Origin of the sequence: Pseudoalteromonas sp. NZS100, assembly GCF_015864815.1 — a bacterium.
GTDB classification, from domain to species: Bacteria; Pseudomonadota; Gammaproteobacteria; order Enterobacterales; family Alteromonadaceae; genus Pseudoalteromonas; species Pseudoalteromonas distincta.
Genome location: NZ_JADYWM010000023.1, coordinates 1 through 57,671 on the forward strand (window position 1 = coordinate 1; position 57,671 = coordinate 57,671).

At 39.2% G+C, this 57,671-nt stretch carries 51 protein-coding genes, 1 other RNA gene and 1 other annotated feature (1 of these 53 running past the window's edge); of the genes, 27 read left to right on the forward strand and 25 right to left on the reverse strand.

Features of this window, described 5'->3' with window-relative positions; genetic code table 11:
• Positions 1 to 234: 234 nt before the first annotated feature.
• Positions 235 to 2,958 (forward strand): insulinase family protein, encoded by a 2,724-nt coding sequence (locus tag I6E69_RS17950; RefSeq protein ID WP_197121807.1) that lies wholly within the window; start codon positions 235 to 237, stop codon positions 2,956 to 2,958.
• Positions 2,959 to 3,012: 54 nt separating this feature from the next.
• Positions 3,013 to 5,265 carry an EAL domain-containing protein gene (locus I6E69_RS17955; RefSeq protein ID WP_182671286.1) on the forward strand — a complete coding sequence of 751 codons (2,253 nt, stop codon included), beginning with the start codon at positions 3,013 to 3,015 and terminating at the stop codon, positions 5,263 to 5,265.
• Here the strand turns inward: I6E69_RS17955 and I6E69_RS17960 are convergent.
• Positions 5,262 to 5,456 carry a hypothetical protein gene (locus I6E69_RS17960; protein ID WP_024604473.1) on the reverse strand — a complete coding sequence of 65 codons (195 nt, stop codon included), beginning with the start codon at positions 5,454 to 5,456 and terminating at the stop codon, positions 5,262 to 5,264. The genes I6E69_RS17955 and I6E69_RS17960 overlap by 4 nt on opposite strands.
• Positions 5,457 to 5,595: 139 nt before the next feature.
• The gene (gene yeiP / locus I6E69_RS17965; protein WP_002962153.1) at positions 5,596 to 6,168 is read right to left on the reverse strand and encodes an elongation factor P-like protein YeiP; all 573 of its coding nucleotides are present in this window, start codon (positions 6,166 to 6,168) and stop codon (positions 5,596 to 5,598) included.
• A gap of 194 nt (positions 6,169 to 6,362) precedes the next feature.
• On the opposite strand from yeiP, the gene I6E69_RS17970 reads away from it, so the two are divergent.
• Entirely contained in the window at positions 6,363 to 6,749 is a 387-nt protein-coding gene (locus I6E69_RS17970; protein ID WP_024596739.1) for an MmcQ/YjbR family DNA-binding protein, read from the forward strand.
• A 35-nt stretch (positions 6,750 to 6,784) separates the two neighbouring features.
• Here the strand turns inward: I6E69_RS17970 and I6E69_RS17975 are convergent, their stop codons facing one another.
• The 3 genes from I6E69_RS17975 to fadI form a co-directional block, all read right to left on the reverse strand.
• Positions 6,785 to 7,294 (reverse strand): GNAT family N-acetyltransferase, encoded by a 510-nt coding sequence (locus I6E69_RS17975; RefSeq protein ID WP_182671282.1) that lies wholly within the window; start codon positions 7,292 to 7,294, stop codon positions 6,785 to 6,787.
• 74 nt (positions 7,295 to 7,368) lie between these two features.
• Entirely contained in the window at positions 7,369 to 9,576 is a 2,208-nt protein-coding gene (gene fadJ, locus I6E69_RS17980; RefSeq protein ID WP_197121809.1) for a fatty acid oxidation complex subunit alpha FadJ, read from the reverse strand.
• Positions 9,576 to 10,886: an acetyl-CoA C-acyltransferase FadI gene (fadI, locus tag I6E69_RS17985; RefSeq protein ID WP_004335629.1), complete on the reverse strand. Its 1,311-nt coding sequence runs from the start codon at positions 10,884 to 10,886 to the stop codon at positions 9,576 to 9,578. The genes fadJ and fadI overlap by 1 nt, the downstream gene beginning before the upstream one ends.
• Before the next feature lie 306 nt (positions 10,887 to 11,192).
• Between fadI and I6E69_RS17990 the strand changes: the two genes are divergently transcribed.
• The 9 genes from I6E69_RS17990 to I6E69_RS18030 all read left to right on the forward strand — a co-directional run bounded on the left by I6E69_RS17990 (position 11,193) and on the right by I6E69_RS18030 (position 20,486).
• Positions 11,193 to 12,149 (forward strand): MoxR family ATPase, encoded by a 957-nt coding sequence (locus I6E69_RS17990; protein WP_004335627.1) that lies wholly within the window; start codon positions 11,193 to 11,195, stop codon positions 12,147 to 12,149.
• Between the two features lie 3 nt (positions 12,150 to 12,152).
• Positions 12,153 to 13,097 (forward strand): DUF58 domain-containing protein, encoded by a 945-nt coding sequence (locus I6E69_RS17995; RefSeq protein WP_004335626.1) that lies wholly within the window; start codon positions 12,153 to 12,155, stop codon positions 13,095 to 13,097.
• 2 nt (positions 13,098 to 13,099) lie between these two features.
• Complete coding sequence (locus I6E69_RS18000; protein WP_004335624.1) at positions 13,100 to 13,534, forward strand: DUF4381 domain-containing protein; 435 nt, start codon at positions 13,100 to 13,102, stop codon at positions 13,532 to 13,534.
• Complete coding sequence (locus tag I6E69_RS18005) at positions 13,527 to 14,513, forward strand: VWA domain-containing protein (RefSeq protein ID WP_008138638.1); 987 nt, start codon at positions 13,527 to 13,529, stop codon at positions 14,511 to 14,513. The genes I6E69_RS18000 and I6E69_RS18005 overlap by 8 nt, the downstream gene beginning before the upstream one ends.
• On the forward strand, positions 14,513 to 16,444 hold the full coding sequence (locus I6E69_RS18010) for a VWA domain-containing protein (RefSeq protein WP_197121811.1): 1,932 nt from the start codon (positions 14,513 to 14,515) through the stop codon (positions 16,442 to 16,444). The genes I6E69_RS18005 and I6E69_RS18010 overlap by 1 nt, the downstream gene beginning before the upstream one ends.
• Complete coding sequence (locus tag I6E69_RS18015) at positions 16,438 to 18,096, forward strand: BatD family protein (protein WP_197121813.1); 1,659 nt, start codon at positions 16,438 to 16,440, stop codon at positions 18,094 to 18,096. The genes I6E69_RS18010 and I6E69_RS18015 overlap by 7 nt, the downstream gene beginning before the upstream one ends.
• Positions 18,097 to 18,157: 61 nt before the next feature.
• Positions 18,158 to 18,715, forward strand: a complete 558-nt coding sequence (locus I6E69_RS18020; RefSeq protein ID WP_032827217.1) for a sigma-70 family RNA polymerase sigma factor — start codon at positions 18,158 to 18,160, stop codon at positions 18,713 to 18,715.
• Positions 18,715 to 19,467: a DUF3379 family protein gene (locus I6E69_RS18025; RefSeq protein WP_004335615.1), complete on the forward strand. Its 753-nt coding sequence runs from the start codon at positions 18,715 to 18,717 to the stop codon at positions 19,465 to 19,467. The genes I6E69_RS18020 and I6E69_RS18025 overlap by 1 nt, the downstream gene beginning before the upstream one ends.
• A gap of 164 nt (positions 19,468 to 19,631) precedes the next feature.
• A complete protein-coding gene (locus I6E69_RS18030) occupies positions 19,632 to 20,486 on the forward strand; it encodes a Tim44 domain-containing protein (protein WP_197121815.1) in 855 nt (284 codons plus the stop codon).
• A 46-nt stretch (positions 20,487 to 20,532) separates the two neighbouring features.
• Here I6E69_RS18030 and ggt read toward each other — a convergent pair whose 3' ends face one another.
• Together ggt and I6E69_RS18040 are read right to left on the reverse strand one after the other, a co-directional pair.
• Positions 20,533 to 22,206, reverse strand: a complete 1,674-nt coding sequence (gene ggt, locus I6E69_RS18035) for a gamma-glutamyltransferase (RefSeq protein ID WP_197121817.1) — start codon at positions 22,204 to 22,206, stop codon at positions 20,533 to 20,535.
• Between the two features lie 98 nt (positions 22,207 to 22,304).
• Complete coding sequence (locus I6E69_RS18040; RefSeq protein ID WP_197121819.1) at positions 22,305 to 22,847, reverse strand: GNAT family N-acetyltransferase; 543 nt, start codon at positions 22,845 to 22,847, stop codon at positions 22,305 to 22,307.
• 51 nt (positions 22,848 to 22,898) lie between these two features.
• Here I6E69_RS18040 and I6E69_RS18045 point away from each other — a divergent pair, with 51 nt between their 5' ends.
• A complete protein-coding gene (locus I6E69_RS18045; RefSeq protein ID WP_024596750.1) occupies positions 22,899 to 23,264 on the forward strand; it encodes a hypothetical protein in 366 nt (121 codons plus the stop codon).
• A gap of 101 nt (positions 23,265 to 23,365) precedes the next feature.
• On the opposite strand, the gene fabB is transcribed toward I6E69_RS18045, so the two are convergent.
• The gene (gene fabB, locus I6E69_RS18050; protein WP_004335606.1) at positions 23,366 to 24,577 is read right to left on the reverse strand and encodes a beta-ketoacyl-ACP synthase I; all 1,212 of its coding nucleotides are present in this window, start codon (positions 24,575 to 24,577) and stop codon (positions 23,366 to 23,368) included.
• Between the two features lie 179 nt (positions 24,578 to 24,756).
• Between fabB and mnmC the strand changes: the two genes are divergently transcribed.
• The 3 genes from mnmC to I6E69_RS18065 all read left to right on the forward strand — a co-directional run bounded on the left by mnmC (position 24,757) and on the right by I6E69_RS18065 (position 27,975).
• Positions 24,757 to 26,766: a bifunctional tRNA (5-methylaminomethyl-2-thiouridine)(34)-methyltransferase MnmD/FAD-dependent 5-carboxymethylaminomethyl-2-thiouridine(34) oxidoreductase MnmC gene (gene mnmC / locus I6E69_RS18055; RefSeq protein WP_149602989.1), complete on the forward strand. Its 2,010-nt coding sequence runs from the start codon at positions 24,757 to 24,759 to the stop codon at positions 26,764 to 26,766.
• A gap of 67 nt (positions 26,767 to 26,833) precedes the next feature.
• Positions 26,834 to 27,157 (forward strand): hypothetical protein, encoded by a 324-nt coding sequence (locus I6E69_RS18060; RefSeq protein ID WP_004335602.1) that lies wholly within the window; start codon positions 26,834 to 26,836, stop codon positions 27,155 to 27,157.
• 182 nt (positions 27,158 to 27,339) lie between these two features.
• Positions 27,340 to 27,975 (forward strand): NAD(P)-binding oxidoreductase, encoded by a 636-nt coding sequence (locus tag I6E69_RS18065; protein WP_149602990.1) that lies wholly within the window; start codon positions 27,340 to 27,342, stop codon positions 27,973 to 27,975.
• A 176-nt stretch (positions 27,976 to 28,151) separates the two neighbouring features.
• On the opposite strand, the gene I6E69_RS18070 is transcribed toward I6E69_RS18065, so the two are convergent.
• On the reverse strand, positions 28,152 to 28,910 hold the full coding sequence (locus tag I6E69_RS18070) for a sulfite exporter TauE/SafE family protein (protein ID WP_197121821.1): 759 nt from the start codon (positions 28,908 to 28,910) through the stop codon (positions 28,152 to 28,154).
• A gap of 186 nt (positions 28,911 to 29,096) precedes the next feature.
• Between I6E69_RS18070 and I6E69_RS18075 the strand changes: the two genes are divergently transcribed.
• The 3 genes from I6E69_RS18075 (at position 29,097) to I6E69_RS18085 (ending at position 31,701) form a co-directional block, all read left to right on the forward strand.
• Entirely contained in the window at positions 29,097 to 30,101 is a 1,005-nt protein-coding gene (locus I6E69_RS18075; protein WP_197121823.1) for a YHYH protein, read from the forward strand.
• 35 nt (positions 30,102 to 30,136) lie between these two features.
• On the forward strand, positions 30,137 to 30,433 hold the full coding sequence (locus I6E69_RS18080) for a hypothetical protein (protein WP_197121825.1): 297 nt from the start codon (positions 30,137 to 30,139) through the stop codon (positions 30,431 to 30,433).
• Positions 30,434 to 30,594: 161 nt separating this feature from the next.
• Positions 30,595 to 31,701: a hypothetical protein gene (locus I6E69_RS18085; protein WP_331459131.1), complete on the forward strand. Its 1,107-nt coding sequence runs from the start codon at positions 30,595 to 30,597 to the stop codon at positions 31,699 to 31,701.
• A gap of 98 nt (positions 31,702 to 31,799) precedes the next feature.
• Here the strand turns inward: I6E69_RS18085 and ssrA are convergent.
• Positions 31,800 to 32,156: a transfer-messenger RNA gene (gene ssrA, locus I6E69_RS18090) on the reverse strand.
• A 264-nt stretch (positions 32,157 to 32,420) separates the two neighbouring features.
• Here ssrA and I6E69_RS18095 point away from each other — a divergent pair.
• Positions 32,421 to 34,046: a DUF342 domain-containing protein gene (locus tag I6E69_RS18095; protein WP_197121829.1), complete on the forward strand. Its 1,626-nt coding sequence runs from the start codon at positions 32,421 to 32,423 to the stop codon at positions 34,044 to 34,046.
• Here I6E69_RS18095 and rnt read toward each other — a convergent pair.
• Positions 34,030 to 34,734 (reverse strand): ribonuclease T, encoded by a 705-nt coding sequence (gene rnt, locus I6E69_RS18100; protein ID WP_197121831.1) that lies wholly within the window; start codon positions 34,732 to 34,734, stop codon positions 34,030 to 34,032. The two genes, I6E69_RS18095 and rnt, sit on opposite strands and share 17 nt — an antisense overlap.
• A gap of 202 nt (positions 34,735 to 34,936) precedes the next feature.
• Between rnt and I6E69_RS18105 the strand changes: the two genes are divergently transcribed.
• The gene (locus I6E69_RS18105) at positions 34,937 to 35,815 is read left to right on the forward strand and encodes an OmpA family protein (protein WP_024595663.1); all 879 of its coding nucleotides are present in this window, start codon (positions 34,937 to 34,939) and stop codon (positions 35,813 to 35,815) included.
• A gap of 68 nt (positions 35,816 to 35,883) precedes the next feature.
• Here I6E69_RS18105 and I6E69_RS18110 read toward each other — a convergent pair whose 3' ends face one another.
• Entirely contained in the window at positions 35,884 to 36,777 is an 894-nt protein-coding gene (locus I6E69_RS18110) for a DMT family transporter (protein WP_024595662.1), read from the reverse strand.
• A gap of 216 nt (positions 36,778 to 36,993) precedes the next feature.
• Between I6E69_RS18110 and I6E69_RS18115 the strand changes: the two genes are divergently transcribed.
• Positions 36,994 to 38,196, forward strand: a complete 1,203-nt coding sequence (locus I6E69_RS18115; protein WP_007581988.1) for an aromatic amino acid transport family protein — start codon at positions 36,994 to 36,996, stop codon at positions 38,194 to 38,196.
• Between the two features lie 74 nt (positions 38,197 to 38,270).
• Here the strand turns inward: I6E69_RS18115 and I6E69_RS18120 are convergent, their stop codons facing one another.
• From I6E69_RS18120 to I6E69_RS18135, 4 genes are all read right to left on the reverse strand, one after another.
• Positions 38,271 to 39,461: an amino acid aminotransferase gene (locus I6E69_RS18120; RefSeq protein ID WP_002962951.1), complete on the reverse strand. Its 1,191-nt coding sequence runs from the start codon at positions 39,459 to 39,461 to the stop codon at positions 38,271 to 38,273.
• 80 nt (positions 39,462 to 39,541) lie between these two features.
• On the reverse strand, positions 39,542 to 40,201 hold the full coding sequence (locus tag I6E69_RS18125) for a GAF domain-containing protein (protein ID WP_039489449.1): 660 nt from the start codon (positions 40,199 to 40,201) through the stop codon (positions 39,542 to 39,544).
• Between the two features lie 56 nt (positions 40,202 to 40,257).
• Positions 40,258 to 41,907 carry a SpoIIE family protein phosphatase gene (locus tag I6E69_RS18130; RefSeq protein WP_002962949.1) on the reverse strand — a complete coding sequence of 550 codons (1,650 nt, stop codon included), beginning with the start codon at positions 41,905 to 41,907 and terminating at the stop codon, positions 40,258 to 40,260.
• Positions 41,907 to 42,212 carry an STAS domain-containing protein gene (locus I6E69_RS18135; protein WP_002962948.1) on the reverse strand — a complete coding sequence of 102 codons (306 nt, stop codon included), beginning with the start codon at positions 42,210 to 42,212 and terminating at the stop codon, positions 41,907 to 41,909. Before I6E69_RS18135 ends, I6E69_RS18130 begins: the two co-directional genes overlap by 1 nt.
• A 135-nt stretch (positions 42,213 to 42,347) precedes the next feature.
• Between I6E69_RS18135 and I6E69_RS18140 the strand changes: the two genes are divergently transcribed.
• A complete protein-coding gene (locus tag I6E69_RS18140; RefSeq protein WP_002962947.1) occupies positions 42,348 to 42,677 on the forward strand; it encodes a translation initiation factor in 330 nt (109 codons plus the stop codon).
• A 12-nt stretch (positions 42,678 to 42,689) separates the two neighbouring features.
• On the opposite strand, the gene I6E69_RS18145 is transcribed toward I6E69_RS18140, so the two are convergent.
• The gene (locus tag I6E69_RS18145; RefSeq protein ID WP_138489444.1) at positions 42,690 to 45,704 is read right to left on the reverse strand and encodes an EAL domain-containing protein; all 3,015 of its coding nucleotides are present in this window, start codon (positions 45,702 to 45,704) and stop codon (positions 42,690 to 42,692) included.
• Between the two features lie 192 nt (positions 45,705 to 45,896).
• Positions 45,897 to 46,014 (forward strand) — a sequence feature (Phe leader region).
• A 44-nt stretch (positions 46,015 to 46,058) separates the two neighbouring features.
• On the opposite strand from I6E69_RS18145, the gene I6E69_RS18150 reads away from it, so the two are divergent.
• On the forward strand, positions 46,059 to 47,216 hold the full coding sequence (locus I6E69_RS18150; RefSeq protein ID WP_002962945.1) for a chorismate mutase: 1,158 nt from the start codon (positions 46,059 to 46,061) through the stop codon (positions 47,214 to 47,216).
• Positions 47,217 to 47,278: 62 nt separating this feature from the next.
• Here I6E69_RS18150 and tyrA read toward each other — a convergent pair whose 3' ends face one another.
• From tyrA to ffh, 6 genes are all read right to left on the reverse strand, one after another.
• Complete coding sequence (gene tyrA, locus I6E69_RS18155) at positions 47,279 to 48,412, reverse strand: bifunctional chorismate mutase/prephenate dehydrogenase (protein ID WP_002962944.1); 1,134 nt, start codon at positions 48,410 to 48,412, stop codon at positions 47,279 to 47,281.
• A 262-nt stretch (positions 48,413 to 48,674) separates the two neighbouring features.
• On the reverse strand, positions 48,675 to 49,034 hold the full coding sequence (gene rplS / locus I6E69_RS18160) for a 50S ribosomal protein L19 (RefSeq protein WP_002962189.1): 360 nt from the start codon (positions 49,032 to 49,034) through the stop codon (positions 48,675 to 48,677).
• A gap of 33 nt (positions 49,035 to 49,067) precedes the next feature.
• On the reverse strand, positions 49,068 to 49,835 hold the full coding sequence (gene trmD, locus I6E69_RS18165; RefSeq protein ID WP_002962190.1) for a tRNA (guanosine(37)-N1)-methyltransferase TrmD: 768 nt from the start codon (positions 49,833 to 49,835) through the stop codon (positions 49,068 to 49,070).
• Entirely contained in the window at positions 49,835 to 50,371 is a 537-nt protein-coding gene (gene rimM / locus I6E69_RS18170) for a ribosome maturation factor RimM (RefSeq protein ID WP_024596584.1), read from the reverse strand. Before rimM ends, trmD begins: the two co-directional genes overlap by 1 nt.
• Positions 50,372 to 50,388: 17 nt before the next feature.
• Complete coding sequence (gene rpsP, locus I6E69_RS18175) at positions 50,389 to 50,637, reverse strand: 30S ribosomal protein S16 (protein WP_002962192.1); 249 nt, start codon at positions 50,635 to 50,637, stop codon at positions 50,389 to 50,391.
• Between the two features lie 260 nt (positions 50,638 to 50,897).
• Positions 50,898 to 52,277 (reverse strand): signal recognition particle protein, encoded by a 1,380-nt coding sequence (gene ffh / locus I6E69_RS18180; RefSeq protein WP_002962194.1) that lies wholly within the window; start codon positions 52,275 to 52,277, stop codon positions 50,898 to 50,900.
• Positions 52,278 to 52,529: 252 nt separating this feature from the next.
• Between ffh and I6E69_RS18185 the strand changes: the two genes are divergently transcribed.
• Both I6E69_RS18185 and I6E69_RS18190 read left to right on the forward strand, forming a co-directional pair.
• Positions 52,530 to 53,336 (forward strand): inner membrane protein YpjD, encoded by an 807-nt coding sequence (locus tag I6E69_RS18185; protein WP_002962197.1) that lies wholly within the window; start codon positions 52,530 to 52,532, stop codon positions 53,334 to 53,336.
• 61 nt (positions 53,337 to 53,397) lie between these two features.
• Positions 53,398 to 54,666, forward strand: a complete 1,269-nt coding sequence (locus I6E69_RS18190) for an HlyC/CorC family transporter (RefSeq protein ID WP_002962198.1) — start codon at positions 53,398 to 53,400, stop codon at positions 54,664 to 54,666.
• Between the two features lie 48 nt (positions 54,667 to 54,714).
• Here I6E69_RS18190 and I6E69_RS18195 read toward each other — a convergent pair whose 3' ends face one another.
• Positions 54,715 to 55,326, reverse strand: a complete 612-nt coding sequence (locus I6E69_RS18195) for a transglycosylase SLT domain-containing protein (RefSeq protein WP_002962200.1) — start codon at positions 55,324 to 55,326, stop codon at positions 54,715 to 54,717.
• A gap of 147 nt (positions 55,327 to 55,473) precedes the next feature.
• Positions 55,474 to 57,051: a glutamate--cysteine ligase gene (gene gshA, locus I6E69_RS18200; protein ID WP_197121832.1), complete on the reverse strand. Its 1,578-nt coding sequence runs from the start codon at positions 57,049 to 57,051 to the stop codon at positions 55,474 to 55,476.
• Between the two features lie 589 nt (positions 57,052 to 57,640).
• On the opposite strand from gshA, the gene I6E69_RS18205 reads away from it, so the two are divergent.
• Positions 57,641 to 57,671, forward strand: the 5' portion of a protein-coding gene (locus I6E69_RS18205; RefSeq protein ID WP_197121834.1) for a methyl-accepting chemotaxis protein. 1,517 nt of this gene lie beyond the right edge of the window; the window shows 31 of its 1,548 coding nt (coding positions 1-31); the start codon lies at positions 57,641 to 57,643; its stop codon lies off the right edge, out of view.

Consider the following 57,671-nt stretch of genomic DNA (forward strand, 5'->3'; position numbering starts at 1 on the left):
AAAGTTTTCTGGCGAATTCAATTATACCTTATCTTCATGCTGTTTGTTTTTCATACCACAAAGATCAACACGCCCTAGCCAGTTTGCCCATTTGTCAGCTATATTAACAACATAAATCTATTTATTTCTAAATAATTATTTCATGAGATTCAGGTAAATCTTTAAGCTGTATTTCGCTTTCCTGAAGCCATCATCTGTTGTTAACAAGTAAACGTTTAGTTTCAGGAGCATCATTTGAATATCAGCCGCAATGATAACAGAGCATACCGCGCCTTTACACTGGACAATGGTCTAAAAGTACTATTAGTGCAAGATAAAGATTCTACAAAAGCGGCAGCATCAATGGCAGTTAACGCCGGGCATTTTGACGATCCTCTTGATAGGCAAGGCCTAGCACACTTTTTAGAGCACATGCTTTTTTTAGGCACAGACCAATACCCAGATTCAGGCAGTTTTAATAATTTTGTTTCACAAGCTGGCGGGAACACTAATGCGTGGACTGGCACTGAGCATACCTGTTACTTTTTTGATATTAATAACCAAGAATTTGAACAGGCGCTTACCCAATTTAGCCGTTTTTTTATTGCGCCACTTTTAAATTCAGCCGAAACAGAAAAAGAACGCAACGCAATTGAAGCCGAGTTTAAACTAAAAATAAAAGACGATGGTCGCCGTATTTATCAAGCCCACAAAGAAACGGTAAATCCAGCTCATCCATTTGCTAAATTTTCTGTAGGAAACCTACAAACCTTAGCTGACAGAGAGCGCTGTATTAGTGATGAGCTTCGCGACTTTTTTAATAGTCAGTACCAAGCTCAGTGGATGACTTTAGTTATTTGCGCAAACGAAACATTAGACACACTACAAAGCTGGGCACAAACTTACTTTGGCGCAATTAAGGGTAATAAAAACCTCAAAAAGCCAGAGATCAGTGAGCCACTTTATCGCAAACAAGACATAGGAAAAATACTTCATATTGAGCCGCATAAGCATATGCAAAAACTTATCATAAGTTTTGCTATGCCTAATATTGACGACTTTTATCGCCACAAAACAGTGAGTTTTATTGCCCATTTACTTGGCTATGAAGGCGCGGGTTCTCTTTATTCTATTTTAAAAGAGCAAGGCTGGATAAACGCGCTTTCTGCTGGCGGTGGTATTAATGGCAGCAACTTTAAAGATTTTAATATTAGCTTAGCGCTTACCGATGAAGGTATTGAATACTTCGAAGACATTATTGAAATGGTGTTTGAATACATTTGCTTAATTAACGATAACACCGAAAAATTGCCGCGTTTATATCAAGATAAAAAAAATCTATTACAAATAGCATTTGATAACCAAGAAAAGTCACGCTTGATTGATTGGGTCAGTAATTTAAGCATTAATATGCAGCATTACGATGAAGCAAACTACGTGCAAGGCGACTATTTAATGGAAGGCTTTAAAAAAGCGACCCACGAAATGGCCATGCAGTGGTTAACGCCACATAATATGCGCATCGTACTTATACATCCAGATGTAGAGCCTGAACATAAAACCGCATGGTACAACACACCATATAAAGTAGAACATATTTCACCTAGTTGGCTTGATGCACTTAGCGAGATAAATAAACCGCTGAGCGAAATGCTGCTGCCTACCGCTAATCCTTATTTAACAAAAGAAGTGGTGTTATTTGATGTCATAAAACCACAAACGAAACCCGAGTTATTAGTAAAAGAACCCGGTTTTGACTTTTGGTTTAAACAAGACAACACATTTCGTGTTGCTAAAGGTCATTTTTATTTGGCCATGGATTCTGATTTTGCCGTAAAAGATGTAAAACATATGGCACTCACCCGCTTATTTACAGATTTATTTATGGATAGCGTGGGCGAGCAATTTTATCCTGCAGAACTTGCAGGTCTTAGCTACCACTTAACCTCGCATCAAGGTGGGTTAACTCTACATACCGCTGGGCTTTCATCTAGCCAGTTAGAGCTTGTTGATCAATTAATAGATGCTTTATTTAATGTAGAAATTTGTGCAAAACGCTTTGCTGAATATAAAAAACAACTTGTAAGGCATTGGCGCAATAGCAACCAAAACAAACCAGTCAGTGAGTTGTTTAGTATTTTAGGCGCAAAAATAATGCCTTGGAACCCTCAACCTGGGGAGCTTGCATCGGCATTAAAAAACACCTGTTTTCAGCAATTTAATGAGTTCAGAACAGACTTTTTTAAAGCACTACATGTTGAATCATTTTTACATGGTAACTGGCAGCAAAGTGATGCATTAGCCTTTCAAAAAAAGGTCGCCGAACACCTAAAAAACGCAGCCATAATTGAAGATTTAAGACGCCCTCTTTTTGAAATTAAAAAAGTAACTCGCTACGAGTTAGAACTTCCTTGTAGCGACCATGCCATGGTAGTTTACTATCAGGCGCAAACGGATTGCGTGGCCGAAAAAGTAAAAATGATGGCGTTAAATCATTTAATTAATCAAGATTACTTTAACGAGTTACGAACAACACAACAGCTAGGTTATTTAGTTGGCGCAGGTTATGCACCTTTTAATACTCGTGCTGGAATAGCATTTTATGTGCAGTCACCTAAGTTTGATGCAAAAACATTATTGCATCGTCATAACAGCTTTATTAAAAAATATCTTGATAACATTGATGCACTTGATGAAAACGATTGGCAACAGCAAAAACATGGCCTTAGTACTCATATTGCAGAAAAAGATAAAAACTTGCGCCTGCGCTCACAACGGTTATGGCTTGCTATTGGTAACAGAGATCACGAATTTCATATGCAGCAGCGACTTTTAGATGCCCTAAACGCACTAACACTAAGAGAAGTAAAAGTTTATGCACTAAGCCTATTTGATGATAATAGACCAAGATATGAGCTTTTAAGCTCGGCGAAAGTCAGTAAATCTCAAAATATGCCCGTTTACTCTCAATCTCTTTGACTCTAGGTTTAGCTTGTTTTAAATTATCATTTGTAAATTAGAAGTAATCAAAAAATGATAAAAACAATAATAAAACTAAGCATGCTTGTAGTACTTGCTTACTCATTTGAGCTTTTTGCCTTTGAGTCATCACTTAATTACAACTCAGACAATATACTTATACTAGCAAGCGCCATTATAGCGCTTGCTTTGCCGTACCTGTTATTTGTAATCCATAAACTTAGACGTTCACGCCGCCAACTTCGACTTTCGGAAAAACGCCTTAAAAGTACTGTAGAAGGTAGCGGCGATACACTTTGGGACTGGAACATAAAAACAGGCGAAGTTATTCGTATTAACGATAAGTATTTAATGGACTCAACTACGTTAATGGGGTTTCCACCAAATAAAGGCCTTATCCATCCTCACGATATTAATAACGTTGAGCACTTGCTAAAAGTGCACTTTGCAGAGCAGTCTGCTTTTTTTGAAGCCACCTACCGAATCAAAGATACTTTTGGTCGTTGGCACTGGGTGCTCGATCGCGGAAAAATAATTGAAAAAGACGCCAACTTATCCCCCCTTAGAATGACAGGTACCGTTCGCGATATATCACAGTTAAAATCAACTGAAGAGCGCTTAAACCTTTTTGCAAAATGTGTTGAGTCGCTTACTGACGCCTTAGCAATTTACGATAAAAACTTTAAACTAGTTGATATAAACCCTAGCTTTTTAACCTTGTTTGGTGGCGTACGCGAACAATACTTAGGAAAAGATTTTAGCCTATCTGGGTATGAGCCAAGCTACACAAACAGAATTATTGAAATAGTAAAAGAGCGCGAACATATTCAACAAGAAGTGAAGCTTCGTAATAGTGAGCGTATTTTATTACCGATAGAAATATCCATAGATGAAATTAAAAACGATCAAAATCAAATAACTAATTATGTCGTTGTATATTCAGATTTAACAGAGCGTAAAAAAGCAGAATCGCAATTACATAACTTATCGAATCGAGATCGCACAACCAGTCTGCCTAACCGAAATTTATTTTTTACTGATTTGCATAAACTAGTAAAACTCAATTCGCATCACGCCTTGCTTGTATTCGATTTAGATAACTTTAAAAAAATAAATGACTCGTTAGGACATCAGCTAGGTGACAGCTTATTAGCTAAACTAGCAATGCGCTTAAATAAACTAACCCGCGAAAATGATGTGTTTTATCGTTTAGGCGGCGATGAGTTTGCTCTGGTAATGTCTGACACTAACGACATACATGTAATTACACGCATGGCTAAACAGTTTTTAGCAGCCATTGCTACACCATTTAAAATGGCAGGCCACGAACTGGCAATCACCTCAAGTGTAGGTATTGTATTATTCCCAGAAGACGGTAATACACCTGAACTGCTTTTAAAAAATGCAGATACCGCGATGTATCATGCTAAAAAGAAAGGTAACAGCTACTTATTTTTTAACGACACGATGAACCGTCAAGCCGTTAAACGACTGCAAATTGAAAACCTCATGCGCTTTGGTTTAAAAGAAGACCATTTTGAAGTGTACTACCAACCAAAAATGAATATTCGCACAGGCAAGCTAACCGGAATGGAAGCATTAGTGCGCTTTATTACACCCAAAAAAGGCATTATTAGTCCGGGAGTTTTTATACCTATAGCCGAGGAAACGGGCCAAATAATTGAAATTGGTGAGGTGGTATTAAACAAAGCCTGCAGAGACGTAAAAGAATGGCTAGATAACGGTTTATTTAGCGGCCGAGTAGCTGTCAACTTATCAGCAAAGCAATTTAGCCTCCCCGATTTAACCTCTCGTATTGACGTTATTTTGCAAAAAAATGAATTACCTTCTTACTTTTTAGAGCTTGAAATAACAGAAGGTACTGTAATGGATGACCCTAAAGAAGCCATTGCAATTATGCGTTCGTTAAGTGCCCGAGGTATTCATTTAGCAATGGATGATTTTGGTACTGGTTATTCATCATTAGCGTATTTAAAGCAATTTCCGCTTAATACACTTAAAGTAGATAAAGCATTTATAGATGACATGACCAACGAACGTGGCCGTAATATGGTCGACTCAATAGTCACTATTGCGCATAACCTTGATTTACATGTAGTGGCTGAAGGTGTAGAACAAGCCCATCAAATTGATATACTCAAAAAGCTTAATTGCGAAACAGTACAAGGTTATTACTATTCTAAGCCACTATCAAAAAGTGAATTTACTGAATTTTTAAAGCAGCAACAAACTAAAGCGGCCCCAAGCTTAATTAGAAAAAATAAAAATGTGGCATCGATAAATTAAGGGCGCCATATACACGCATTTATTCCTACATTTCTAACTAAAGCACGACGATAATGTAGATTAAACAAGCACCAGGCTACAGGTCCAAGTAAACCGCCTAAAATCAGCCATCGTTTAATTGGCATGCCTTTTTTAATGGTTTCTAAATACATTAAAGCTATAAATGCACTGCTTAGTAAAACTATAAACAAAGCTACCCCTTAAAGTTGCTCAAAAATACGGCGCTTATTCTAACGCTAACGTGATTAAATTTAAAGCAACAAATCCCCGCGCGCAAAAAAGCCGAAGCTGTTAAATACAGATTCGGCTTTTAAAATTATAATTTACAAGTTACTTTTCAGCACGACCCATAAATTTGTGTTCAACAGTATTAATACGGATACGGTCACCTGTTGAAATATGCTCTGGCACAGAAATATTTAAGCCAGTAGACATACGTGCAGGTTTTGAACGAGCACTTGCAGATGCACCTTTGATAGATGGGTCTGTTTCTTCAACAACAAGTTCAACACTTGACGGTAAATCAAGTCCTACTGGCGCGCCATCAATAACAATGACGTGTACGCCTTGCGTTTCTTCATTAACAAATAAAATTTCTTCGCTAATAGCATCTTTGTTTAAGTTGTAAGGCGTGTAATCTTCATTATCCATGAACACATACTCGTCTCCATCAATGTACGATAGCATTACTTCACGGCGTGTTAAATCAGCCAGCGTTAGCATGTCACTGTCTTTGAATGTTTCGTCAACTTTACCACCGGTTACCACATCGTATAAACGCATACGGTATAAACTACCACCAGCACGACCTTGCGGCACAGAGCGCACAATATCTTTTACAACTAAAACGCGGCCATTGAAGTCAATAGCAGTACCTTTTTTAACATCACTCGCCTTTGGCATGTGTGAATTCCTATTATTTTTTTGATTGGCAGAAACATACCACGAACTGGATTTTGTTCAACTAAAATTACGTTGGTTTTACGCTACATGTTGTATTAGCTTGTAAAATTTTAATTTATACTAAAATACATATAATCAAATGTGAAAAAAACTGCTATGGTAGCTTTACCGAGTATGACTTCAAGGAATGGATCATGGACCAGAAAAAAGTACATGAGTATTTAGTTAAAAAACCACTTGTTCAGGTTACAAAACCATTTGCGCAAGAGGTTGATGTATATAAAGTGAATCATAAAATGTTTGCGACTCTTGCTATTGGCAATGACGGTCAAACTAATGATGATGGTGAGGTTATTTGGTGGCTTAACTTAAAGTGCGATCCTGATGAAGCAATATCATTGCGTGATACTTTCCCGGCAGTGATCCCTGGTTACCATATGAATAAACGCTTATGGAACACAGTAATTTTAGACGGCACAATTGCACAAAGTGAAATTGAGAGAATGATTGATAACTCATTTAATTTAGTCGTAGAAAACATGCCAGAAAAAGACCGCAAAGCTATCGCACTTCACTTGTAGCACTTTTTGGGCTAGGCTACTAGCCCATTAAAACCTTACACCTTAAGCGTATAAATTAAATCGTCGTATAACTTTTCGCCTATTGTATGCACTTTAAAAAGTGTATCGGTATGGGTTAAGCCGCACTTACTAAGCACCTTTTCAGAACCAATATTGCCACGCGTTACGACTGCTTTAAACTGCCTAATACCACATTCTTTCCAAGCCCAATCAATCACAGCTCTTAACGACTCTGTCGCGTAGCCTTTATTAAAATACTCTGGCAATAATAAATAACCAAGCTCTGCGGTTTCTCCGTCATAGGCAAAGCCTGTAACACCCACTGGTTGTTTTGTCTTATTATTAATAATGAGTAAGCACAGTGGATGGCGCGATTTAGTATTCCACTTAGGTAAGCGTACCTCAAAGCGGTTTCTTATCAGTGACTCCATTGGCATATCAAAACAATACTTAAGGACTTGAGGATCGCGATGAAGCGCTAGAAAAAGAGGCCAATCAGACTCTTCTATTTGGTACATGCTCAATCTTTGTGTAAATAATGTCATTAAGCTCCTCATTTAAATATTAAAAATCATAAAAAAACCGCATCTAAATGCGGTTTTTATAAACAGTAGAAACTTTATTCTTTTGTTTCAATCTCTTTAGTAACTTCAGGCTCAGTGACACTTTGCTCTTGTGGCTCAGTACTTTGTACTTCAGGAGCTACAACCTCAACAGTTGCTGCATTATAAAAAGTAGTACCAGAGCTTGCCATTGTTACCAGTGACTCACATGGAGCAAAATTAGCATCGCTGTTAGCCAATGTAGACATATCAAAGCTTATTTTACTTGCGCCTAATTTATCCATATAGCTAAACGGGCCACCTAAAAATGGTGGGAAACCAATACCAAATATTGCACCAATGTCGCCATCACGTGGGCTTGCAATAATGCCATCATCTAAACAGCGTACTGCTTCGTTAAGCATTTTTGATACACATCGCTTAGCAATTTCGCTTTTGTTTAAACGTGGAGCTGGGGTAACACCCAATAGTTCGTAAACTGACTCATCAACCTTTTTGCCTTTTTTGTCGTATTCATAAAAACCACGACCCGACTTACGGCCAAGGCGTTTTGAATCAATCATACGCATAAATGCATCAGGGCCTTTAAAACGCTCACCTAATTCTTTTTCAAGAATTGGAGCAATTTTAGAGCCAATATCAATCCCTACTTCATCAAGTAGAGCCAGCGGTCCTACCGGAAAGCCAAACTCAACTAGGGCTGCATCAATCTTTTCAATTGGCTCACCCGCAAGCATTAAGTTAGCAGCTTCATTTAAGTAAGGCGCTAAAATACGGTTTACGTAAAAACCGGCCATGTCTTTTACAACAATTGGCGTTTTACCTTGCTTACGTGCAAAGTTAACAACGCGAGCAATGGTCTCTTTAGATGTACCTTCGTGTGGAATAATTTCCACTAATGGCATTTTTTCTACTGGTGAAAAGTAATGTAAGCCAATTACATTTTCAGGACGTGCTGCCTGCGCTGCAATTTGCGAAATTGGTAATGATGACGTGTTACTAGCAAAAATTGTATTTTCTTGGCATTGCTGCTCTACGTCGGCAACCATACCTTGCTTAAGCGCAAGATCTTCAAACACCGCTTCTATTACTAAATCAATGTGTTTAAAGCCACTGTAGTCTGTTGTACCTGTAATACGGTTCATTGTTAACTGCATATCAGCTTTAGACATAATACGGCGCTTAAGGCGCTTGTCTAAAATTTTGTAGGTGTAGCTCATTGCATTACTAATGCCCTGCTCTGCTACATCTTTAATACGTACCGGTACTTTAGCTTTAACAGCACTTACGTGCGCAATTCCTGCGCCCATTAGTCCACCACCTAAAACAGCAGTTTTGCTAATTGCGGGGGCGTCATCATTGCGCCACTCTTTTTTCATTTCAGTGGTTGCAAAGAAAATACCGCGAAGCGCTTTCGATTCGTCACTCATTACAAGTGTTGCAAAGCTTTCAGCTTCTGTTTTATACGCTTTTAGCTCATCAAGCTCTACACTAGCACGCACAGCTTTAATAATAGCGAGTGGTGCTGGGTAGTGCCCGCCCGTTTTTTTAAGTACGTTTTCTTTGGCTTTTTTAAAGATAAAGTTACGACCAAACGGGTTTGACTCTAATAATTTACTAATATTGTCGAGCTTTGGCTCTTTTACTTGTGGCTTTTTCTTAGTCGCAAATTCTTTTGCAACTTTTAGCAGCACACTGTGTGGTACACAGTCATCAAGCACGCCTGCTTTTTTAGCTTGCTTAGGGCGAATTTGTTTACCTGTTAGCATCCACTCAAGTGCTTTTTGAATACCAACAATTTTAGTTAAGCGCTGCGTACCGCCGCCACCTGGTAGTAAACCAAGTTGCACTTCTGGTAAGCCAATTTTTGTTAAATCGCTGTCGGTACCAACACGGTAGTCACACGCTAAAGCAAACTCTAAACCACCACCTAATGCAGCGCCATGAATCGCGCTTACTGTTGTGTATGGCAGTTTTGTCATATCAAAAAATGCTTGATGGCATAGTTCGCTAATAGCTAAAGCATCATCACGCTTTTGAACGCTATCGAGCATTTTTACATCGGCGCCCGCGATAAAGTTATCGCTTTTTCCGCTTATAAATACCATGCCTTTTACATTTTGCGACTTAGCGTCTTCTAATAATGCTTTTAAGTCATCGGCAAAACTACTGCGCAGGGTATTCATTTTCTCCCCTGGCACATCAATCGTTACTACGGCAATTTTGTTTTCATCTACCGCTAAATTAAATACTGAATCAGTCATTACGCGCTCTCCAATACAAAGGCTGCACCTAAACCACCAGCAGCACACGCTGTTGTTAATGCCAAACCGCCACCACGACGTTTAAGCTCGTGTAAGCTTTGCGTAATTAAGCGTGCACCTGTTGCTGCAAATGGGTGACCATATGCTAAAGAGCCGCCGTTAACGTTAAACTTATCCATGTTAATTTCGCCAATTGCTTTGCTGCGACCTAAATGCTCTTGTGCAAATTTGTCTGAGGCAAACATTTTCATATTGGCAAGTGTTTGCGATGCAAACGCTTCGTGCATTTCAATTAAATCTAAATCAGCAAGCGTAATACCCGCTCTATCTAGTGCAATAGGCGTTGAATGAGCTGGGCCCATTAACATGTCTTTTTCTACGCCAATTGCCGAAAATGCAAAGCTACGTACGTAACCTAGTATTTCGTAACCCAGTGCTTTTGCTTTGCTTTCGCTCATCATAAGTACGGCCGCTGCACCATCAGTTAATGGTGTTGCATTTGCAGCGGTAACAGTACCGTGCTGACGGTCAAAAACAGGTTTAAGCTTGGCGTAGCCTTCAACCGTTGAGTTTTTACGAATGTTGTTGTCTTCTGAAATAAAGCTTTTATATGGCGGTAAATGCGCCGTCATTACTTCATCTTTTAACTTACCATCAGCCCATGCTTGCGTTGCAAGTGAGTGAGAACGATGCGCTAATGCATCTTGATCTTCACGGCTAATATTATGTGTTTTAGCCATTTGCTCAGCAGTTTGCCCCATTGAAAGGCCTGTTGAGTACTCTGCTACTGCAGGAGGCACTGGTAATAAATCTTTTAAGCGCAGTTTTGAAAATATTTTTAAGCGTTGACCAAGCGTACGCGCTTTATTTAAATCAACTAAGCTGCCTGCTAGCTTTTTACTAACACCAATTGGTAGTACTGATGACGAATCTGCGCCGCCTGCAATACCTACACTTACAGATCCCGCCATAATAGACTCAGCTACATTAGCAATAGCCTGAAAGCTGGTAGCACATGCGCGCGATACAGAATATGCATCAACCGATACTGGCATACCTGTGCCCAATACAATTTCACGTGCAATATTTGGCGCTTCTGGCATTTGTACTACTTGACCAAATACAAGTTGATCAATTTCTGACTTATTGAAATTTAATCGTTCAAGCATTTCGTTAACCACCAATTTACCCATATCAAGTGCTGGTACATGGTGAAACGCTGTTGCTTGTTTTGCAAAAGGTGTACGTAAGCCGCTAACTATGGCAATACGGTCGCCCTTTGGTGTTTTTAGTATGTTTTGCTCAGACATTTATGCTCTCCCGCTGACAGGTCTGACCTGTTTGTTTTCCTCGATTCTAAACAACCCGTGCCCTAAAGCCAATAGATAAACACAAATTTATATAAACAGTGTTTAATTACGACTATCACAATAGGCTTTTTTAGACGCATTTACAAAGTTTTGTGGTACGCTAAAAATCGTTAAAAAATAACGAACTATTTTAAAAAATACAGTCTAACTCTTGAGTTACCCAATTATAAACCTTATAAATAGGTCAGTATTTATCACCTAACACTATTAGGTACAAACCCAGCTGACGAGGACAGTCCACTTATTATGGCAGCTAACGCATTTTCACAATTAAAAACGTACTTAGATACACAAATCATTGGCCAGCCAGAGCTTACACAAGCGCTACTTATTGCTATTTTAGCTGATGGTCACTTATTAGTAGAAGGCCCTCCTGGGCTTGCAAAAACACGTGCAGTTAATGCACTTGCTAAAGGCATTGAAGGCTCATTTCAGCGCGTACAGTTTACGCCAGATTTATTACCAGCTGATGTAACAGGTACCGATATTTACCGCCAACAAACTAGCGAGTTTGTATTTGAAAAAGGCCCTCTTTTTCACAACCTAATTTTAGCTGACGAAATTAACCGCGCACCAGCCAAAGTACAATCAGCACTATTAGAAGCCATGGCAGAGCGCCAAGTAACCGTGGGTAAAAATACCTATCCGCTTAGCGAACTGTTTTTAGTTATGGCAACGCAAAACCCGCTAGAGCAAGAAGGGACTTACCCGTTACCAGAAGCCCAGCTGGATCGCTTTTTACTGCACCTAAGTATTGGCTACCCTGGCGCAGAGCATGAGCTTGATATACTGCGTTTAACACGCGGCGAAGCGCTTAATGAACAACAACCAGTAATGCAAAAAATTAGTCAAAGCGACTTATTTGCAGCTCGTAAAGAAATATTAGGCCTTTATTTAGCAGAGCCGCTTGAGCAATATTTAGTACAACTTATTATTGCTACCCGTGAAGGCGCTAAATTAGATGCGCAACTAGGTAGCTGGATTGAGTTTGGTGCGAGCCCGCGTGCAACAATAGCACTTGATAAATGTGCTCGTGCTCATGCATGGCTTCAAGGCCGTGACTTTGTAGCACCTGATGACATTCAAGCTGTTGTGCATAACGTACTGCGTCATCGCATTATTTTAAGTTACGAAGCCCAAGCCGATGGCATTACTAAAGATCAAGTAATAAGCCGTATAGTTGAACTTGTAGCCGTACCATAAGTTATGCAAAAACAATTAGAAACCCAAGCATGGCTCAAACAGAGCCATAGCCACGGTGTTAATTTAGCACTCAAAGAGCTGATGTATTACAAAGCCAAAGCGCAATTGCTTGAACTTGCCCCTAAGGTAAAAATAAAAAATACCTTAACAGGACAATACCTTGCACCGCACAAAGGCCGAGGAATGGAATTTGCCGAAGTGCGACATTATCAGCAAGGTGACGATATTCGCTCTATTGATTGGCGAGTTACTGCGCGTACCGGCGAGACTCACACAAAGCTCTTTCAAGAAGAAAAAGAGCGCCCTGTGTTTGTATTTACTGATTTTTCTAACTCAATGCTGTTTGGCTCAAAGTTACTGTTAAAGTCGGTGCAAGCTGCGCATATAAGCGCTCTTGTTGCATGGTCGGCGTGTCAGCGCGGCGATAGAATTGGCGGTATTGTGTTTAATCAGCACTCGCATTTAGAGCTAAAACCCAGCGCCCGTGAAAAAGCCGTGCTTAAGCTTTGTCATAATTTATGCGACAACCACCAGCAAGCGCTTAACAATATTGATAAAACAGCCACTAACAACTTTAGCGATAACCTAAAGCGCCTTAACCATTTAGCAAAACCAGGCAGCTTAGTGTATTTAGTGTCTGATTTTAATGCTCTGGATGATGCGAGCTTTAAGCAACTTGAAATATTAAGCCGCCACTGCGAGCTGATTGGTTGCCACATAAGCGATCCGTTTGAGCATCAGTTACCTGCGTTTAAGCAAGCCGTTACGGTTAATGCAAATGGTCAAGACTTTGCCCTACCATTAATGGATAACAGCTTTAGAGAACGCTTTGCTAAAAATGCTGAGCAAGCATTTAGCGCGCGCTTTAATCGCCTAACTAAATCGGGTCTTAATTTAATATCATTCAATGCAGCAACACCGCTTGAGCTGCAATTAGTGAGAAAATAACCATGCAAACCAATCCACTCGATGGCCTGCACGATATAATAGCGCCAAGCCAAGTTAATTGGTGGCCACTCGCCCCTGCTTGGTGGGTTATTATTGCACTGCTGTTTTTAGCACTGTGCGCAGCTATTTATATATTTTATAAAAAACATAAATTTAAAAAGCCTAAACGCTACGCAATACAATTGAGCCAAAGTGAGCAAAACCCTCAGCAACTGCATATTATTTTAAAACGTTTAGTGATTGAATATTACGACAAGCGACTTGCTGCGCAATCTACCTCTAAATGGTGCACAACACTTAATACACTCACCGGTTTAAGCTTTACAGAACAAGAAATACTAAGCTTGTATAACCCTAGCCAAAAAGATACAACACTGTGCGAAAAATTTCGCCAAGGTATTAAGCAATTTAAAATAAAGGAGTCAGTAAATGTTTGAATTTAGCTGGCCATGGTTATTTTTATTACTACCCTTGCCTTTATTACTTTTACTATTAAAACCCGCAGCAAGTAATGCCAGTACGCGTTTACGTATACCCAGTTTTGCAAAGCACAATTTAACCAGCCAAAGCATTGAGCCACACGCACGACGTTTAAATCCCCTCGAGTGGATAATTTGGTTATTACTTGTTACTGCCGCTGCCAATCCAACATGGTTAGATGAGCCAATTTCATTACCAAATGAAGGGCGCGATATAATGTTAGCGGTCGATTTATCAGGCTCGATGACCGAACAAGACATGGCTTACAATGGCCAATATGTTGACCGCCTCACCATGGTAAAAGCCGTACTCAGTGATTTTATAGAGCAACGTCAAGGCGACAGGCTTGGGCTGATATTATTTGGCGACACCGCGTTTTTACAAACCCCGCTCACGCGCGACGTTAAAACAGTAAGTAAAATGCTCAGCGAAGCCCAAATTGGTTTAGTGGGGCGCGCAACAGCCATTGGTGATGCATTGGGTCTTTCGGTAAAACGCTTTGCCAATAAAGATGAAAGTAACCGAATTGTGGTGCTATTAACCGACGGACAAAATACCGCTGGTAATTTAAACCCAGAAGATGCCCTACTGCTAGCTCGCGAAGAAGGTATTAAAGTGTACACCATTGGTGTTGGCTCAGATAATCCGCGCGGCTTTAGTCTCTTTAATGTGGGAGGCTCTAGTGGCAGTAATTTAGATGAAAGCTTGCTTAAAAAGATTGCCGAGCAAACTGGCGGATTATACTTTAGAGCCAAAGATGTAGCTGGCCTTCAACAAATTTACGCAGAGCTTGATAAACTTGAACCTATTAGCGCTGATGAACAAACATTTCGCCCACAAAGCTCATTATTTTACTACCCGTTACTTATCGCTATTTTACTTATTAGCTTAAAAGTAATGCTTAGTACACTGCGTGCATTAAAGGAGCCAAACTAATGGATTTTGAATTTATTCGGCCCGCTCTTTTATGGTTACTCATACCTGCTGTGGCATTATTTTTTGTTGCCTTAATTAAGCATAAAAAAACCACCAGTGAGCAGCTAATTGCACCGCATTTAGCACAATTTATAATGAGCGAAGCAAACACTAAAGCCAGCCAGCCACTTTGGCTAGTTGCTTTATTTTGCAGCCTTGGCATTTTATTTAGTGCAGGGCCTAGTTTTGAGAAAAAACAAGTTCCTGTATTTCAAAGTAAAAGTGCCCGTGTAATTGTTATGGATATGTCGTACTCAATGTACAGCACCGATATTTTGCCAAATCGTTTAATGCAATCACGCTTTAAAGCGCTTGATATGATTGAGCTATTTAAAGAAGGTGATACCGCGCTTGTAGCTTACGCAGGCACGGCCTATGTAATTTCACCACTAACAAACGATGCCACAACACTCAGTAATTTAATTCCAAGCTTGAGCCCTGAAATAATGCCAGACAAAGGCTCAAACGTTTTAGCGGGTCTTGATATGGCCAAAGAGCTATTAACGCAAGCGGGTTATATTGATGGCGACATTATTTTAGTGACCGACGGTATTGACCAACAAGAACAAAGCGACGTGAGTAGCTTTACCAGTAACACCCAATATAGATTAAATATATATGGTGTAGGTACCGCTCAAGGCGCACCAATTAAGTTACCTGAAGGCGGATTTTTGAAAGACAGATACGGCCAAATTGTAGTACCTACAATTAATGCCTCTCAGCTTAAAAATTTAGCATCAAGCAGCGGTGGTAAATTTGCTAGTTACCAACCTAGCAATAACGACATAAATACGTTTGCCCCAAATGCACAGAGTGAATTATTGAAAGACGAAAAACAAAGCCACGCACTTTGGCGAATAGATGCAGGTATTTACGGACTCTTGTTATTACTGCCATTTGGTTTGTATTTATTTAGACGCGCTGCCTTGTTAGGCGCATTTTTAGCTTTTGGTTTTTTACCGCAACAAAATGCGTATGCCGTAGAGCTCCCTACTCTTTTGCAAAATGCAGATCAACGTGCATTAGAGGCTTACAATAATAAAGAATACGATGCAGCAACACAGGCGCAATCGAGTGAGTTGAAAGGCGCGGCGCTTTACCAGCAAGGTAATTTTGATGCTGCACTTAATGAGTTTAGTAATGATAAGTCGGCTACCGGATTATACAACTACGGTAATGCCCTTGCCAAAGCTGGCAAACTTGAGGACGCAATTGAGGCGTACAAACAGGCCCAAACCTTACAAGATGACTTTACACAAGCAGCCGATAACCAAGCCTTAATTGAGCAATTACTAAATCAACAAGAGCAACAAAACCAGCAAGATCAGCAAAGCGACGGCGACGACTCTCAAGACCAAGATGATAGTCAGAAAAAAGATGAGCAAAACCAAGGGCAAAATTCTGATGAGTCAAAACAGGATCAGCAACAAAATGGTGATAAAAGCGATTCTGAAAAAGGCGAAAACGAAAGTCAAAGCTCAAGCGATGAAAAATCAGATAAAGAATCTGAACAATCAAAAGATCAACAAGGTGAGCCTGGCGAGCAATCAGATAAGCAAAATGAACCTGATATGCAAGCCCAGCCACAAAGCAAACAAGGGCAAAATAAAGACGCTGATCAGCCTAAAGAGGATGAGCAGCAACAAAGTAAGCCACAAGCAATAAGTGAGCAACCTGCCACTGATGAGCAAAAACAAAGTGCTCAGCAACAAGCGATGCAAGCCCAAGCAAGTGAGCTCACTAATGAAGAAAAAGAAAAAGCACAACAGCTTAATCAACTACTTAGAAAAGTCCCGGACGATCCGGCTATTTTATTACGGAATAAAATGCAATTAGAAGCCCAAAAAAGACAATATAAACGTCGCCCTACAGGAGTCGAAAAATCATGGTAATGCGATTATTTTGCTGTTTATTGCTATTAAGTGCGATGCCTTCGTGGGCTGCCACCAAATTAGAAGCCAGCATAGATAAAAACCCTGTATTAGCGGGTGAATTTTTTATGCTTAATATATCGGTAGACGATACAGTTAAAGGCGAGCAACCAGACACCTCATCGCTGTTAAAAGACTTTGTTGTAGGCCCGACGAGCTTAAGCTCTCGTACCAACATCATTAATGGCAGCATTAATAAACAAACTACGTGGTCAGTTAAACTAATGACCCGTACAGAGGGTGATTACACGATACCGGCATTTAGCGTTGCAGGGTTAACCTCACAACCTATTAAATTAAAAGTGGCAAAACGCTCAGTTGATGCAGATAAAAATAACGAAATATTTTTAAAAACGTCGCTCTCAAGTAATTCATTATTTGTGCAAGAAGCCGGTGTTTACACTGTTAAGCTCTACCTTGCCAAAGAACTGCTTGATGGCAGCTTAAGCACACCAAGTATGGAAGATGCTCAGCTAACCCAACTAGGTAAACAAACTGAGAGTTATGAGCTAGTTGATGGCAAACGCTACCTTGTTATTACTCGTGAGTATTTGATTCAGCCACAAAAAAGTGGTGCCTACACGATTGCAGGCCCTGCGTTTCAAGGGCGAGTACAGCAAAATTACCGCCAACTGGAGGTATCTGCTCTTGGCGATGATCAGCAAGTAGAAATAAAACCAATCCCGAGTGACTATAAAGGTGCATGGTTACCAAGCGAATTGGTTAACCTTGATGAAGAATGGCAACCTAATGACAACACAGTAGAAGTAGGTACGCCTATAACTCGTACTATTACACTTACCGCGCTTGGAGTTACAAAAGAGCAATTACCTGAAATCTCTATGCCTACTATTGATGGCATACGCAGTTACCCTGATAAAAAAGAAAATAACAATGCAGTGCGAGACGGACGCGTTGTGTCGCAGCAAACGGCATCATATGCCTTACTGCCGCAAAAACCAGGTACTTATACTTTGCCTGAAATAAAGCTGCCTTGGTTTAATACCAAAATGAACCGTATTAGCTTCGCCACATTACCAAAGCGTACTATTACAGTAACGCCAAGTACTACCGCGCCTAATACAGCCATAGCAAACCCACAACCCAGCACAAATAATTCACCTACTCTTGGAAATATTTCGAATCAAGCAACTGGCACACAACCTATTGAAACTAAAAGTGATACTCCTCTTTGGTTAATAGTTGTTGCCGCTTTAGGGTATATTTTATGGATTGGTACTGTAATTTTTTACTTAATAAGCCGTTCTACTAAAAATACGACTGAAAAATTACAGCTAAACACCCGTGGTACTTCTCAGCCAAACTTAAATGAGCTTAAAGCATTAGCCAAAAAACACGATGTGAAAGCCTTTTACACCGCATTAAATAACTTTTCTGTAAAGGTGACCCATAAAAATGTTGGCGCGATTGATGAGCTCTGCATCCACGTAAACAGCAGCGAGCTTAACGGTCTCATTAGCCAATTGCAGGCACAACTTTATAGTAATAAAGGCGCAAACACGGATCTTAATGCTATTATTAAAATTCTTGAGATCTATCAAACTCAGGCATCAAAGTCGCAACAAGCTGTATTAAAAGACCTTTATGATTAATAACTACGAACCTTAGGTCTTTTTTTGCAATAACTAATAATTTTTAATTAAAAAAGTGCTTATGCTTGGAAAGAAAAAATCAAACAATCAGGTCTTAATCGATATGGCAGAGAAACAAAAGCGTTATGAAGCCTTGGTCCACGTTTACAATAAAGAGCTTTATCGCTTTGCTTATTGGTTATGCCGTGATCCGCACATAGCAGATGATTTAGTACAGGAAACGTTTTTACGCGCATGGCGTTCACTCGACTCTTTACTTGATCAAAAGGCAGCTAAACCTTGGCTGCTTACTATATTACGAAGAGAAAACGCACGCCGATTTGAACGTAAACAGTTTGATTACAGCGACGTAGAAAACGATACGCTTGTTGATGAAACCAGCCATTCATTAGACGATGAAATGGAACAAACGGTAATTCAACGCCAGATTGCACTGCTATCTGATGAATACCGAGAGCCATTATTACTGCAAGTTGTAATGGGCTGCTCTGGTGAAGAAATTGCAGGCATACTTAATTTAAATAAAAACACGGTAATGACTCGTTTATACCGTGCCAGAAATCAACTTAAAGAGGCTTTAAGCCGTGATGATGAACAACTTAAAGGGGCATCAAAATAATGGATGAACTTGAGTTTCGTCGCCGCACTATTGCGCAGCCAAACGACATTGACAAGGAGCTTATGGAGTTTGCTGACAATAACCCAGAGCGACAAAGTTTTATTAACGATATGAAAGATTTTGATAAATTCATTCAAGATTCTTTAGATATACCTGTGCCTGAAAATCTTGCAGACCGCATTCTTTTAAACACATCGTTAAAAGAAAAAGCACTCCAAGAAGAACAAGCAAAAGGCAAAAATGTGGTTGATGCTCGATCGCGTTTTAAGTTTGATCGTGTACATCTTGCGTTAGCAGCATCTTTTGTAGTGGCGATTAGTGCCTTCTTTTTTAGTACAGAGCAAAATATTGCACACGAAGCCGGTGAGCATGCGCTTGCCCATGTGTACTACGAAATTAATGCGCTTGATAAAAAAGAGCCCATTAGCCTACAAAGCGTCAACGACAAGCTTGCAGTATTAGGTGGTCATCTTGATGAACTTCCTGGCGCTGTAACTTATGCCATGTTTTGTGATTTTAAAGGCGAAAAAGGACTGCATTTAATATTTGAGTCTGACTTTGGTCCAATGACGGTATTTATAGTGCCTTCTGAAAATAAATCATTTGGTTTTGGGGATGACAACTTCCGCGATGAGCGCTTTGAAGGTCACATTAATCGTGGCTCACAAGCTGATACTATTTTAGTGGCAAGTCTTGGAGCACCTCTAGATACATATAACGAACGCGTTACTGGCGCAATTCGTTGGCTTTAAAATAGACAAATTTACCGCTTAGTTTCTACTGAGCGGTTTTTTGATTATATACTCACCAACAAAGCGTTTCTTCACTCCCCAAAACCTCTGATTTTTAAAGTAATTAATTAAATTCCTAAAGAAAGTAAATTATAATCGCGGCTCGATTTTAATTAGGGAATTTCATGAAGAACATCATCGTTATTTTTTCATTATTGGCATTATTATGTACTGCCAGTTTTGATGCACACGCACGTAAAAAGTTTGGCAGTAGTAAACGCGGACAGACACCTGCAACACAACAAACAGCGCAAAAACAACAAACAGATACAACAACACCTAACGCTACACCTAAAGCCACATCAAATAAAAAAGGCATTATGGCAGGCGTTTTTGGAGGGCTTTTAGCGGGTGGCTTAATTGCAGCAATGTTAGGCGACGATTTTGAAGGTTTTCAGCTATTAGAAATGATTTTATTAGCTGGCGGACTCTTTATTTTATTTAAGCTAGTAACGGGCTCTTTACGTGCTAATCGTGCCCCACAACTTGCCAGTGCAAATACAAGTGCTCAGCAAAATTTTTTTAAACAAGCACCTATCGAGCAACCAACAAATACAGGCTTTGCAAGCAGCGCCCCACAAGGTGAAAGTGTGCCTTTTAATTTACCACCTAACTTTGACGTTAATGGCTTTTTGCAAGGTGCCCGTAGTCATTACCATACGCTACAAACTGCATGGAACAATGCCGATTACACCACAATGGCTGAATACTTAAGCCCTGCACTTGTTGCCGAGTTTAAAGCTGAACGTGAAGCTATACAAAGCGTAGAAACAGAAGTGATGTTTATTGATGCCGAACTTGTGCGCGCAGATACAAACGCGCAATCGTGGCAGGTTAGTGTTCGCTTTAAAGGTAAGTACCGTGATTTAGGCGATAAAAAAGAAGAGCCTATTTTAGAAATCTGGCACTTAGAACGTCTAATTTCAGACGACGCTCCATGGCAAATAGTGGGTGTTGAAGATTTAATTGATACTCAATAATTTTATATTGTTTAAAACACCGCGCTCTTAACGCGGTGTTTTTTATTTAAAAAACAATTGATTTACCACGTCCTGATGCTTCAGAAGCGGCATCTAATTGGCCCTCTTTATTAATAATAACGTGTAAGTCACCAAAGTGATTCTCATCTATGGTGTAACCCATTTTTGTAAGCTCTGCTTTTACGCTATCGGTTAAACCTATGTGTGTTCTAATTATATTTTTAGGCCACAGTTGATGATGAAAACGAGGGCTATTTACAACCTGCTCTGCAGTCATATCAAACTCTACCGCATTTAAAATAGATTCGTACACAGAGCTAATAATTGTTGTGCCACCAGGCGAGCCTGTCACCATTTTAACGGTGTTGTCTTTAAGGAGTATTGTAGGCGTCATAGAGCTAAGCATACGCTTGTGCGGCTGTATTTCGTTAGCTTTGCCGCCTATTGCACCAAACACATTCATAACGCCTGGTTTGGCACTAAAATCGTCCATTTCATCATTTAAAATAAACCCTGCACCTTCAACAACTACACCGCTACCAAACCCTAAGTTTATTGTGGTGGTATTTGCGACAGCGTTACCCATTTTATCAACGATTGAAAAGTGTGTAGTTTGCTCACTTTCTTTAAGGCCCGGTTTAATATTTTCGGTAGTCGAGATAGCGGTTAACGAAATGCCATTACTGCGCTCTTTGAGGTAGTTAATATTAGTTAATGCGTTGACTGGTACATCAAAAAAATCAGGATCGCCTAAATACTCCGCCCTATCTGCAAATACACGTTTACCTATTTCAGAAAGTAAGTGTACATACTGAGTAGAGTTATGCGCTAAGCCCGCATCTGGTTTTTGTAACTCATACATTTTAAGCCACTGTAAAATAGCAATACCACCTGAACTCGGCGGTGGAGAAGTAAGTACTTCATAACCATTCCAACTCGCTTTAATAGGTGTACGTGATTTAGCGGTGTAACCTTTTAAATCATCTTGATTAATTATACCGCCATGTTGGTGCATAAATTTAGCAATAATATTTGCAGTTTCACCTTTATAAAACCCATCTTGGCCGTTATCACGGATACGCTTTAGCGTCGCCGCTAACTCGGGTTGCTTAAATACTTTATTAGCTTTTACATCAGCAAAGTATTTTTCGAAGTTTACATTTATTTTTTGCTCTTTTAGGCGGGCTATATAATTGCTCACACCTTTTGCTAACTTAGGCGGAACTACAAACCCTTGCTCAGCCAACGTTACCGCTGGTTGTACTAATTCTTCCCACTTTAAAGTGCCATGTTTTTGATGGGCAAGCCACATGCCCGCTACACTGCCAGGTACACCGCTTGCGTGAATACCATATATTGATTTGTTTGCAATAACATTACCTTGCTCATCTAAATACATATCACGATGAGCCGCTGTTGGCGCTGTTTCGCGATAATCTATAAAATCGCCCTTGCCATCTTTTTGAATAAGCATAAATCCCCCGCCGCCAATATTGCCGGCTTCAGGAAGCGTTACTGCAAGTACAAATTGTGCCGTAATAGCCGCATCAACAGCATTACCGCCTTGCTCTAATATACTTTTAGCAGCATCGGCACTGAACGAGTCAGGCATTGCTACCGCGCTTTGCGATAAAGGCTGCGCTAAAACACTAAAAGCAGCGAACTGTAAAACCAGCACACTTTTGACAATTAATTTATTTGGTGAAAAAAGCAATCCCATACAACATCCTTAATTTATTATTTTTTAGTTACGCATTCTTATTAATGCACGTCACTTAAGGACAGGTCAATCTTTATACTGTTGATATTTAATCATCTTTAAACACTTTTTGAATAAAGCACCGCAGGTAAGTCGTCTTGCTCGTCTGTATGTGTATAATTTTTTATAAATTGCAGACCTAGCTTTTTCATTATATTTATAGAGGCCGTATTATCTTTTAGTGCCGTTGCACTTATCGCCTTAACGTCATCTTGCTTTATAAGTTCATCACATAATGCTAAAGCCGCCTCAGTTGCATAACCATGCCCCCAACTTGCTTGCTTAAAGCGCCAGCCTATTTCAATATCACTGTAGTTTGGTGCATCAGTAAAAAAGCCCATAGGCCTTATTAATACCCAACCTATAAATGTATTGGTTTGCTTTATAGTGACACTCCACAGCCCCCAGCCTTTAAGCTCATTTCGATATGCGAGCATACGAGGCACTCCCTCATTTTTTATTTGCTCTAAAGAGGTAGGTTCACCTCGTGTTAAATACTGCATTACAGCTGGGTCTTGGTCGAGTTCAAATAATTGAGGCCAATCATGCTCATTCATTAATTTAAAATTTAATCGTTTTGTTACGGGGGCGTTCATTTTCATTGTTGTATAGTCTGCCTCGAATTAATTATCAGTCTCTAAAGGAGATAGCACATGAATAAATTAGCAGGTTTAGCTTTATTAGGCACTTTAATTACATTAACTGGTTGTGAAGATGCCAACGAAGTAAAAGAAGATGCAAAAGATAAAAGCGCACAAATGCAAGAAAAGCTTGGTGATGCATGGAACGACGTTAAAGAGACAACTAACGATCTTAAAAATGACGAGTCTTTAAACGAGCTATTAGAGCAAAGTAAAGCAATGGGCTTAGACATGTACGACGACGGCAAAGAGATTGCGGTTGACGCATGGATTAAAAGCAAAGAAGCTGCTGGCGAGTTAACTGAAAAAACTAAGCAAAAAGCGCAAGAAATTGCAGACGAAATTGAGCAAGCGCGTCAAGAACATAACGAAGGTTAATTAAACTTTCGATAATAAAAAAGGAAAGCCTCGGCTTTCCTTTTTTGCTTTGGGCTATTTAGCCCAGTTATGCGTTTGCATATAGGGCTTATAAGCTCAAATTAACCTTTGTACTTACTCATAACTAAAGTCGCGTTTGTGCCACCAAAGCCAAAGCTATTAGACATTACAGTATTTAACTCAACATCACGACGCTCAGTAATAATATCTAAACCTGTCGCTTGCTCATCTAGCTCATCAATATTAATTGAAGGTGCTACAAAGCTGTGCTCTAGCATTAATAATGAGAAGATAGCTTCGTGAACACCTGCAGCACCTAGGGCATGACCCGTCATTGCTTTAGTTGCGCTGATCATTGGTGATTTACCACCAAACACTTCTTGTATCGCACCTAACTCTTTAACATCGCCTACAGGCGTTGATGTGCCGTGCGTGTTTAGGTAATCAATACTATCTACATCTTGCATAGCTTGGCGCATACAACGTGCTGCACCTTCGCCAGAAGGAGCAACCATGTCGTAGCCATCTGATGTTGCACCGTAGCCAACAATTTCAGCGTAAATGTGCGCGCCACGTGCAAGTGCATGTTCAAGTTCTTCAACGACAACAATACCGCCACCACCAGAAATAACAAAACCATCGCGATTAGCATCGTATGTACGAGATGCTTTTTCAGGTGTTTCGTTATATTTAGTAGAAAGTGCGCCCATAGCGTCAAATTCCATTGCCAATGTCCAGTGTAGCTCTTCACCACCACCAGCAAACACAACGTCTTGCTTGCCAAGCTGGATTTGCTCTACGGCATTACCGATACAATGCGCAGATGTTGCACACGCAGAGCTAATTGAATAGTTAACACCTTTAATTTTAAATGGTGTTGCTAAACAAGCAGATGTAGTGCTCGCCATAGTGCGTGGCACCATATAAGGCCCTACACGTTTTACGCCTTTTTCACGTAAAATATCAGCAGCTTCTACTTGCCATTTAGACGAACCACCGCCAGAGCCAACAATAATACCCGTGCGCTCATTTGATACTTGGTCGTCAGACAAACCTGAGTCTTCAATTGCTTGCGTCATTGAAATATAAGAGTAAGCAGCAGCATCTCCCATAAAGCGCATTGCTTTGCGGTCAACGTGTGCTTTAACGTCAATATCAATTTTACCCGATACGTTACTACGTAACTTATAATCGGCAAATTCTTGATTAAAAGCGATGCCGCTTTTGCCCGTTTTTAACGATTCTAATACTTCTTCTTTGTTGTTACCTATACTTGATACAACACCGATACCTGTAATTACAGCTCTTCTCATGGGTAATTCCCTTAGCTTAATACTTAATTGCATTCTATTTTACGCGAATTTAATCACCTAAGTGGTCAGCTTTCTAGCGTACACTTGTACTCTGAACTGCTAGCTTATAAATAACGCCAGACTATTTCAAAGAAAACCCGTAAAATAATTAAAAAATATATCTATAAAATTAAAAAATCATGATCAAAAATGCACATATACACTTTAATAATTTAGGTACACCTTTCGCTAATGACTTCGGTGATATTTATTTTTCTAATGACGATGGCTTAGCTGAATCGCATTATGTGTATTATGAGCAAAATAATATAGATGCACGATTACAAAATCATGACCAGCCACATTTTGTTATTGCCGAAACCGGCTTTGGTACAGGTTTAAACTTTTTAAATACATGGCAACGCTTTACTGACCACCTTGCACGTCAACAAGTTCAAAATCAATTAGATAATGGTGTTAAACGCTTACACTTTATTTCATTTGAAAAATATCCTCTGCACATAGACGATTTAAACAAAGCACTACAGGCATGGCCATCATTAAGCGCCTTTAGTAACAAATTATCTAAACAATACCCAATTAATTTAGAAGGATGCCACAGACTCGAATTTGACAATGGACTTGTTGTTCTCGATTTATACTTTGGTGATGCACTTGAATCAATACAAGCAATGAGCTATCCGCAAACAGGAATTGTTGACGCTTGGTATTTAGATGGTTTTGCGCCAAGTAAAAACCCCGAAATGTGGCAGCAAAGTTTATTTAATTCTATGGTCAATATATCAAGGGCAAGTGCAACCTTATCAACATTTACTTCAGCAGGTTTTGTTCGCCGTGGATTAATTGATGCAGGCTTTAATACTAAAAAAGCCAAAGGCTTTGGCCAAAAAAGAGATATGCTTGTTGGCCAACTAGAGTGCGTAAATGATGCTCAATCAGCTCCTGCATATTTTCATCAAGATAGCAGCGCTTTAAAAAATGTAGCGGTCATTGGCGGCGGTATAGCCAGTAGCTGCATTTTATATAGTTTGGCTAAACGAGGCATAGCAAGCCAATTATTCTGCCAAGATGAAAAACCAGCTATGGGGGCATCGCACAATGTGCAAGGTGCTATCTACCCTCACCTACAAGCTAAAAATTCACCGCACAGTGAATTGTTCGCACATAGCTTTTTATACGCAAAGCGCCTATATAACAACTTACTTAGCAGTGGTTTTAATTTTGATTACGATTGGTGCGGCGTATTACAACACGCAGTAAAAAGGCCTCTGGCCGATAAACATGAAAACTTAGCACAAAAACAACTGTGGCCAACCCAGCTAATGCACAACGTAACCGCAGAGCAAGGCGACGAAATAGCCGGCGTAGAAACAGGTTATTCGGGCGTGTTTTTTGAGCAAGGCGGCTGGGTTAACCCTCCGCAATTAGTAAACGCCATGTTAAGCGCTGCAAATAGCATAAACCCATTTAAAAGCATATTTAACTGCAATATAAAACAGCTTAAAAAAACTGACAGCGGTTGGTTTTTATTAACGAATGATGAGCAGTTAGGTCCTTTTAGTGATGTAATTATTTGTGCAGGCGAGCACAGCGATGCATTTGAGCAAACAAAAGCGCTACCAATAGTAGGCGTACGCGGGCAAGTTTCACATATTGAGGCAAGTGAGCAATCACGCAAACTTAAAACAGTGCTGTGCCATAAAGGGTATTTTACCCCAGCCTATTTAGATCATCACTGTATGGGTGCAACGTTTGAAAAAAACACCAAAAGCCGTCAAGTTACAGCGCTCGACAACCAGTTAAACCAAGAGCAACTACTTAGCTTTTATCAGCAAAGTGAATTTGCCTCAACCCTTGGCAATATTACCTCGGCAAAAGCAGCTGTACGATGCACATTTATAGATCACCTACCAATGGCAGGGCAATGGTGCGAACAAAGTGATTACACTATGGCTTTTGCTAACCTACGTTTAGGTAAACGCTATCAATATGAGCAACTTAATAAGCCACAACAAGGCCTACATATTTTTACCGGCTTTGGCGCCCGCGCTTTATGTAGCGCACCGCTAAGTGCAGAACATCTCGTAAGCTGTTTAAATAACGAGCCCCGCCCATTAAGCGAACGTGTAAGCCAAGCTATTCACCCTGCTCGGTTTATAGTACGAGATTTAATTCGTAATAAAATTTAAATGACAAAGGTGCTTATTGAGGTAAAATGAGTACCAATAAATGGAATTTATTATTTAAAGGACTTTAATGAAAACTTTAGCATTTTTAATAATACTGCTATGCACTCTATCGTTTAATGTACTTAGCCAAAACGTCACTGAAATCCCACTTCCTGAAGAGTTTGTTACAACAATGGATGTAGCCGGCGAATATCCAATGGTTCGCACTGGTTATTTAACAGATTCAATTTCTGATATCGCTCGCTTTTATCAGCAAAAATTAGGAGAGCCGTTAAAAACAAACGGCAATAATACATATCGCACTTTGTTTTATAATTACCAAGAACATAAAGTTCGTATTAGTCTATATCGCCGTAGTTATGTGACCGAAGTGAGTATAATGGTTGAATAAAAAGTTCTAAAAAACACGCCAAAAGCAGCTAATTTTAATACTCAGTTAAGTATTGAATTTTAATTAAAGTATTTTTTGAAATTAGCTCATTTAAACTCTTTTTTACCCTTTAAAAATTATCCCCTACCCCAAGGTCTGTTTGTAAGCACATTACTTTTACTATTTATTGGAAGGAGTTAATTATGAGTAAGACCCTAATTATTGGCGCAAGCGGACAAATAGGTAAAATGGCAACTGAGCTACTTTTAAAAAATGAGCAAAATGTTGTGGCATTAGTGCGCGACAAAAATAAGCTAAGCGATTTAAACAGCTCTTTTTTAACTATTGTTGAGCAAGATCTTGAAGGCGATTTTGGTGATGCAATGAAAGGCTGTGACCAAGTGATTTTTGCTGCAGGTTCTGGCGGAAGTACGGGCGATGATAAAACTGTACTTATTGATTTATGGGCTGCAACTAAAGCAGCTACCTTTGCAAAAGAGCATGGCGTTAAACACTTTATTATGGTCAGCTCAATCGGTGCAGACGACCCTGATTCGATTCAAGGTGATTTAAAACCTTACTTAGTTGCCAAGCACATGGCTGACGAGCACTTAATCAATAGTGGTTTAAATTACACCATTGTTCGCCCTGGTACACTGACTGATGATAGCGCTTCAATGCAAGTAACGACGCAGCGACCAAGTGATCGTTCTGAGGCTAAAATTAGCCGCGAAAACGTAGCCAATGCATTATTACATATTGCGACTAACTCATTTATTAGTAACCGCATTTTTGAGTTATTTGATGGCGACAAACCAATTAAAGCCGCTGTTAAATAAGCTTTAATACCAATTTAATTAAACGTATGAACAATTATTGCAGGTTAGTATAGTTCATGGATAAGGCAAAAAATTACAGTGTAGTCGCTCTGCATCGGTAGTTTTTAGGCAATGAATTGTTTAATTCGCTTAAGTGATTTATGTTTAATAAAATTAAATTTACTCCACTAAGCAAATTAGTGGAGTAATATTTTAATACCTTGCCAACCGAGTTGTAGCGTTAATAACGTTAAAACGACTCTAAAAATACGCTTAAATTTATCCCCAGACATACTTTTAAGTAATTTAATTCCAAACCAAGTACCTACAGCACCACTTATTACCATAGCAATTACAAGCGGCATCCATTGCCAAAAGCTAAAGCCAACAGCACCATAAATTACCGCTTTTAATAAATGCTGCACACTCATAATGCTCGAAAACGTTGCCGTAAATTTTAACTTTTCGTAATTATTTATATATAAACAGCTACCAACTAATGGCCCGCTTGCCCCCACAAACATAGAAACAAAAGTCGTTATGCCACCGGCGACCATACGCCATAGCTTAGAGGTTAGTTTTACTGGCGGCGTTTTACCCCACAGTAAATAAATAACAAAAATAGCGACCACTAACTTCATAGCATCAAGCGATATATCATCAATAACAAAACTTGATAACCCCGCCCCTACTAAGCCGCCTAACGCAAAATATACAAACATGCTTTTATCAATATGCTTAAAGCTGAGTAAAAACCTATTTGCATTAGAGCCAAGCTGTACTAAACCATGCACAGGCACAACAACTGCCATAGGCATAAACGACGCCATAACAACAAGCAACATTAGCCCGCCACCCGCACCAAATGCAGCAGATGTAAAAGAAGTAAAGCCAGCGGTGATCATCATTAATAAAAACAAAAATAAAGACATACTGTCGGGAAGTAAAAAGTCCATAAAACTCCACTGCCTATTTAGGTACTTTAAAGTCGCAGTATTTTAAACAATAAAAGGTACAACATACACCTATAGCAAGTGTTATAAGCCTCTATTTCAGGCAATGTATTATGTTGCGTTGTTTTTGCACTTTGTTTGCACATTTAACAAATATTATACATTTAACTTCATTACCGGATATTTCTGATGAGAAAACTTAACGCACCAATTTTAGCACCGCTTGCAGTGTGCATACTTGCACTGAGTTTAGCTGCCTGTAACGGTAGCGATACTCAAAGTAGCGTCGTAACTGAAACAACCACCGATGAGGGCACTACAACAGATACTTCAACCGATTTCGTTGTAGAAGTTGACCCTTTTAACTTTGAAAGCGATGCGCTCATTTCATCAATTACCACTCAAACATGTACGCTAAGTAATGGCGATGAAGCTTCATGCTACAAAATTGATATTGCCGGTGCGCCTTCAAATTACGAGATTGGTGTATTTTGTCCTAGAAATATCACATCAACAGCAGACGAAGCCGGTATTTGGTTTGATGGCACCGGTGAGGTTTACGATATAACTGGCGACTTTATTTTAGATCTACCAACATTATATAACGATAACCATTGGCAGCTATACGACGAAGGTACAGGCCTTGTAAATGTAACAGACACACAAGAATCGTGTGATGGTGCTGCACGTCCAAACGTAGAGGAGCAATACCAAAACCACTGCGTAGAATGCTCTATTGATTATGTTGATGGCGGTATATCAGAATCATTTTTAATACCAATAACGCCTGTTGCAACCACTCAAAATAGCAGTATTGGTAACGCTAATGTGGGTGTTGCTCTCAATGGTGTTGTACTTGCTGCACCCGCCCCTGTTGAGGCTATTTTAGGCGCATACACTATTGCAGCCTTTGATGATTGCGCAGGGCATATTAACTTAGTAGCAGGTTATCACTACCACGGTGAAGCAGGTTGTAGCCAAACACAAATCCAATCAGACGGTCATGCCGCCATGATGGGTTATGCACTCGATGGATTTGGTATATTTGGCATGCTTAACGAAGATGGATTAGAACCCACTGATTTAGACGAATGTAGAGGCCACACCGACGATACACGCGGATACCACTACCATGCAGCCGATGTATCTGAAAACATGTTTATTGGTTGTTTTAAAGGTGCTACCGCAAGATAACTCGCATTCTGGCCAAATAATTAACTGAGATACTAATGAAAATATTTAACGTAATAAAAGCCCTAACCACTGGCTTTTTACTTGCAACCTCATGCTCATCGCTAAGCCATGCAGGCCACGGCTCAAACGTGCCTTGGGAAGCATGTGAAGAAAAAGCCATTAATGAAGATTGCAGCTACATAAGCCATGATAAAAAAGCGACAGGCACATGCCAAGCAATGAACAAAGTACTTATGTGCGTTCGAAATAAACCACTTGAAACATTAATAGACAAAGCAACCCAACCTGCCAGTGAGCAAAAGCAATCTGTAAAATCACTCGCAAAACGATAAAGTAAAGTAACAGCTACACGCCAAAGTCTTAACGCTGTTTGTTAAGACTTTTTTAATCACAAATCATTAGAAAGCATACCCTTTATCTGTTAAATTAGCTTTGTGTATCAAATAATAAAAATAAAATTCCAAAAATGGAATTACACAAGCAAGGTACTAACGTGAGCGCTACATTTAAAATTGTTTTTAATGGTCAGTTATATCAAAATACTGACCTTACCTCTGCCCAAGAACAACTCAGCCAACTTCTTAATATTCCTCATAATATTGTTATTCAGTTATTTGATGGAAAAGCTTACGCTTTAAAAAAAGACTTATCGAGTATTGATGCTGTTAAAACAGAATCCTCACTAAAAAAGCTAGGATTAATTACTAAAGTAGAACCGCAACTCTCTACAGCAACCTCTCAATCTAAAAATAATCAAATAGCACTCACTGAGCATAACAAAAATACAGATAAACACATTAGTGAAAGTACTGACGGCAAAAGTATTTCAATACAAACCGAACGCCTAGATACAAACGAAGCTCCTAATACAGCTGCAGCTATTAAGCAAAGTTATAATAAATATAAATTACTGCGTAACACTTTAAAAAGCGCATTGTACTTTTGCTATTGCGCACTTTGTATTATTACCATAATAGGCGTAGGGATCAGTGTTAATGCACTTAAAAACAACTTTGGCACTCTAAATAATGGAACCACAAATAACACAACTACAAACAGCTTAAGTTACCAAAACTATAAACAATATTTGATTGATCAAAATAGCCTAAATCAACCAACACAAAAAGTAACAAACGAGCAAGCAGCTAACCCTACCCTACAAAAAAGTAATGAGTACTTTAGTCGCTTTTCATCACTAATAAATAGCTACGCGCAAAGTACAGGACAAGCTGATATAAAAACAATGGGGGGCGATAAATTACAACAGCACCTACAAGAAATAGACGACCTAGGCCCTAAAAATGAATTTTGGCAGCAACTGATACAACTTTCAAAAGGCTTAGATAACGATAAACATGCAATAGGGAAGCTAAACAATACTGATCCCGCCAAAGTACAATGGATAAACGCGGTAGATTGGATCAGCCAAAGCTATATTAGGCAACAGCAAAACTCGCAAACTACAAACAACTCTCCTGTGACTACCTACGAGCCAAGTAACTCCATACTTAATCTAACGTTGTTAATAAGTATGCTGTCGTTATTTAGCCTGCTTGTGATTGCAATAAAAATAAAGCTACGCGCAATTAGAAATACTTAAACTCTATTTTATAAATTCCATAAAAAAACCCGCAAATTTGGATTAACAAATTTGCGGGTTTCTTATGGTTTTCGAATAACGAGTTCAAAAACCTTTATTGGTGGAGCTGGGGGGATTTGAACCCCCGTCCGAAAAGCCTCGACCGTCGGTACTACATGTTTAGTATTGTCATTTAATTAACCTTTAAGTCCCGGACAAACACGGTAAATAAAGGCGAGGCCGCTTAGTTTTAACGCTTCAACCCCGGCCAGGGTTTCCGTCGCGATCAGGTGTTAGGGTGACACTCCAAAATCCAGTCCACAAGAATACATGGAAGGAGCGCTAGCCAGCCTAAGCTGCTAGAGAGTAGTTATCGTCGTTTGCGATTACTTTAGGTTGCGGCTGTTTAACGAGGCAAACCGCACCTCGACATGCACCTTGGGCTTCTTGAATTCCGTCGAATCCTAATCAGCCCCTGAATTAGTAACTCAATTCAGAGCGTGCAAACAGTATAACTGAGTAAAGTACTGATACTCAAGGCCTAGTAACGCTTTATTTTAATTGCGTGCACTAACCGAGCATTAAGTAACCAAAATTTAGTTTATGCAAGCCCATATAAACATTTGCTTAACAATGTGTTTAACCTGTGTTCAAATAAGGAGTTAAGGTTTTTGTCATTTCTAAACCTTTAGTTGTAAAAAAACAAAAATAATAACAGGCATAGAGTAGGGAATTAATAAATGTCGGTTTTTTCATTTGATCAAAATACAGGGTTTGTCTCTTTAGTTAGTCACCCTATTGATAGTGGCTTTCCTGTTACGAGTACTCAGCTTACGCAAATGCTCGAACAATCTGAGTTTAGTGAGTACGAAGCTGTCATTGCCAATATTGGAAAGCTTTTTGCGCCAACTAAAAACTATCAGGAAGTATCACTTGTCGTTGCTAAAGCGGTAGATGCGTCGCTTGTCATTAATATTGATGAAAAAAACATGGTCGCAGAAGCAACATTAACTACCGCTAAAGGTGGTGCGCTTTTGTCTATGGAAGGTGCGCAAAAAGCGCTTGCTGATGCAGGTGTTAAAAAAGGAATAAGCCCACGCGCGCTTGATACCTTTTTAGGCCAGCAATTTGAAAAACCAGCAGGAAGCTCTTATAGCGCCATAATTGCACATGGGCGTAATCCTAAAAATGGCAGCGATGCTAAATTTGTGCGTTTATGCTCAACAGCCCAAGACCGTGTGCTTAGCCCACAAGCTAAGGAAGGTGGTAAGGTTGATATGAAAAACCTTGGCGCTATTATCACCGTAAAACCTGGTACTCCCTTAATGCAGCGTATTGCCGCTACCCCTGGAGAAGATGGCTATACGGTATTTGGCGATTCAATTAGTGCAAAACCAGGTACAGATCACCAACTCCAGCCTTTCGAAGGTACAAAAGTAGATCCTAATAATCCTAATATGCTTATTGCCGACTGCAAAGGTGTGCCCGTTGCCCTACCCCGAGGTATGCGTGTAGATGACGTTTTATGCTTTGATAACGTAGATGTAAGTACAGGCCACGTTGATTTTGATGGTAGCGTAATTATTACTGGCGATATTAAAGACGGCATGCGTGTAAAAGCCAATGGTGATATTACGGTACTGGGTTTTGTAGAATCAGGAGCTGTTGAAAGTAAAAGTGCGGTAACCATTATGCTTGGCGCAATTGGTAGAAAACGTGAAGGCGAGGAAGCATTTACATGCTCTATAACCGCTCAGCGAACTATTTCTATTGGTTATGCTCAGTACTGCAATATTAAATCCGAACAAGATTTATTTATTGAACGCCAAGCTCTACATTGTGATTTAAGTGCTAGGCGGTTAATACGTGTAGGCAAAGCAAATGATCCGCGAGGTAAAATTATTGGCGGTAATATTTTAGATGCTATGCGCATTGAAACGGGTGAGCTAGGCGCGCCAGCCGGTACTAAAACGCGCGTATTTTTAGCGCAACTCTGGTTTGAGCTTCGCCAAAAGCAAACACAAATAACCGATTTTGAAAAAGTACTTGCGACTAAAGTAACCGCTTTACAACAGGCTCGTGAAAAAGCGAGTAAAATTGCGGGGGCTGCTCAGCGCCAGCAATTCATGAATAAAATAACTGAAAATGAAAAGCATATAAAAATACGCTCTGCGCATATTCATCGTCAAAAACTACTTATTAAGCAAAAAATAGTGCAATTACTTGCCAGTAGTCGTTTAAAAGTAAATGAATTAATGCACCCTGGTGTGGAGCTTAAAATAGCGAAAGATTCTAAACAATTTTCGCGTATTTACCCGCCCCACCTAGTTAAGCTAACTGAGGGTAAAATTACTCAGACGTTTTAGTTTCTTCGTTATTTTGTGTATCAGTTTCAACTTCGGCATTAGCGTCGCAATCATCAGTTGGCGCTAATGGCCAACCACCTAATTGCTGCCAGCGATTTACTATTAAGCAATAAAGCTCAGCTGTACGTTCTGTGTCGTAAAGCGCTGAGTGTGCTTGGCTGTTATCAAACTCGATACCTGCCGCTCTACATGCTTTTGCTAATACAGTTTGCCCTAACGCTAAACCCGCTAAAGATGTTGTATCAAAGCTTACGAACGGATGAAATGGCGTACGCTTAATGTTATTACGCTCTATTGCTGCATTTAAAAAGCCATGATCGAATGCGGCATTATGCGCCACTATAACTGAGCGTTGGCACCCAGCGGCCTTTTGCGCTTTGCGTACTACTTTACATATTTCTTTAATTACTTCGTCTTCAGGTACTGCGCCACGTAATGGTGAAAACGGGTCTATACCGTTAAAGTCGATGGCTGCTTGTTCAATATTAGCGCCTTCGAATGGCTGCACATGAAAATGAACAGTATGATCTATGCTGAGCAGTCCTTCGTCATCCATTTTTAAAACAGAAGCTGCTATTTCTAACAAGGCATCTGTTTCTTTGTTAAAACCTGCAGTTTCAACATCAATAACAACAGGAAAAAATCCACGAAAGCGTTTTGCGAAAGGTGTTTGCTCAGTATTTGCCATAGTCTTCTTTGTTTATACGTGTAAGCTGACTATTATGTCAAAATTGATGCCCCCTAGGCTAGGGGATTTAAGTATTTATTGCTTTAAAATTGTAGGCACATAACTTGCTTTAACTTATAAGTTAGTTACGTAGAGAGCAAACTAATCATTGCAGTCGTTAATTTGCCAAATTATTGGCATTCCCGGATAGCTGGAGAGCACCATGAAGTATAAGTTGTTATTTATTAGCCTTAGTATAAGTGCAGTGCTTTGCAGTACTCACTCGCAAGCTGCTATGCGCCAATATACAGCAACCCAAGACAACTCCAACTGGGAAGTCGTTAAAACAACGCGCTTACAATGCCAATTAAATCATGAAGTTCCTTATTATGGGGAAGCTATTTTTAAAGCTTCAGCAAGTAAAAATAAAAACTTAACGTTTAATTTAGATATGGTTGTACGCCCAGATAACTACGCAATTGCTGGTTTAAAAGCCGTGCCACCGTCTTGGCGTGCAGGCTTACCGGCTCGCGATATTGCAAATATGAAATTACTTAAAAAGTTTGATGGCGAGCTGGGCAATAAAACCGCATGGGAGATGCTTAGCGAGCTTGAAAAAGGCTACTACCCTACTTTTTATTATCAAGACTGGCAAAACAGTGCCGATAAAATTGCCGTTGGTATATCGAGTGTAAACTTTAAACAAGCTTACTGGGCTTTTTTACAATGCCGCGATGAGCTACTCCCTTACAGCTTTGAAGATATTTCGTTTACTGTAATGAACTATCAATCTAACAGCAGTAAATTAACTAAATCGTCGCAACAACGCCTTGATAAAATTGCTGAGTATTTAAAAAATGATGCAAGCATAGAGTCCATTAGTATTGACTCATACACTGATAGCTATGGCGGCCGCTGGAATAACTTAGATTTATCGCGCAAGCGCGCCAAAACTATAAAAGATTATATGGTGAGCTTGGGTGTCGATGAAGCAAAAGTGCAAACCACCGGCTTAGGCGAAAAACGCTTTGTTGATAATAACGATAACATTTTAGGCCGAGACAAAAACCGTCGTTTAATTATTCAAATAGAGAAAATGTAGTAAAACTAATTGTGTTTACTTTCTTTAGCTTTAAAAACTTATCACCAAATTGAAAAAATGCAGTAAAACTAATTTGCGCTTACTCTCTTTCGCTTTAAAAATTTATCACCAAATTGGAAAAAGCCTAGGCTAATTAAAATAATAACCGCACCAATTATTAGCTCCTGGCTTAATGGCTCATTGTTTAGCCAAGCTCCTAAGCCTAACGCAAAGCTAGGAGTTATGAGCGTAGTAAGTGATACCGTACTCGCATTTAGATTTTGCAGTACATGAAAATACGCCAAAGCCCCAACTAAAGATCCAAACACACCTAAATAACCAATTGCCCACAATGATTTTGCACTCCAGTTCTGTATATGCAACTGACCATCTAATAACCACCAAGCAATAAAAAAGAGTGGGGTTACAAAAACTAAGGCACCAAATGTTGTCGCCATAGGATGAATCGCAATCTGTACACGCTTGATCATCACACCACTTAAGCTAAAAAAGCAGACAGCCATAAACACATAAAGTAACCCGAGGCCTTGAGTTTGCGAGTTTTGTACTTGGTTATAACTAACAAAATATAAGCCGATTAAGGCGCACGCTAACGCCACTAATTTAATCGGGCTAAATTTAGGTTCATTTAATAACTGCTGAGCAAGCAACCCCGACAAGATAGGTGCAAGGCCAAACATAAGCGAAATAATACCCGAAGGGACTGTTTTAGCTGCCATATAGCTCAGTAACATACCGCCAAAAATACCTATACTCGAATAAAAATAAAGTAAGCACGCATTTTTGCTCCAAGGTACTCTAATGTTTGTTATGGCAACAATTAAACCACCTAAAAACAACCCCACCAGCATACGCATTAATACAGCAAGCGTTGGCGATACTGTTTCACTGCTCCACACAATCCCCAGAGGTGTAGTAGACCAAATGAGAACCATAAAAAAATACGATACTTTTACCGGCACATGCCAATCCTTAGCGTTTTATAACGCAATCCAACGTATATAAAATTATACCCTCACCACCCTATTTTAATACTTTTAAATGCATACAAGTCCTTAATAAATACAGTTGTAAATTGTAAGTTACATTTTAATACCGCTCTTTTATTACAAAACTATTTGAGATTTGAGTAACTAGTTATATCGTGCATGTATATTAATAATAATTAAGGTAATTAAGTGCTTAAAAATAAAACAACTGGAAGCATGTTAATTGTTGCAGGCACAACTATTGGTGCAGGTATGTTGGCATTGCCAATAGCATCTGCCGGGCTTGGGTTTAGTACTGCGCTTGCATTGATAATTGCTAGCTGGTTACTAATGACCTACACCGCACTACTCATGCTAGAGCTACACCAATATGCACCACGCGATGCAACGTTAAATACGTTGGCTAAATTATGGCTTGGAAAGCGCGGACAATACATCGCGAATTTTTCGATGGTTTTTTTATTTTACGCTTTATGCGCTGCTTATATTGCAGGTGGTGGTGCACAACTTCAAGCGCGTATAAATATAGGCTTTGATGTAAATATAGCCCCACAGTTTGGCTCTGTGATCCTCGCTGTTATTATTGCAAGTGTGGTAACGCTGGGCACTAGCAAGGTAGATAAACTAAATAGAGTGTTATTTACAATAAAAATTATTGTATTAGCTAGTTTGTTTTACATGCTAACCCCTTATGTACAAGGTAAGCATTTATTAGAGATGCCTGTAGAGCAAGGGTTAATCCTTTCAGCTATACCGGTTATATTTACTTCGTTTGGCTTTCATGGCTCTATTCCTTCTATTGTTAAATATGTTGGTGTAGAAATAAAAGTACTGCGCAAAGTAATGATTGCTGGAGCCGCCCTGCCTTTAGTCATTTATATTTTTTGGCAACTACTTAGCCAAGGCATTATGAGCCAAGCTGACTTACTCAACAGCCAAGGCCTTAGTGGCTTTGTATCAAGCGTGGCAAGTATTGCGCATAACCCAAGTGTAGCAACGGCCGTTAAGTTATTTGCTGATTTAGCACTTGCGACATCATTTTTAGGGGTGAGTTTAGGGTTATTTGATTTTTTTGCTGATACATTTAAAAAAGGTGACAATAAAACGGACCGAATTAAAACGGCCTTAATTACGTTTATTCCGCCGCTTGGCTTTGCATTATTTTATCCTCAAGGCTTTATTATGGCTTTAGGTTACGCTGCAATAGCACTTGTCGTACTTGCAATATTTTTGCCTGTAGCAATGGTTTATAAACAGCGTACAACATCAAGTAAAACAGGCTATAAAGTTAAAAGTGGGAATGTTGGGCTTGGCATAGCAGCTATATGTGGCATAACGATTATTGCTGCGCAGTTTATGCAAATGGCGGGGCTAATCCCTGCTATCGGTTAAATCTTTTTGTTTTAATTTAGATAATAAAAAAACCGCACATCATTAGATGTGCGGTTTTTTTATATTAACTGCGTTTATTTACAAACGTCAGCTACAGCATTTGAAAAGTATTCAATATTTGACTGGCTAACACCTGCAACATTTACGCGGCTAGAACCAACAATGTAAATACCATATTCTTTTTGTAGGCGAGCAATTTGCTCTTTATTAATACCTAAGAAAGAAAACATACCGTTTTGGCGTTCAATAAATGAGAAGTCTTGCGCAATATCTTTAGTTGCTAAGCTTTCCTTAATTAAACTACGTAAGCCATTTATGCGGCTACGCATTTCATCAAGCTCAGAGTGCCATAATTGTGTAAGCTCTGTACTGCTTAAAATAGTATTAACAATATCAGCACCATGCGCTGGCGGCATTGAGTAAATACTACGTACAACGCTTAGCATTACAGAGTTTGAAATATCTGCTGTTGCGCTATCTTTTGCAATTAGTGAACATGCACCAATACGCTCGCGGTATAAGCCAAAGTTTTTAGAACATGAAGAACAAATAATTAGCTCTTCTACTGCATCAGCTAAAATACGTAAGCCACGTGCGTCTTCTTCAAGTGAAGCACCAAAGCCTTGGTATGCAATATCAACAAGTGGTGTAAAGCCAACTTCTTTTGCAAGTTCGGCAACTGTGTTCCACTGTGTTTCGTTTAAGTCCATACCGCTTGGGTTATGACAACATGCATGCACTAAAACCACATCACCTTTAGGCACTTGTTTAAGTGTGTTGATCATTTCATCAAACAGTAAGTCTTTATTTTCGTAATCGTAATACGGGTATTCTTTTACTGTTAAGCCTGCAGCTTCAAACAAGCTAATATGGTTTGCCCATGTTGGGTTAGTTACCCATACTGTTGCATCTGCATTGCAACGCTTAATAAATTCAGCTGCAACGCGAAGTGCGCCCGTACCACCTGGCGCTTGCGCGGTACGTACGCGATTTGCTAGCAATGCTTGATGTTCGCCTAGTAGTAACTGCTCCATCTTTTGGCAGTAATCTAAGTTACCCGCTAAACCAATGTAAGATTTGCTCATTTCGTTTTCAAGACGAAACGCTTCAGCTTTTTTAACCGCTTTAAGAACCGGTGTATTGCCTTGCTCATCTTTGTAGACACCTACACCTAAATCAATTTTATTAGGGTTTGTATCTTGTTTATAGGCCGCCATAAGGCCAAGAATAGGATCTGTTGGTAATGGTTTTAATACTGAGAACATTGGCTATCTCTTATCGTTATTTAGGGGTTAGCTGTTAAGCTAAGCTTAACATAAAAGCACATCATGTTGACTAGCGTTATTTACACTAGAAAGTGAGGAATTTTAATACAACATGCAATTAAAACGGCAAGCGTCTTTTCATCAAAAAAATCATTTTTAAAGGCTTCAGCATCTACAATACCAACACATTCATTTTGTGTATTAAATAAAGGTAAGCAGGTTTCTGATTTAACTTTAGGATCGCATGTGTAGTATTCACCACCTTGTGATAAGTACTCTTCAACGTTATTAATAATACGGCCCTTGTGAGACAGCGCAACCTGTACGTTATTACTACCTGCCGCAAATGCTTGCGTTAAAGGGAACAACGGACGACTAGGCGCACCATGATAAGCCAACTTTAATAGTTGTTTACCTTCACTAGTATTAGTTGATTGATAAATACCATACCAATCAACACTTGTTTGTTGCTCAATGTAGCTCACAATACTTTGTAAATTAGCTAGATTGAACTGTGTTTGCTCATCATTTTTAAGATAGTCAGTTAATTTGAATGGCTCATCTTGTAGGTAACCAAATAAACTACACGCACCGCCCTCGCCAAGCTCAGGTATTTGATACTCCCAACATACATCAGGCAAAGCTGTGTTTGCTAAATGTAGCTCAAGCTTTTCAAGCTCTGTTGAAATCAAAGCTGGATTAGCACTTAGTTGTGCTTGTTTTAGGTAAGAAGAAATCATTTGGCCATCCATACATCTAAAGTTTCGAGAATAATAGCATGGATATTTTTGCAGAGCTAGCTCAACTTGTAGCACATTTCAACTTGGTTACCGCTGGCGTTATAAGTTACCTTTTCGGCTATTTCTTCTAGTAAAGACACCCCTCTACCAAATTCATTATTAACCTTTGCCAACTCATCGTGCTTACTACTAAACCCTCGGCCTGAATCACAAATAATGAAATATAAACTGAGCGTGTCGGGGCAATAGCGCATATCAATAATAATCATCGCATCTGTAAGTTTAGCAAGAGCTGCCTCTCTTAATTCATAATATCGAAAAAAGCCGTCTTCTTGTTTTTTAATCTCTGAGTTAAGCCCTAGTACACCATGATCAAGCGCATTGTTATAAGCCTCAGACAACAGTAAAAATATATTAGAACGATGGGCGTTTAGCCCCCCAACACTGCTTAAAATATTAACAACGTCGTAAACGGGGTCTGTTTTTTTTATTTGTTCTGAGTTTAAACTCAAAGATAAATTAAACGCTAAAGTAGAGAATGCCTCTCGCTCTTGCTCCTCAGGAACTAAAGGCAGGCAGTTTAGTAAAACAATGCTTAAATCATCTTGCTGTTTAGTGCCATCAGCAAACTTAGTAACGTCAGCCACTATATCTTCGCTACTAATCATCGATTTACTTTTTAAGGTTTGTAAAAAACGCTCTTCCCCAAAAAATGTATCTTCTTTGTTTGCTGTTTCTATAATACCGTCGGTTGCTAATACTAGGCGTGTATTACTATTTGTTTCAAAGTGAATAACTTCATACTCAAATTCTTGATCGTCTAAAATCCCCAGCGCCATATGTTGCGATTCTAATGTTTGTTTTACATTACCGTCTTTATCTATTAGGTACGCATCTGGCAGGCCGCCCATCCATGCAGAAATACTTTTACCGGATGCACTAAGCTCTATAATGGTTGCAGCACAAAACATGTGTCCAGGTAGAAGGTTGTAAAGCAATGTATTTAGCTCACAGGCAATATCATTAATCGCCATGCCTTTTTGTACCATAGTATAAAAAACACGAGAGATAGGTAATGCACCAATAGCTGCCGCTAAGCCGTGCCCTGTAAAGTCTCCCAACATGCAATACAGATTGCCTATTGGACTTTGCGCCACTAAAAACATATCGCCGTTAAACATAGACGCCGGCGATAAATTAAAATCGAGGTATTCTTTAAACTTACCCTGATTCTCTAATGAGTTATTAAAAATATGCTCAATTATTTCGTGTTCACGTTCAATTTGATTGTGATGATATTCAAGCAGTTTTTTTTGTTGATTTGATTTTTTACTCAGCTCTCTGGTGCGGCTATGTGCTTTAATTTTTGCGTGCAAAATAACTTTTTCAAATGGTTTATGAATAAAGTCATCACCACCGACTTCGAGGCACCGCTCAAAACTTGCTTGATCGTCTAAGGAGGTTATAAAAATAATCGGTAAGTAAACTTCACTATACTGCTGCTTTATTTTTTCAGCGGCTTCAAAACCATCCATTACGGGCATTAAAACATCGAGTAATACAATGTCTATTTGCTCTCTTTTAAGTACATTAAGTGCATCTAGCCCATTGTAAGCCACTGAAATTTTGTAGCCTTCCTGCTCAAGCATTTTACTTAGTAAAATGCGATTGAGCGCCTGATCGTCAACAATCAACACATGTATCATTAGCTAATATCAAACTTTTTATCAAAACGTGAAATTTGTAGGATTTTTCTAAGCTGAGGCTGGCAATTACTTATTTCGATGGTTTTTACTTGGCTATCAATGGTTTTTTTCATGTTAAGTAACATGCCAAGTGCTGAACTATCCATATAATCAGTCTCTCTTAAATCGATAATAACCTTTACTGTTTTTTCGCTCATTTGAGCATAAGCTTGGCGAAAAGATTGCACTAAATTAAAATCAAACTTACCTTTAATTTGTATTGTTAATGTAGTGCCATCGACTGATTCATTCTTAGTTAAACTCATAGTAAACTCCAATAATATTTCCTTTGAACTAAATATAACCTGTTAAAAGTATTTAGCAAAAAGAAAAACACACAACTTCAAATTTGCTATCATTTACACCAGCATTTAATTCATTTTTATCCACAAAGGTAAGGTATGAGTGATAGTCACTTAGTATATTCAACCAGTACGGGTCGCATTGACCAGCCGAAACCAGAAAAAGAGTTGCACGCTAAACTTTTTAAAGATGGTTTTATTCGCATTGAGCGTCAAACAAAAGGGCGTAAAGGCAAAGGCGTAATGCTAGTTGTTGGCATTGATCCAAAAGATCACGATTTAAAAAAGTTAGCTAAAACTATAAAAAGCAAAATGGGCCAAGGCGGCGCAGTAAAAGAAGGCATTATTGAAGTACAAGGTGATGACCGAGATAAACTAAAAGGCATTTTAGAAGCGTTAAAATTTAAAGTTAAAATTGCGGGTGGTTAACCCGCAATTTTATTAACTAGTTACTTCGCTATTTGCGAGTTCATTTAACCTTTCATACAAATTCGGTAGTTCGTGCTCAGCAATTGGCTTACTAAAATAATAGCCTTGCACAACGAAGCAATTATTATTTTGTAAAAACTGCATCTGCTCTATTGTCTCAACCCCTTCTGCGACCACGTCTAGCTTTAACTTTTGCGCCATGGCAATAATAGCTGCAGTGATTTCCATATCATTTGTATCCTCTGGGATATCTTTTACAAATGAACGGTCAATTTTCAATATATCAACCGGGAATCGTTTTAAGTAACTGAGCGACGAATAACCTGTACCAAAGTCATCAATAGAAATAGATATGCCTAATGCTTTAAGCTCGTGCAATTGTGTAATGGCTGCCTCTACATTACCCATTAACATGCTTTCGGTCAGCTCTAAATGAAGGCGCTTTGCTGAAACACCCGACTTAATTATCATTTTGCTCAGTGTTGTAACTAAGCTTGAGTCTTTAAACTGGCGGGCCGATAAGTTTATCGATATATTATTTTCTAGACCTTGTTCTGCCAATCTTACGGCAAAATCACAAGACTCTTGAAGCACCCATTCACCTAATTCAACTATAAGGCCTGTCGCTTCTGCAATAGGAATAAATTTATCTGGAGGGATTGCGCCTTCTGTTGGGTGGAACCATCTTAATAACGCTTCATAACCAACGACCTGATGAGTACGGCTATCAACTTGAGGTTGGTAGTAAACTACAAATTGCTTTTCTTTGAGCCCTATACGTAACTCATTTTCAATAAATAAACGCTCATTTGCGGCCGCATTTAATTCTTGGCTATAAAAGTGGAAGGTATTACGTCCTTTTGCTTTTGCCTCATACATTGCCAAATCAGCATGTTTGAGTAACTGATCTTCCTCTAAGCTGTCGTAAGGAGCCATAGTTATACCAATACTTGCACTGACAATAACTTCATTGCTACCTAGTTTTATAGGCACGTTCAGTGTTTTTTGAATTGTATTGGCAACATCAGCCGCGTGAGCTTGGCTTTCTATACCACTGAGCAACACTGCAAATTCATCACCACCTAAGCGCGCTATGGTGTCCTCGGCTCGTAAACGTTTTTTAAGTCTGTTTGCCACTTCAATTAATAATTGATCGCCAGCATCGTGGCCTAATGTGTCGTTAATACGCTTAAATTCGTCTAAATCAAAGTAAAACAAAGCAAATGCATAATGCCCGCGCTCTGCTAATGCCATTGATTTACGCAATTGCATTCTAAAAAATGTTCTGTTGGCAAGTCCCGTAAGGGTGTCAAAGTAAGCCAGTTGTTCCATTTTACGCTGGCTTTCTTTTACAAACGAAATATCTTGTGCTGATGCTACATAACTGGTTATTTCACCGCCCTCTTCACGAATTGGCGAAACACTTAAAGACACCCAAATTGGCTCTTTGTTTAAACCAGCTATTAATGTGTCCCCGCGCCAGTAATTACGGCTGCGTAGATCTATGTCTATATCTTCAACTAAAATAGACATTTCTGAGGCAATAATATTAAGTAGTGGTGCTCTATTAAAATGGCTTTCTGGATAGCCTGTCATTTCGAGCATTTTGGGGTTTACGTACTCAATGACAAAATTTTCATCGGTGATCACAACCCCGGTGCCCGAGAACGCGACCGCTTTAGATAAACGATTAGCTGCTTTTTCAGCAATTTCTTTTTCTGTAATTCTTTGGTTTAAACCATCAATAAGCTTGCGGATTTCTACCGTCATGTCTCTAAATGAGCCATTAAGGGTACCAATCTCATCTTTGTTTTCTGGCGGAAACTCTGTTGTTAGCTGACCTTTACCAAAGCTTGTTACTGCATAAACTAAAGTATGTAAACGGCGAAGTACTAGTTGATAAAGCGCCTGATGCAGCAATAAGGCAACTAATATTGCGTATAAAATAAAGAGTCCAAAAAACTTCAGTTTTAAATCTTGTAACGCAGATAACGTTGATGAACGTTTTTTATAAACCCCTATGTACCAATCTAAATCATCAATTTTACGAATATTAATAATGTGAGCTTCATCATTTTGTTCAAATGAATTGGCATATTCTGGTAACTTCACCGCAATTGCATCGTCAATAATTGACTGCAGTTCTGGGTTTACAAATTCGTTAGTAGCGAGTGCTTTATTGTCACTACCATAGTCAGCTAATAATGCAGGGTTTAGATTGGGATGGGCTAACAATTGCCCTTTACTATCAAATACAAGTAAGTGTTTTTCTTTATCGCCAACAGGTAAAAATGAAATAAGTTTGTTAAGGGAAATATCGCTTCCCGTTACACCTAAAAACTCGTTATCAACATACACCGGCACTAATAAGCTAATAACCCACTTTCGCCATACTGTATCGTAATAAACTTTTGACCATGCAGGCTCTCGCTCTGACCCCAACATACTTTTAATATATTTATACGTTGTACCTTGCGTAACTCTAAACTCGGCTGGTGCATTTAATGCCCAGTTTGGAGGAGAAACACGAATGAAATCGTCATCGGTAATTAAATAAAAGTTAAAAAAGTCGTGTACCAGAGTCGGAGAAATTATACGCCATAACATTTCAGAATCATTAAATAGGCGTTTATAAAAAGGAGAGTAATTTTGCTGTGGTAAAAATGCTGCTGATAATCCGTCAGCCGAGGCACTTCGAATGGTACCATCGCTATTAAACTGTAACTGTGATTTATTACCTAAATTAATTGGTGAATTAGATTGAAAAAGCTGCTCTGTTACTACGTTATTAGCTTGCTGAGCAATATTTATTTTTGTTTTAATACGCTCATTAAACTGCTTCACTAATAAATCTGTAGAGCTTTTTAACACCTCATGTTCTTCAAAAACAAGTTGTTTCTCTTCAGATTTAAGCATTAAGGCAGCCGCACATACCCCTGCTATTAAACAAATAGCAGATATAAGCAGTGAAAGTTTTACACTTAAAGAATTCAATCCAAAACGAGATGGAGGCCGTCTGTAAACCACGGGTCAACCTTAATTATTAATAATTGTTATTATTTGAACCAGTTAACGAAATATACCAGATCCGCATTCATATTTATAAATTATTTGTAAAGTTTCTATAATAACCACCTAAGGTAAATAAATAGTACCCTAAGCTTATTTAGATCTTTATTGACATTGTTGGCAACTCTCCATACATTAACCTTATGAACATATTTATCTCTCGCACTTTTATTTCGTTTTTTAGCTTCTTTATATAGAAGAGGCTTCCCTGTTTGTGAGATAAAATCAATCGAATAGTAAAGCCTCCCAACCGGGAGGCTTTTTTGTTTTTGCTGTGTAATAACAGCCTACTTTTGGAATGAGGATACCAAAATGACAAATGATGTATTAAATGCGCTAAGACACGATATAAATGAAATAGACTCCGACTTACTCGTGTTATTAGCTAAACGCCGTCGCATTAGCCACGGTGTGGTTGAATATAAAATCGCCAACAACAAGCCAATTCGCGATGAAGCACGTGAACTCGCGCTTCTAGAAAAATTAATTGGTTATGGTAAGTCACTGGGTTTAGATGCTTACTACGTAAATAATGTGTTTCAAACTATTTTGGAAGATTCAGTTTTACACCAACAAGCAATGTTACAAAAAAACCTTAATCCAGACGCACTGAGTGAAACACACCGTGTAACTTACTTAGGTGGTCAGGGTTCTTATAGCCAGCTTGCATGTCATAAATACTTTAGTCGCCGCCCTGGTAAATTAATTGAAATTGGCTGTACATCGTTTGACGAAATAACAGGTAAAGTAGAAAACGGCCAAGCTGATTTTGGTTTATTACCGATTGAAAACACAAGCTCTGGTAGCATTAACGAAGTATTTGACTTATTACAGCACGCACAAGTCTCTATTGTTGGAGAAGTCACTCACAGTGTAGAGCATTGCTTACTCGCAAACCCTGATACTGAACTTAGCCAACTAACAAAAGTATTTGCACACCCACAACCATTTGCACAGTGCAGCCGTTTTTTGCAAGGCTTAGGTGATTTACAACACGAAACATGTGACTCTACATCAAGCGCATTACAATCAGCTCTAAACACACCAAATAGTGCTGCAATTGGCTCTGCACAAGCAGGAAAAAATGTCGGCCTTGAAGTCATCAAATCAAACCTTGCTAATCAAAGCGAAAACCATAGCCGCTTTATTGTTGTTGCGCGCAAACCTCTGCAAGTGTCTAACCAAATTCCAACTAAAACTAGTTTAATCATGTCGACAAAACAGCAAGCGGGCTCACTAGCGGATGCGTTGATGATTTTTAAACAGCATAAGATTAATTTAGTAAAACTTGAGTCGCGCCCAACTCCGGGCAATCCGTGGGAAGAAGTATTTTATGTGGATCTTGAAGCAAACTTAGCTGATAGCCAAGTAAAAGAAGCGCTAGAAGAACTTAAAGAACACACCCAATATGTGCGTATTTTAGGCTGCTATCAAAGCGAATCATTGCAGGCAGTAAGCGTTAATACCTAATACACACTTCCATAAAATAAAAAGGGCCGATATCGGCCCTTTTTAGTAAAAAGTGACAAGTATTAGTCTAAAACTTTTGAATCATTCGCTTTATTTAATAAGCTTCGGCTTTGTGTTAAAAAGTGCTCTGTTGAGTCAGAAAAGTAAACTTTCGCCTGCGCAAAAGAATCAATAAGCGCTGCTTTATCTCCTGCTTTTAATTTTTCCAATGTACTTGCAAAAGTGTCTTGGTATTGTGCGAGCAGGCTCTCTACATCATCGAATTGCGCTAACATAATATCTGAGTACAACTCCGGCGACTGCGCAAATAAACGCCCTACCATCATTAGCTCTAGTTGATATATAGGTGACGAGCAACTACGTAACTCTTCTAGTGTATGACTTTGTTTTGCTAAAAACTGTCCGTACACAAATGTTGTTAAATGGCGCATAACCTGAATAATTTGCATTGCTTCGTCGTGCTTTTTAGCATCAAGCTCAACAAGCTGACAACCCCATACTTGTAACTGCTGTAACAAGCCTTTTGCCGCTTGGTGCTCTCGCCCTTCACATACAACGACTGTTTGTTTTACCCAGTGTGATATGTCAGGGCCAAACATAGGATGCAAACCAACCACAGGGCCGCTATGCGCAGCTTTTAGTGCTTTGATAGGCGATTGCTTTACCGATGTAATATCAACTAGTAAACAGTCATCATCTAGTTTAGGTAACTTAGCAACTACTGCGTCCAATGCATTAATTGGTACGCTAATCATTACCAGCTTGGCACCTTTTAAAATATTTTGCGCATCGTTTTGCTGATCTTTATCTAAAACTTTAACTTCGTAACCTGAGCGAATAAACTGCTGAGCAAATAGCTGCCCCATAGCACCTTGGCCACCTACAATAACAATTGGCGAAAGTTCTGGCGCTGCACATGCAAGTTTTGCTTGTTGGTTTTGATAGGCTTCTCGCATCATGCGTCTTAGTATATCTTCAACGAGATCGGGGCTTACATTTTGATTTATTGCTTCTTGTCTTCTTGCCGCTAATAGCTCTGCTTCACGATTAGGTGCATGTAAAGGCGCGCCTGTTTGTTGTTTTATCTCACCAATTTTTTGCGTAATACCATTACGTTTAGCAAGTAAGGCAACAAGTTGTGCGTCGCATTCATCTATACCTTCTCTCAGCTGTGCTAAATCACTTATGTCAGCCACGTTCATACCACCTTAAAAAACAAATAACGTAAATATAAATTTACATAAAAGTAAACTAATCAATACGATAAATATTAACAGGATCAGCTAACTGATAAAAGGCTAAAGCTTAAATTTTACTAATGAGGAAATAAGAATTGAGAATTGAGAATTGAGAATTGAGAATTGAGAATTGAGAATTGAGAAAATAATATTCTAAAACCAAAACGGGTTGCAACCCAAAGGATGCAACCCGTTTTTTTGCGTTGATAAACAGCGCGTATTAGTTAAGTTTTTCTCTAATACGTGCAGATTTACCAGAACGCTCACGTAGGTAGTAAAGCTTAGCACGGCGAACTGCACCGCGACGCTTAACTGCTACGCTATCAATAAGAGGGCTGTGCGTTTGGAATACACGCTCAACACCTTCACCGTTCGAAATTTTACGAACTGTGAATGCTGAGTGAAGACCACGATTACGCTTAGCGATTACAACACCTTCAAAGGCCTGTAGACGCTCTTTAGCACCTTCTTTTACTTTTACCTGTACAACCACTGTATCACCAGGGCCAAATGCAGGTACGTCTGTTTTAAGCTGCTCATCTTCAAGCGCTTTAATAATATTTTGGTTTACTTTTGCCATTATGTTTCTCACTTTCCTAGGTGTAACTGTCTTCTAGCCACAAGCTTTTTGGTACTCTTGCTGAAATTCTGCGAGTAATACCGCTTGCTCCTCAGTCAGAGCTAGGTTATGCAACAAGTCAGGACGTCGTAACCAAGTTCTACCTAATGACTGCTTAAGCCGCCACTTTGCTATCTCTTGGTGATTTCCACTGAGTAATACAGCAGGAACCTGTTTGTCGTCCAATGTTTCTGGTCGTGTATAGTGTGGACAATCTAACAAGCCATCCGAAAACGAATCTTGTTCTGCTGACTGGTTATGACCTAACACACCTGGCACTAATCGCGCTACTGCGTCAATTAATGTCATGGCAGGTAGTTCACCACCACTCAAAATAAAATCACCAATTGACCATTCTTCGTCAACATATGATTCTATTATTCTCTCATCTATACCTTCATAGCGACCGGCAATCAAAATCAGTTTATTAGAGTTAGCGAGTTCGCTAGCGCCCTGCTGATCAAGTTTGCGCCCTTGCGGGGACATATAAATTACTTTAGCGCCATCACCAGCTGCTTTTTTAGCTTCGGCAATCGCTTTTTTTAATGGCTCAACCATCATTAACATACCTGGTCCGCCCCCGTAAGGACGGTCATCTACGGTTCTATGCTTATCTAAAGCGTAGTCTCGCGGATTCCAACAGTTAAAATCAATTAAACCATTTTTTACTGCGCGACCGGTAACACCTTGGTCTGTAATAGCGTCAAACATGTCTGGAAAAAGGCTTATCACCCCTACCCATAATGAACTAGTTTGCGTCATTAAAACCCTGGATCCCAATCTACGGTAATTTCTCTTGCGTCGTATTTAACTTCTTTAATAACTGAATCAGTTAAAAAAGGAATCAAACGTTCAGCTTGACCAAATGCGTCTTTACTGTTTGCTTTCACAACTAGTACGTCATTTGACCCTGTCTCCATAAGGTCATCAACAATGCCTAAGCTATAACCTTTATCGGTTACAACAGACATGCCAATGAGATCTCGCCAATAGAACTCACCTTGCGGAAGTTCTGGTAAATGCGCTGCATCCATTGAGATTTCAGCATGGGTATAAGCCATTGCTTCGTCTCGGTCGTTTATCTGCGCAAATTTAGCGATAAAGCCTTTGTTGTGGCGACGCCAGTCGACCACTTCTAAGGACTGCCATTTACCTTGCTGCCCTATCAACCACGGGCTGAAATCGAAGATCCCTACGGGATCATCAGTAAATGAATGTACCTTAAGCCAGCCCTTTATACCATATGGGGCACCGAGCTTTCCTACGACAATTATTGATGAGGTGTTCTCTTGACTCATGGTTACACTTACGCCTATTAAGCCGCTTTACGAGCGTCTTTTACTAACTTAGCTACGCGATCTGAAAGAGATGCGCCCTGACCTACCCAGTGTTCAACACGTGGTAAATCTAAACGAATTTTTTCTTCTTGACCTGAAGCAATTGGGTTAAAAAAGCCTACTTTCTCGATGAAGCGACCGTCACGCGAGAAACGGCTATCCGCAACCACAATTTGATAGAAAGGGCGTTTTTTAGCGCCACCACGTTGCAAACGAATAGTTACCATACCGTCCTCTATAAAGATTGACTGTTTTCATTAATAAGATTTACTCCCCAGAATGGGGAGCTGGGGAATTGTACGAGTTTTTGGCAATAACGCAAGTAAGAAGTGAAGCAAAAAGACAGTTTAGTAGGTTAAACCGTGATCTCAACGACAAATTAGGGTTAAAGGTGTATTACATGCATAATTTATTCAACAAAAAAGGAGCTATTTGCTCCTTTAAATATGATTCGCTATTATTTTAAAAAATAACTCAAAAGTATTTTTTAAAACTTAGGACCACCGCCACCCATCATCCCAGGTGGTAACATGCCTTTCATACCGCGCATCATTTTGGTCATGCCGCCTTTACCTTTCATCTTTTTCATCATTTTTTGCATTTGCGTAAACTGCTTAAGCAACTTATTAATCTCTTGTACTTGTGTACCAGAGCCAGCTGCTATGCGTTTTTTACGTGAACCTTTGATGATTTCTGGACGTGCGCGCTCTTTTTTAGTCATTGAGCTAATAATAGCTTCCATTTGGATAAATGTTTTGTCACCCATTTGGCCTTTAACAGCATCTGGTAAGTTAGACATACCAGGGAGCTTATCAAGCATCGACATCATGCCACCCATGTTTTTCATTTGCTTTAATTGATCAGCAAAGTCGTCAAGGGTAAAACCGGCACCTTTAAATACTTTTTCAGCAACTTTGGCAGCTTGCTCTTTATCTACTTTCATTTCGACTTCTTCGATTAATGAAAGTACATCACCCATACCTAAAATACGCGACGCTATACGGTCTGGATGAAAAGGCTCGAGTGCGTCAGTACGCTCACCCACACCCATAAATTTAATTGGTTTGCCTGTGATATGACGAATAGATAAAGCAGCACCACCACGTGCATCACCATCGGTTTTTGTTAATATTACACCGGTTAGTGGCAGGGCTTCGTCAAATGCTTTAGCTGTATTTGCCGCATCTTGACCCGTCATTGCATCAACAACGAATAAAGTTTCAATTGGGTTGATTGCTTTGTGAAGATCTTTAATCTCGTCCATCATGTTGCTGTCAACATGTAAACGACCTGCGGTATCAACAAGTACTACATCTATAAATTTCTTTTTAGCATGAGAAATTGCAGCGTTTGCAATATCCACTGGCTTTTGCGAAATATCACTTGGAAAGAAATCAACGTCAACTTCTGTAGCAAGCGTTTCTAGCTGTTTAATCGCAGCGGGGCGATAAACATCGGCACTTACTACAAGCACTGATTTCTTTTTGCGTTCTTTTAAAAACTTAGCAAGCTTAGCTACACTGGTGGTTTTACCCGCACCTTGCAGACCCGCTACCATAACAACGGCTGGCGGTTGTGCATTTAGGCTTAGCTCTTCATTGGCCTCACCCATTGCTTTTTCTAGTTCTTCACGCACTATTTTTATAAATACTTGGCCTGGGCTTAAGCTTTTTGTAACTTCAACCCCAACTGCACGTTCTTTAACTTGTTTTACAAACTCGCGAACAACAGGCAGTGCCACATCGGCTTCTAAAAATGCCATACGCACTTCGCGAAGTGTGTCTTTTATGTTGTCTTCAGTCAGACGGCCACGGCCACTGATATTTTTTAAGGTTTTACCTAATCGTTCTTGGAGGTTCTCAAACATGTAACGGTTCCGATAAGACGTTTATATCAATCCATTAAAATTTTGCGGTTAGTTTGATTTTCAATTAACCAGGATTGACTTATTAAGTTTCAATTAAAAGTAGTATACCGTATATGGCGTCTTACAATACAGTGTTCAAGTGCACCTTGTTGAGTTTCTTTTTTTAAGGTCTATGCATTTGCTTTGCTATAAAATACAATGGCTATATAACAACAAGGATTATTTTGTCTCAAATTAAGTGGCCCAAGCACAATGCTGATTATTAGTTTAACTATTATTGCCAGTTTATTTTATGTGTTAGCAACGTCTCACGTGCTCTCACGCCTGTTTCATCAACAAGGCCCTAGCCAAAAGGTAACCGTCATATTGAGCACGGTTGCTATAGTGGCGCATATGCTGCTGTTAGTTAACTCTGTTTTTAGATCCGACGGTCAAGACTTAAGTATTGTAAACGTCTCCCTTTTAACATGCTGGGTTATTGTAGTTTCAGTAACAGCTGTGTCGCTAAAGTTCCCTGCCACTTTATTATTGCCCGTTGTTTATGGTTTTGGTGCTTTACTTACAATTGCCAGTTTGTTTATTCCTCATCATATTTTACTGCAAAGCATTAATATTGAGGTTGGCTTAGTAACACACATTTCCTTGTCCCTATTGGCCTACTGTATTTTAATTATTGCTACTTTATATGGTGTACAGTTCTACTTTATTGATAAACGTTTAAAACGTAAAGATTTAGCAATTGTGCATAGTCACCTTCCGCCTTTGATGGTTGTTGAGCGCCAGCTTTACCAACTCCTTAATTTAGGCACCATATTACTCACGTTCGCATTACTCTCGGGGTTTGTATTTCTTGATGGGATGTTTGCTAAAGAGTTCATTCATAAAACGATATTGTCGTTAGTTGCGTGGGCTATTTTTGCCATTGTAGCCATCGGGCATATGAAAAAGGGTTGGCGCGGTAAACCTGTGGTTATTACGATCATGGTCGCTGCATTTGTCCTCACACTCGCATATTTTGGCAGCCGTTTCATACAAGAAGTGATACTAAATAAGTTTTAACTTGACTCTGCTTGCTCACTCTAGCTTAATACGCATTGATTTATAAGAAAAGGATCCATCGTTGGACGACATATCGACAAGTACCCTATTTATCATTTTAGGTTTTTTGGTGCTTTTTTCTGCTTATTTTTCTGGTTCAGAAACCGGAATTATGTCAATCAATCGTATACGCCTGCGACACCTCGCTAAAGAGGATCATCGTGCAGCTAAACGAGTCAGTAAATTACTTAGCCGTCCAGATAGGCTCATCGGTTTAATCTTAATTGGCAATAATCTTGTCAATATAGCTGCAGCTCAAGTTGCTACCATTATAGGTATTCGCCTTTACGGTGACCTTGGTATTGCTATCGCTACGGGTGTGTTAACTTTAGTCGTGCTTATATTTGCCGAAGTAACACCTAAAACTCTTGCTGCCCTCTATCCTGAAAAAGTTGCTTTTCCAAGCTCAATAATACTTAAAGGGTTACTAAAAATTCTTTTTCCTTTTGTTGTTATCGTTAACTGGATGACCAACGGGATATTGCGATTATTTGGTATTAGTGCCGCTCAAATCGACGAGCACAGCATGAGCAAAGAAGAATTAAAAACAGTGCTCAATGAGTCAGGCGCACTTATCCCTGCTCGCCATCAAAGTATGCTGACTTCAATTTTAGATTTAGAGCAAGTAACCGTTGAAGATATCATGATCCCACGTAACGAAATTGTGGCTATTGATATTAATGATGATTGGAAACTAATTAGTCGCCAGCTTACCCATGCACAACATACTCGCGTGTTGTTGTATCGCGACAATATAGATGACGCAGTAGGCTTTATTCACTCTCGAGATGCACTTCGTCTACTTACAAAAGAGCAATTTGATAAACCATCGTTGCTGCGTGCTGTACGCGAAATTTACTTTATCCCAGAGGGAACATCACTTAACACTCAGCTGTTAAAGTTTCAGCAGTCTAAAGAGCGTATTGGCTTAGTAGTAGACGAGTATGGCGATATTCAAGGTTTAGTAACGCTTGAAGATATTTTAGAAGAAGTTGTTGGCGATTTTACAACTACACAAACTCGTACGCCAAGCGAAGAAGTAGAAACACAAACTGATGGCTCTTGTATTGTAGATGGCGGCGCTAACGTACGCGATTTAAATAAAGAGATGGGTTGGGATTTCCCACTAGACGGCCCAAAAACTTTGAGTGGTTTAATTGTTGAATACTTGGAAGATATTCCCGATGCAAATATTAGTCTACGTATTGCGGGCTACCCTATTGAAGTACTTGAAGTAAAAGAGAATATGATAAAACAGGTGAAGATTCAGCCTAATAAGCGTTCTCGCTAAGTAAAAAAGGAGCCGATTGGCTCCTTTTATACATCCATTAATAACTCTCTAGCCAAATATAAGACGTTCAAACCAACCTTTATCAAGCTCGTCTTCACAGCGCTTTAATTGCGCGCCATAACGGCTCGCTCTGTGTTTAACTTTGTTTGCTACACCCATTAACCACTTTTTCTTTTTATATGTGCCACGCTTATAGCCACCCCAACCTTCATGATAATTAAGGTATTGTGCGTAAGCATCCCATTTAGAGATTTTATTTACTTTATGCGTTTTATAAACAAACCACGCCATAAAGTCGATTGCATCGTCAAAGTCGTCTCTATCAGCACCATTGTTGCCTGTTTCACGAATATAATCTGACCATGTTGGTGTTTTAGCCTGTGAGTAGCCATAAGCATCACTTGCGCGACCGGTTGGAATTATCCATAAGAAGTACTCCATAGGCGGAGCCGCATCATGCTTAAAGGAGCTTTCCTGGTACATCATACTCATGAGTACATGCTTAGGTGAACCCCATTTTTCTTGCGCGTCTTTTGCGTCAAAATACCAATCAGGTTTTTCTTCAAAGATTTTACATAGATCGTTAGGTTGTTTTGGAGGCGCTGTAGCACAACCAGCTAAAGTAATGGCAAGAGATAAAATAATTGCATTTTTTTTCATTTTTCTAAGATCTCACAGAACTTTTCTAAAAAGTGTGGGTCTGACTCAATGAATGCAGCAGTACAGCATTAGTTCATCCCTGAATATATATTTACGCAGCCTACTTAGGCTGCGTTTTTTTTGCTTAAATTTTACTAAGTATTAAGATTATTTACCGCTAAAATACGCATCTAAAAAGGCGGTAAATGACTGAGTATCTGCTTGCTCAATTGCAGTTTGTGCTTCGTTAGACTCTACAACTTGTTGTTCCAGCCAAGGCTTTAAAAACTCACTGTAATCAGTGTCTGCGTGACTTTGTTTGTATTTATTAGCCAGTGCTAGTGCAAAGTGTCCGTTGTCTAAACCAGACTCTTTTAATTGCGACACGTAACGTCCAGAATAAGTAAGCTCTGGATTATGCACCCACGTTGCCATGCGCTTTATAGTATCGGAGTAATAATTAACACCATAAGCATTATCCATCCATTTAGCGACATCAGTGAGCTGTGCAAATATTTCATCGCCCCACGACTGAAGACTACGCTGTGTGTTATTAAAGTTAAGCATTAGCCCTTCTTCTCGACCTTGATTGACTACTGTGTCGAGGTTTTCAGTACTGCGTGCTTGTTCTTTCCAATCCATTGGAGCTGAATCTTTTAATAAACAATACGTTAAAAACACATCTAAAAAGTGAATTTGCTCAATATCAATACCAACTTCGCTAAACGGATTAACGTCTAATGCGCGAATTTCTACGTATTCAATGCCTGCTCGAAGCAGTGCATCCGTGGGCGTTTCGCCACTTTTAGCATTACGCTTAGGACGAATTGGCGAGTAAAATTCGTTTTCAATCTGCAGAATATTTTTATTTAACTGCTTAGGGTTTTCACTCTTATAGTCATCAAGATCACCATAAATTTCTGATGGTGTGTTGATTGCTTTTTTAAGGCCTGCTACATATTCATCTAACGAGTTATACATTACGCGTAGTGACGACTGAGCACTATTTGTATAACCTAAATTGCCTAAACGCAGTGCCGTACCAACTTCTAAGTAAAGCGTACCTTTACCTAGTTTTTTAAATGGTAAATCGGTTTTTCGACCTTGTAAAAATGAGTTACACAATGCTGGCGATGCACCAAACATGTAACTTATTAGCCATAGTTCGCGTTTAAAGTTACGAATAAGCGCTAAATAACCTTCTGAAATAAAATCTTGAAGGCTTGCATTGCTTTTTTGTAACGAATGAAGCGATTGCCAAAGCGTATCTGGGAATGAAATATTAAAGTGAACACCTGCAATTGCTTGCATCATACTTCCGTAACGATTTTTTAACCCTTCACGGTATAGTGTTTTCATTTGACCAGTATTTGAACTACCAAATTGAGCTAAAACAATATCATCTTGGTGTTCAATAAAGCATGGCATACTAATAGGCCAAAGCAGTTCATCGTCCATCTTTTCTAGAGTGAACTTTTGAAGATCTTTTAATTGCTTAAGAGTTTGCGTTGACGACTCACTAACTGGAGTAATAAATTCAAGTAAAGATTCAGAAAAATCAGTTGTGATATGGCCATTAGTTAACGCACTGCCCACCCCTTTTGGATGACCTTTAGGTGATATAGCACCATTCTCTTGTATTCTTAGCGACTCTCGCTCTATGCCACGTTTAATGCCTTTAACTGCATGTTGGTGCTCATTTACTGATAACGCTTCAAGTGCGTTAGCTAAATCATGTGTTGTCAAAAAATCTTTCCTCGGGCCACGTGGCTTAATCATAAGGTTATGGGGACTAATTACTTAGACTCAAGATTAATACCAATTTTTATTGAAAATATGATCATTCTATCGCATTAAATAGCGCACTCACTGCGTTAAAAATTACTCATATAGAACAACTATATGTCATAATTTTCGCCTTACTATTGTGCTATTTTCTTAGCGCTATAATAGATCACTTATTTAATGCAACTGGTATAAATTGCTAAGAACTATATAACTTTTCAAATTTAATAATTATTTCCCCACTCTATACATGCGCTTAATATGACCAACATCATTATATTAAGTCGTAATATTGCCATTGCTATGTGCATTATACAAATGCTTTAAATACGTATTTAATTATAAATCAAATAAGTAAAATATCAGCTTAAAGTAATAGACCGGAACTTATGCAAAATCAGTTCAAATTAGCTGTCCGGTATTTAAACTTGATCTAGATCAATAAATACAATTATTTGTCTTATGAGCATAGAAGGAAGGACGCTATTTTTTGCTTTGTAGGGTGTAAGCAATATAATGACTGCAACAATAAAGGATGATAATAAATACAATGCACAATGATAAAAGCTTAAAAAATGAAA

Bases quoted from the DNA above. Each gene is read 5' to 3' on its own strand.
- rimM (WP_024596584.1), bottom strand. From the start codon at position 50,371: ATGAGTCAAGAGAACACCTCATCAATAATTGTCGTAGGAAAGCTCGGT.
- I6E69_RS18140 (WP_002962947.1), top strand. From the start codon at position 42,348: ATGAGTGATAGTCACTTAGTATATTCAACCAGTACGGGTCGCATTGAC.
- rnt (WP_197121831.1), bottom strand. From the start codon at position 34,734: ATGGCAAATACTGAGCAAACACCTTTCGCAAAACGCTTTCGTGGATTT.
- I6E69_RS17995 (WP_004335626.1), top strand. From the start codon at position 12,153: ATGCAAAAACAATTAGAAACCCAAGCATGGCTCAAACAGAGCCATAGC.
- I6E69_RS17955 (WP_182671286.1), top strand. From the start codon at position 3,013: ATGATAAAAACAATAATAAAACTAAGCATGCTTGTAGTACTTGCTTAC.
- I6E69_RS18045 (WP_024596750.1), top strand. From the start codon at position 22,899: ATGAATAAATTAGCAGGTTTAGCTTTATTAGGCACTTTAATTACATTA.
- rpsP (WP_002962192.1), bottom strand. From the start codon at position 50,637: ATGGTAACTATTCGTTTGCAACGTGGTGGCGCTAAAAAACGCCCTTTC.
- I6E69_RS18060 (WP_004335602.1), top strand. From the start codon at position 26,834: ATGAAAACTTTAGCATTTTTAATAATACTGCTATGCACTCTATCGTTT.
- I6E69_RS17990 (WP_004335627.1), top strand. From the start codon at position 11,193: ATGGCAGCTAACGCATTTTCACAATTAAAAACGTACTTAGATACACAA.
- I6E69_RS18020 (WP_032827217.1), top strand. From the start codon at position 18,158: ATGCTTGGAAAGAAAAAATCAAACAATCAGGTCTTAATCGATATGGCA.
- I6E69_RS18185 (WP_002962197.1), top strand. From the start codon at position 52,530: ATGCTGATTATTAGTTTAACTATTATTGCCAGTTTATTTTATGTGTTA.
- rplS (WP_002962189.1), bottom strand. From the start codon at position 49,034: ATGGCAAAAGTAAACCAAAATATTATTAAAGCGCTTGAAGATGAGCAG.
- I6E69_RS18105 (WP_024595663.1), top strand. From the start codon at position 34,937: ATGAAGTATAAGTTGTTATTTATTAGCCTTAGTATAAGTGCAGTGCTT.
- fabB (WP_004335606.1), bottom strand. From the start codon at position 24,577: ATGAGAAGAGCTGTAATTACAGGTATCGGTGTTGTATCAAGTATAGGT.
- I6E69_RS18005 (WP_008138638.1), top strand. From the start codon at position 13,527: ATGTTTGAATTTAGCTGGCCATGGTTATTTTTATTACTACCCTTGCCT.
- I6E69_RS18120 (WP_002962951.1), bottom strand. From the start codon at position 39,461: ATGTTCTCAGTATTAAAACCATTACCAACAGATCCTATTCTTGGCCTT.
- trmD (WP_002962190.1), bottom strand. From the start codon at position 49,835: ATGACGCAAACTAGTTCATTATGGGTAGGGGTGATAAGCCTTTTTCCA.
- I6E69_RS18080 (WP_197121825.1), top strand. From the start codon at position 30,137: ATGAAAATATTTAACGTAATAAAAGCCCTAACCACTGGCTTTTTACTT.
- I6E69_RS18125 (WP_039489449.1), bottom strand. From the start codon at position 40,201: ATGATTTCTTCTTACCTAAAACAAGCACAACTAAGTGCTAATCCAGCT.
- I6E69_RS17975 (WP_182671282.1), bottom strand. From the start codon at position 7,294: ATGACATTATTTACACAAAGATTGAGCATGTACCAAATAGAAGAGTCT.
- I6E69_RS18130 (WP_002962949.1), bottom strand. From the start codon at position 41,907: ATGATACATGTGTTGATTGTTGACGATCAGGCGCTCAATCGCATTTTA.
- I6E69_RS18070 (WP_197121821.1), bottom strand. From the start codon at position 28,910: ATGGACTTTTTACTTCCCGACAGTATGTCTTTATTTTTGTTTTTATTA.
- I6E69_RS18075 (WP_197121823.1), top strand. From the start codon at position 29,097: ATGAGAAAACTTAACGCACCAATTTTAGCACCGCTTGCAGTGTGCATA.
- I6E69_RS18010 (WP_197121811.1), top strand. From the start codon at position 14,513: ATGGATTTTGAATTTATTCGGCCCGCTCTTTTATGGTTACTCATACCT.
- I6E69_RS18195 (WP_002962200.1), bottom strand. From the start codon at position 55,326: ATGAAAAAAAATGCAATTATTTTATCTCTTGCCATTACTTTAGCTGGT.
- fadI (WP_004335629.1), bottom strand. From the start codon at position 10,886: ATGTCTGAGCAAAACATACTAAAAACACCAAAGGGCGACCGTATTGCC.
- I6E69_RS18135 (WP_002962948.1), bottom strand. From the start codon at position 42,212: ATGAGTTTAACTAAGAATGAATCAGTCGATGGCACTACATTAACAATA.
- ffh (WP_002962194.1), bottom strand. From the start codon at position 52,277: ATGTTTGAGAACCTCCAAGAACGATTAGGTAAAACCTTAAAAAATATC.
- I6E69_RS18095 (WP_197121829.1), top strand. From the start codon at position 32,421: ATGTCGGTTTTTTCATTTGATCAAAATACAGGGTTTGTCTCTTTAGTT.
- I6E69_RS18150 (WP_002962945.1), top strand. From the start codon at position 46,059: ATGACAAATGATGTATTAAATGCGCTAAGACACGATATAAATGAAATA.
- mnmC (WP_149602989.1), top strand. From the start codon at position 24,757: ATGATCAAAAATGCACATATACACTTTAATAATTTAGGTACACCTTTC.
- ggt (WP_197121817.1), bottom strand. From the start codon at position 22,206: ATGGGATTGCTTTTTTCACCAAATAAATTAATTGTCAAAAGTGTGCTG.
- I6E69_RS18030 (WP_197121815.1), top strand. From the start codon at position 19,632: ATGAAGAACATCATCGTTATTTTTTCATTATTGGCATTATTATGTACT.
- I6E69_RS18040 (WP_197121819.1), bottom strand. From the start codon at position 22,847: ATGAAAATGAACGCCCCCGTAACAAAACGATTAAATTTTAAATTAATG.
- I6E69_RS18000 (WP_004335624.1), top strand. From the start codon at position 13,100: ATGCAAACCAATCCACTCGATGGCCTGCACGATATAATAGCGCCAAGC.
- I6E69_RS17970 (WP_024596739.1), top strand. From the start codon at position 6,363: ATGGACCAGAAAAAAGTACATGAGTATTTAGTTAAAAAACCACTTGTT.
- I6E69_RS18025 (WP_004335615.1), top strand. From the start codon at position 18,715: ATGGATGAACTTGAGTTTCGTCGCCGCACTATTGCGCAGCCAAACGAC.
- I6E69_RS18015 (WP_197121813.1), top strand. From the start codon at position 16,438: ATGGTAATGCGATTATTTTGCTGTTTATTGCTATTAAGTGCGATGCCT.
- I6E69_RS18065 (WP_149602990.1), top strand. From the start codon at position 27,340: ATGAGTAAGACCCTAATTATTGGCGCAAGCGGACAAATAGGTAAAATG.
- yeiP (WP_002962153.1), bottom strand. From the start codon at position 6,168: ATGCCAAAGGCGAGTGATGTTAAAAAAGGTACTGCTATTGACTTCAAT.
- fadJ (WP_197121809.1), bottom strand. From the start codon at position 9,576: ATGACTGATTCAGTATTTAATTTAGCGGTAGATGAAAACAAAATTGCC.